This window comes from Amycolatopsis sp. NPDC051716 (genome assembly GCF_040681595.1).
Taxonomy (GTDB): domain Bacteria; phylum Actinomycetota; class Actinomycetes; order Mycobacteriales; family Pseudonocardiaceae; genus Amycolatopsis.
On record NZ_JBFAZA010000002.1, the window covers coordinates 140,522 to 182,668 of the forward strand.

General features: G+C 70.9%; 39 protein-coding genes (1 of these 39 running past the window's edge). 16 read left to right on the forward strand and 23 right to left on the reverse strand.

Annotated features, from left to right (window positions below; genetic code table 11):
* The 3 genes in view from pstC to pstB are tightly spaced (at most 10 nt apart) and all read left to right on the forward strand, a layout consistent with a single transcriptional unit that may run on beyond the window.
* Window positions 1–293, forward strand: the 3' portion of a protein-coding gene (gene pstC, locus AB0M30_RS02850) for a phosphate ABC transporter permease subunit PstC (RefSeq protein WP_364579598.1). Its footprint begins 628 nt before the window's first position; only the last 293 of its 921 coding nucleotides appear in the window; its start codon lies off the left edge, out of view; its stop codon occupies window positions 291–293.
* A 2-nt stretch (window positions 294–295) separates the two neighbouring features.
* The gene (gene pstA / locus AB0M30_RS02855; RefSeq protein WP_364579047.1) at window positions 296–1,213 is read left to right on the forward strand and encodes a phosphate ABC transporter permease PstA; all 918 of its coding nucleotides are present in this window, start codon (window positions 296–298) and stop codon (window positions 1,211–1,213) included.
* A 10-nt stretch (window positions 1,214–1,223) separates the two neighbouring features.
* Window positions 1,224–2,000: a phosphate ABC transporter ATP-binding protein PstB gene (pstB, locus tag AB0M30_RS02860; RefSeq protein ID WP_103337881.1), complete on the forward strand. Its 777-nt coding sequence runs from the start codon at window positions 1,224–1,226 to the stop codon at window positions 1,998–2,000.
* 129 nt (window positions 2,001–2,129) lie between these two features.
* On the opposite strand, the gene phoU is transcribed toward pstB, so the two are convergent.
* From phoU to AB0M30_RS02920, 12 genes are all read right to left on the reverse strand, one after another.
* Window positions 2,130–2,795 carry a phosphate signaling complex protein PhoU gene (gene phoU, locus AB0M30_RS02865; RefSeq protein ID WP_103337880.1) on the reverse strand — a complete coding sequence of 222 codons (666 nt, stop codon included), beginning with the start codon at window positions 2,793–2,795 and terminating at the stop codon, window positions 2,130–2,132.
* An 83-nt stretch (window positions 2,796–2,878) separates the two neighbouring features.
* Window positions 2,879–4,303, reverse strand: a complete 1,425-nt coding sequence (locus AB0M30_RS02870) for an LCP family protein (RefSeq protein WP_364579049.1) — start codon at window positions 4,301–4,303, stop codon at window positions 2,879–2,881.
* A gap of 1,439 nt (window positions 4,304–5,742) precedes the next feature.
* Window positions 5,743–6,417: a GGDEF domain-containing protein gene (locus AB0M30_RS02875; protein ID WP_364579599.1), complete on the reverse strand. Its 675-nt coding sequence runs from the start codon at window positions 6,415–6,417 to the stop codon at window positions 5,743–5,745.
* 123 nt (window positions 6,418–6,540) lie between these two features.
* Window positions 6,541–7,104 (reverse strand): isopentenyl-diphosphate Delta-isomerase, encoded by a 564-nt coding sequence (idi, locus tag AB0M30_RS02880; RefSeq protein ID WP_103337878.1) that lies wholly within the window; start codon window positions 7,102–7,104, stop codon window positions 6,541–6,543.
* 87 nt (window positions 7,105–7,191) lie between these two features.
* Entirely contained in the window at window positions 7,192–8,025 is an 834-nt protein-coding gene (locus AB0M30_RS02885; RefSeq protein WP_364579051.1) for an alpha/beta hydrolase, read from the reverse strand.
* Window positions 8,022–11,009 carry an NACHT domain-containing protein gene (locus AB0M30_RS02890; protein ID WP_364579053.1) on the reverse strand — a complete coding sequence of 996 codons (2,988 nt, stop codon included), beginning with the start codon at window positions 11,007–11,009 and terminating at the stop codon, window positions 8,022–8,024. Before AB0M30_RS02890 ends, AB0M30_RS02885 begins: the two co-directional genes overlap by 4 nt.
* A gap of 10 nt (window positions 11,010–11,019) precedes the next feature.
* Window positions 11,020–11,547 (reverse strand): isochorismatase family protein, encoded by a 528-nt coding sequence (locus AB0M30_RS02895; RefSeq protein ID WP_364579055.1) that lies wholly within the window; start codon window positions 11,545–11,547, stop codon window positions 11,020–11,022.
* Complete coding sequence (locus AB0M30_RS02900; RefSeq protein WP_364579056.1) at window positions 11,544–12,977, reverse strand: cytosine permease; 1,434 nt, start codon at window positions 12,975–12,977, stop codon at window positions 11,544–11,546. Before AB0M30_RS02900 ends, AB0M30_RS02895 begins: the two co-directional genes overlap by 4 nt.
* Window positions 12,974–13,849, reverse strand: coding sequence for a PfkB family carbohydrate kinase (locus tag AB0M30_RS02905; RefSeq protein WP_364579058.1), 876 nt, complete (start codon window positions 13,847–13,849; stop codon window positions 12,974–12,976). The genes AB0M30_RS02900 and AB0M30_RS02905 overlap by 4 nt, the downstream gene beginning before the upstream one ends.
* A complete protein-coding gene (locus AB0M30_RS02910) occupies window positions 13,846–14,841 on the reverse strand; it encodes an ADP-ribosylglycohydrolase family protein (RefSeq protein ID WP_364579061.1) in 996 nt (331 codons plus the stop codon). The genes AB0M30_RS02905 and AB0M30_RS02910 overlap by 4 nt, the downstream gene beginning before the upstream one ends.
* Entirely contained in the window at window positions 14,838–15,530 is a 693-nt protein-coding gene (locus tag AB0M30_RS02915; protein WP_364579064.1) for a GntR family transcriptional regulator, read from the reverse strand. Before AB0M30_RS02915 ends, AB0M30_RS02910 begins: the two co-directional genes overlap by 4 nt.
* A 32-nt stretch (window positions 15,531–15,562) precedes the next feature.
* Entirely contained in the window at window positions 15,563–16,216 is a 654-nt protein-coding gene (locus AB0M30_RS02920; protein WP_364579065.1) for a VC0807 family protein, read from the reverse strand.
* Window positions 16,217–16,325: 109 nt separating this feature from the next.
* On the opposite strand from AB0M30_RS02920, the gene AB0M30_RS02925 reads away from it, so the two are divergent.
* On the forward strand, window positions 16,326–16,667 hold the full coding sequence (locus AB0M30_RS02925) for a hypothetical protein (RefSeq protein ID WP_364579068.1): 342 nt from the start codon (window positions 16,326–16,328) through the stop codon (window positions 16,665–16,667).
* 10 nt (window positions 16,668–16,677) lie between these two features.
* Here the strand turns inward: AB0M30_RS02925 and AB0M30_RS02930 are convergent, their stop codons facing one another.
* The 4 genes from AB0M30_RS02930 to AB0M30_RS02945 all read right to left on the reverse strand — a co-directional run bounded on the left by AB0M30_RS02930 (window position 16,678) and on the right by AB0M30_RS02945 (window position 20,938).
* Window positions 16,678–18,294, reverse strand: a complete 1,617-nt coding sequence (locus tag AB0M30_RS02930; protein WP_364579070.1) for an RICIN domain-containing protein — start codon at window positions 18,292–18,294, stop codon at window positions 16,678–16,680.
* A gap of 373 nt (window positions 18,295–18,667) precedes the next feature.
* Complete coding sequence (gene dusB / locus AB0M30_RS02935) at window positions 18,668–19,807, reverse strand: tRNA dihydrouridine synthase DusB (RefSeq protein WP_364579073.1); 1,140 nt, start codon at window positions 19,805–19,807, stop codon at window positions 18,668–18,670.
* An 18-nt stretch (window positions 19,808–19,825) separates the two neighbouring features.
* The gene (locus AB0M30_RS02940; RefSeq protein ID WP_364579075.1) at window positions 19,826–20,341 is read right to left on the reverse strand and encodes an O-acetyl-ADP-ribose deacetylase; all 516 of its coding nucleotides are present in this window, start codon (window positions 20,339–20,341) and stop codon (window positions 19,826–19,828) included.
* A 60-nt stretch (window positions 20,342–20,401) separates the two neighbouring features.
* Window positions 20,402–20,938 (reverse strand): hypothetical protein, encoded by a 537-nt coding sequence (locus AB0M30_RS02945; protein ID WP_364579078.1) that lies wholly within the window; start codon window positions 20,936–20,938, stop codon window positions 20,402–20,404.
* Window positions 20,939–20,995: 57 nt separating this feature from the next.
* Between AB0M30_RS02945 and AB0M30_RS02950 the strand changes: the two genes are divergently transcribed.
* The 4 genes from AB0M30_RS02950 (at window position 20,996) to AB0M30_RS02965 (ending at window position 24,967) form a co-directional block, all read left to right on the forward strand.
* Window positions 20,996–21,961, forward strand: a complete 966-nt coding sequence (locus AB0M30_RS02950; protein WP_364579081.1) for a Gfo/Idh/MocA family oxidoreductase — start codon at window positions 20,996–20,998, stop codon at window positions 21,959–21,961.
* Window positions 21,962–22,021: 60 nt separating this feature from the next.
* Window positions 22,022–23,863: a DUF2339 domain-containing protein gene (locus tag AB0M30_RS02955; RefSeq protein WP_364579083.1), complete on the forward strand. Its 1,842-nt coding sequence runs from the start codon at window positions 22,022–22,024 to the stop codon at window positions 23,861–23,863.
* A gap of 131 nt (window positions 23,864–23,994) precedes the next feature.
* Window positions 23,995–24,384 carry a TIGR03667 family PPOX class F420-dependent oxidoreductase gene (locus AB0M30_RS02960; RefSeq protein ID WP_364579086.1) on the forward strand — a complete coding sequence of 130 codons (390 nt, stop codon included), beginning with the start codon at window positions 23,995–23,997 and terminating at the stop codon, window positions 24,382–24,384.
* Between the two features lie 94 nt (window positions 24,385–24,478).
* Complete coding sequence (locus AB0M30_RS02965) at window positions 24,479–24,967, forward strand: DUF6328 family protein (RefSeq protein WP_364579089.1); 489 nt, start codon at window positions 24,479–24,481, stop codon at window positions 24,965–24,967.
* On the opposite strand, the gene AB0M30_RS02970 is transcribed toward AB0M30_RS02965, so the two are convergent.
* On the reverse strand, window positions 24,943–25,335 hold the full coding sequence (locus AB0M30_RS02970) for a VOC family protein (RefSeq protein ID WP_364579091.1): 393 nt from the start codon (window positions 25,333–25,335) through the stop codon (window positions 24,943–24,945). The two genes, AB0M30_RS02965 and AB0M30_RS02970, sit on opposite strands and share 25 nt — an antisense overlap.
* 79 nt (window positions 25,336–25,414) lie before the next feature.
* Between AB0M30_RS02970 and AB0M30_RS02975 the strand changes: the two genes are divergently transcribed.
* Window positions 25,415–27,232, forward strand: a complete 1,818-nt coding sequence (locus tag AB0M30_RS02975; RefSeq protein WP_364579093.1) for a LamG-like jellyroll fold domain-containing protein — start codon at window positions 25,415–25,417, stop codon at window positions 27,230–27,232.
* A 112-nt stretch (window positions 27,233–27,344) separates the two neighbouring features.
* Window positions 27,345–29,549, forward strand: coding sequence for an RNA polymerase recycling motor ATPase HelR (helR, locus tag AB0M30_RS02980; protein ID WP_364579096.1), 2,205 nt, complete (start codon window positions 27,345–27,347; stop codon window positions 29,547–29,549).
* A 42-nt stretch (window positions 29,550–29,591) separates the two neighbouring features.
* On the opposite strand, the gene AB0M30_RS02985 is transcribed toward helR, so the two are convergent.
* Entirely contained in the window at window positions 29,592–30,068 is a 477-nt protein-coding gene (locus tag AB0M30_RS02985) for an Lrp/AsnC family transcriptional regulator (RefSeq protein WP_360164791.1), read from the reverse strand.
* Between the two features lie 279 nt (window positions 30,069–30,347).
* Here AB0M30_RS02985 and AB0M30_RS02990 point away from each other — a divergent pair, with 279 nt between their 5' ends.
* Window positions 30,348–31,913, forward strand: coding sequence for an APC family permease (locus tag AB0M30_RS02990; protein WP_364579099.1), 1,566 nt, complete (start codon window positions 30,348–30,350; stop codon window positions 31,911–31,913).
* Here the strand turns inward: AB0M30_RS02990 and lysA are convergent.
* The 5 genes from lysA to AB0M30_RS03015 form a co-directional block, all read right to left on the reverse strand.
* Window positions 31,891–33,234, reverse strand: coding sequence for a diaminopimelate decarboxylase (gene lysA, locus AB0M30_RS02995; RefSeq protein ID WP_364579102.1), 1,344 nt, complete (start codon window positions 33,232–33,234; stop codon window positions 31,891–31,893). The genes AB0M30_RS02990 and lysA overlap by 23 nt on opposite strands.
* Window positions 33,235–33,628: 394 nt before the next feature.
* Window positions 33,629–33,811, reverse strand: a complete 183-nt coding sequence (locus tag AB0M30_RS03000; RefSeq protein ID WP_364579104.1) for an RGCVC family protein — start codon at window positions 33,809–33,811, stop codon at window positions 33,629–33,631.
* Window positions 33,808–34,812: an acyl-CoA desaturase gene (locus tag AB0M30_RS03005; protein WP_364579107.1), complete on the reverse strand. Its 1,005-nt coding sequence runs from the start codon at window positions 34,810–34,812 to the stop codon at window positions 33,808–33,810. The genes AB0M30_RS03000 and AB0M30_RS03005 overlap by 4 nt, the downstream gene beginning before the upstream one ends.
* Window positions 34,813–35,318: 506 nt before the next feature.
* A complete protein-coding gene (locus tag AB0M30_RS03010) occupies window positions 35,319–36,224 on the reverse strand; it encodes a dihydrodipicolinate synthase family protein (protein WP_364579109.1) in 906 nt (301 codons plus the stop codon).
* Window positions 36,221–36,925 carry a GntR family transcriptional regulator gene (locus AB0M30_RS03015; protein WP_364579600.1) on the reverse strand — a complete coding sequence of 235 codons (705 nt, stop codon included), beginning with the start codon at window positions 36,923–36,925 and terminating at the stop codon, window positions 36,221–36,223. The genes AB0M30_RS03010 and AB0M30_RS03015 overlap by 4 nt, the downstream gene beginning before the upstream one ends.
* A 62-nt stretch (window positions 36,926–36,987) precedes the next feature.
* On the opposite strand from AB0M30_RS03015, the gene AB0M30_RS03020 reads away from it, so the two are divergent.
* From AB0M30_RS03020 to AB0M30_RS03040, 5 genes are all read left to right on the forward strand, one after another.
* A complete protein-coding gene (locus tag AB0M30_RS03020; protein WP_364579112.1) occupies window positions 36,988–38,214 on the forward strand; it encodes an extracellular solute-binding protein in 1,227 nt (408 codons plus the stop codon).
* A complete protein-coding gene (locus AB0M30_RS03025) occupies window positions 38,211–39,254 on the forward strand; it encodes an ABC transporter ATP-binding protein (RefSeq protein ID WP_364016138.1) in 1,044 nt (347 codons plus the stop codon). Before AB0M30_RS03020 ends, AB0M30_RS03025 begins: the two co-directional genes overlap by 4 nt.
* A gap of 43 nt (window positions 39,255–39,297) precedes the next feature.
* Window positions 39,298–40,191 carry a sugar ABC transporter permease gene (locus tag AB0M30_RS03030; protein WP_364579115.1) on the forward strand — a complete coding sequence of 298 codons (894 nt, stop codon included), beginning with the start codon at window positions 39,298–39,300 and terminating at the stop codon, window positions 40,189–40,191.
* Window positions 40,188–41,015 (forward strand): ABC transporter permease subunit, encoded by an 828-nt coding sequence (locus AB0M30_RS03035; RefSeq protein WP_013230679.1) that lies wholly within the window; start codon window positions 40,188–40,190, stop codon window positions 41,013–41,015. Before AB0M30_RS03030 ends, AB0M30_RS03035 begins: the two co-directional genes overlap by 4 nt.
* Before the next feature lie 104 nt (window positions 41,016–41,119).
* Window positions 41,120–41,953, forward strand: coding sequence for a MerR family transcriptional regulator (locus AB0M30_RS03040; protein ID WP_364579117.1), 834 nt, complete (start codon window positions 41,120–41,122; stop codon window positions 41,951–41,953).
* Window positions 41,954–42,147: the final 194 nt, after the last annotated feature.

Below are 42,147 nucleotides of genomic sequence, written 5' to 3' on the forward strand. Positions count from 1 at the left end.
TGCTGCCGTTCGGCAAGGCCGGCTACGTCGGCGCGTCCATGCTCGGCCTCGGCCGCGCGCTGGGCGAGACGATCGCGCTGGCCGTCATCCTGCTCATCCCGCAGGGCAAGAACTTCGACTGGAGCCTCTTCGACGGTGGCGCGACCTTCGCGTCGAAGATCGCCGCGAACTACAGCGAGTTCAACAACGAGGTCTCGGCCGGCGCGTACATCGCGGCCGGCCTGGTGCTGTTCGTGCTCACCTTCGTCGTGAACTTCGCCGCGCGGTCCGTCATCGGCAAGAAGGGGGACTGACCATGTCCGTCACCTCGCTCGAAGCGCCCGCGTCGACTCCGGCGTTCCAGCAGGTCAGCGTGGCTCGCAAGGTCAAGAACGGCCTGGCCACGACGCTGGTCTGGCTCTCGTTCCTGATCGCCGTCGTCCCGCTGGTGTGGGTGCTCTACACCGTCGTCGTCAACGGCATCAAGCGCATCCCGTACAGCAACTGGTGGTCGCAGGACTTCGGGGACGTGCTGTCCGACGAGGTCGGCGGCGGCGTGCTGCACGCCATCATCGGCAGCCTGCTGCAGGGCCTCGTCTGCGCGATCATCGCGGTGCCGATCGGCATGCTCGTCGCGATCTACCTCGTCGAGTACGGCCGCGGCAAGCTCGCCAAGGCCACCACGTTCATGGTGGACATCCTCTCCGGTGTCCCGTCCATCGTGGCCGCGCTGTTCATCTACGCGCTGTGGATCACCACGCTCGGCCTGCCGCGCAGCGGGTTCGCCGTCTCGCTTTCCCTGGTGCTGCTGATGATCCCGGTGGTCGTCCGCTCGTCGGAGGAGATGCTGCGGATCGTCCCGGACGACCTGCGCGAGGCGTCGTACGCGCTGGGTGTGCCGAAGTGGAAGACGATCATGAAGATCGTGCTCCCGACGGCGATGTCCGGCATCGTCGGCGGGGTCATGATGGCGCTGGCCCGCGTGATGGGCGAAACCGCGCCGCTGCTGGTCCTCGTCGGCTACTCGGCCTACACGAACTGGGACATCTTCCACGGCGAACAGGCCGCGCTGCCGCTGCTGATGAACAACGAGCGCGTCAGCAACCCGATGGACCCGGGCACGGTCGGCTTCGACCGGATCTGGGGCGCGGCACTGACCCTGGTGCTCATCATCGCGATCATCAACCTCCTCGCCACCGTGTTCGCGCGCCTTGTCGCCCCGAAGAAGAAGTGAGCTGTAAGCCATGGCAAAGCGAATCGACGTCAAGGACGTGGACATCTACTACGGCAAGTTCCACGCCGTGGACGGTGTCACCCTTTCCGTGCCGCCGCGCAACGTCACCGCGTTCATCGGCCCGTCGGGCTGTGGCAAGTCGACGGTGCTGCGCACGCTGAACCGCATGCACGAGGTCATCCCCGGCGCCCGCGTCGAGGGCGACGTCCTGCTGGACGGCGAGAACATCTACGCGTCGGCGGTCGACCCGGTCCAGGTGCGCCGCACGATCGGCATGGTGTTCCAGCGCCCCAACCCGTTCCCGACGATGTCCATCAAGGACAACGTCGTCGCCGGGCTGAAGCTGGGTGGCACCAAGGGCAAGAAGACCCTCGACGACATCGCCGAGCGCGCCCTGCGCGGCGCGAACCTGTGGAACGAGGTCAAGGACCGCCTGAACAAGCCGGGCGGCGGCCTCTCGGGCGGTCAGCAGCAGCGGCTGTGCATCGCCCGCGCGATCGCGGTCCAGCCGGACGTGCTGCTGATGGACGAGCCGTGCTCGGCCCTGGACCCGATTTCCACGCTCGCGATCGAGGACCTGATCGGCGAGCTGAAGAAGGACTACACGATCGTCATCGTGACGCACAACATGCAGCAGGCGGCCCGGGTTTCCGATCAGACGGCGTTCTTCAACCTCGCCGGCGTCGGCCAGCCGGGCCGGCTGGTGGAGCTGAACGACACGGAGAAGATCTTCTCCAACCCGGATGAAAAGGCCACGGAAGACTACATTTCCGGTCGCTTCGGCTGAGTATCCGTTGCTGCGGAAGGCCTTTCCCGCCGGCGCTCGGGGCCGGCGAGGAAGGCCTTTCGTTTTGTCCTAAGTGGAGCAATGAGAAAGCCCCCGGCCACGGCCGGGGGCTTTCTTCGTTCGGTGCGCTCAGATGTCTTCGTCGGAGCCGTAGCCCGGCATCTTGCCGGTGACCACGAAGATCATCCGCTTCGCGACCGACACCGCGTGGTCGGCGTAGCGCTCGTAGAAGCGGCCCAGCAGCGTCACGTCGACCGCGGCGGCCACGCCGTGCGGCCACTCGCGGTCCATCAGGACCGTGAAGAGGTGGCGGTGGATGTCGTCCACCTGGTCGTCGTCGGACTCGAGCGTCTTCGCCGCTTCGACGTCCTTCGTCTTGATGACCTGCTCGGTCTGCCGGGCCAGCTTGACGGCGATTTCGCCCATCTCGGCGAAGTACGGCCGCACCGCCTCCGGCAGCACCGGATCGGGGTGACGGCGCCGCGCGGCCTTCGCCACGTGCAGCGCCAGGTCGCCCATCCGCTCCAGGCTCTCGGCGGCGTGGATCGCCGCGAGGACTGTGCGGAGGTCGGTCGCCACCGGCGCCTGCAGGGCCAGCAGCGCGTACGCCTGCTCCTCGCACTGGGCGCGGGCGTCGTCGACCTTGGCGTCGTCGCTGATCACCTGCTCGGCGAGGCCCAGGTCGGCCTCCAGCAGCGACCGCGTGGCCCGCTCCATCGCCTCGGCGACCTGGACCGACATCGCGGCCAGGTTGACGGCGAGCTGTTCGAGTTCGACATGGTAAGCCTCACGCATGGCCCAACCCTACGGCCAACCGTGACCAAACACCGCATCGCCGGGTGAACCGCACGTGAACCCGGACTAACGATCCTCGCGGATCAGCCCGTGGTGGTGCTCTTGCGGGTGCTGGTCGTTTTCGAGCTGCCGCTGCTCTTCGGCTTCGACGTGCTGGTCGGCGGGGCCTGCTCGTTCACCGGGACCGGCGCCTTCGGGTCGGGCAGCGGAGTGTTGTTGCGCAGCGCGTCGAACAGCGCCTTCGTCTTGCTGACGACGAGGACCTCGTTGCCCCGGGTGTTGGCCATGCCGACCGTCGGGACGGTGAGGAACGTGATCTTCGACTGGTCGAGGCCCTTCATCGACTGCGCCAGCGTCATCATCTGCTTGACGCCGAGGTTGTCACCGAAGGTGGCCTTCGCGAAGGCGTTGATGAAGTCGGTGAGCTTGCCGGGGTCGAGCACGACGTCCGAGGACATGACCTTCTTCAGCAGCGCGCCGATGAACTCCTGCTGCCGCTTGATCCGGCCGTAGTCGGAGGTCGGGTCGCCCTTGACGTGCCGCGCGCGGACGAAGTTCAGCGCCTGGTCGCCGGAGATCGTCACCTCGCCGGTCTGCAGCAGCACCTTGCCGAGGATGCTGTCGTCGATCGGGATCTCGTTGTTGATGGTGACGCCGTGCACCGCGTCGACCATCTCCTTGAAGCCGTTGAAGTCGATGCCGACGAAGTGGTTGATCCGCAGCCCGGTGATCTGCTGGATCACCTTGGTCACGCACGCCGGCCCGCCGACCGCGTAGGCGGTGTTCAGCTTGGCGAACTTCGCACCCTTGTAGACCTCGGCGGTCGTCTTGTTCTGGGCCGGGTCCCACTTCTGGCAGTCCGGGCGGTTGATCTCGAGGTCACGCGGGAACGACGTGACGACGACGCGCTTCCGGTCGGCCGGGATGTGCGCGACCATCACGGTGTCGCTCCGGGCGCCGGGAGTGCTGTCGGCGGTGCCGACGCCTTCCTCGGCGGACGCGCCGTCGCGCGTGTCGGAGCCGACCATCAGGAAGTTCTCGTCGTTGGCCTGCGCGTCGGCGTCCTGGATGTCGGCGGAGTTTTCGTCGAGCGCGGAGACCTGGGTGAACTTGGCGTCGAAGTAGGTCTGCGCCCCCCAAGCACCCCCGATCCCGAGGAAGACGAGCCCGGCCACGACGGCGGCGGCGATCCGTCCGAACCGGGCCGACCGGTCGAGCTTCCGCTGCTTCTTTTCCTGCAGCCGGGTCTGTTCGGCGTCGGCTTGGGCTTCTTCCGGAGCCGTGGTGACCACGCGGTGCAGGGCGGTGCGGGTGCTCTCGATCAAGGAGGTGGGCGAGAGCCGTTCACGGCGTTCGCGCCGCTTGGCCTCTTCGGCTTCCATCTCGTCATGAGCGGCGGAGAACCGGGCGAGGGTGTGATCGATTTTGCGGCGGTACTGGGTCGCCTCGTCGATCGCTTCCATCTCATCGGTCATGGTCAGCGGATCGAGCTCGGCCCGCGACGGCACGGCGGCGGACCGCTGGGGCGCGGAACCGCCCTCAGCGGCGGCCCGCCGGGACCCATCGGTGTCGGCGGCGGCGCGCTGAGGTGCACCCGGGCCGTCCGGCGCGGGGCGGCGGCCCGCGGGGCCTTCGGCGGTGGCGCGTTGGGGGGTGATCCCTTCGGCCGCTGCCGTACGGCGGGGTGCGGGGCCGTCGCCGGCTGCGCGCTGGGGTGCGGCTCCTTCGGCGGTTCGGCGGGGAGCCGGGCTGTCCGGCGTGGCGCGCGGGGGTGCTGCTGCGTCGGCGGGAGCTGCCGGGCGCCGGGAGGCGGGGCTTGCCGGGCCGTCCGCAGCGGGGCGGCGGCCTGCGGGGGCCTCGCCGGTGGCGCGTTGGGAGGTGATCCCTTCGGCGGCTGCCGTGCGGCGGGGTGCGGGACCATCGCCGGCCGCGCGTGGGGATGCGGGCCCTTCGGCGGCTCGGCGAGGTGCGGGGCCGTCGCCAGCCGGGCGCGGGGATGCGGCTCCCTCGGCGGTGGTGCGGCGGGGTGCCGGGCTGTCCGGCGTGGCGCGCCGGGAGGCGGGGCTCGCCGGGCCGGGGCGCTGCGGGGTGGCTGCGTCGGCCGGGCCTGCGCTGCGGCGGCTTGCGGGACCCTCGCCGGTCGCGCGCTGGGGTGCGGCTCCTTCGGCGGCTCGGCGGGGAGCCGGGCTGTCCGGCGTCGGTCGCTGGGGTGCGGCCGCGTCGGGGCGGGGTGCGCGGCGCGGCGGGGTGCCGTCGGCCTGGGGTGCCTCGGGTGCCGGGCGGCGGAGGCGCCGGGGCGGCTGCTGCGCGGCCGTCGTCTGCTGCGGGCCCGGGTTCGCCGCCGGCGGGCGCCTCTGGAGGGGGGCCTCCGGCTGCGGGGCCGCGGCCGTCGTGCGGCGGGGCTGGCGGGGTCGCGGGGCGCGCGGTTGACGAGTGGCGTCGGTGGGTACTGGGTCTTCAGCGGGCCCCTGTGCCGGCCTCGCGGCTCGCGGCTGCGAAGAGCGCGCCGGGGCCGCCGGCTCGGCGCCGTGGACCCGGCGTCCGGGCTGGTCGGAGCGGTCCTGCTGCTCGCGGGGCGGCACCGGGCGGGCGCCGGTGGTCTTGGCGACGACGTCCGAGACGCTGATCCCGCCCTGGTCCTCCATCGACCGGCGCCGTCCGGGCCGGGGCCGCGCGGCACCGTCGAGGCGGCGACCGGTTCCCGGGCTGTCGAGCTCGTCCGGCACTCGGTCTCCTTTCGCGCGTTCGCAGGGGGTGGCTCCGACTTGGCCGTCTTCCCCCGCAGGAGGTGATCGTTCCCCCGGAGGTTTTCGTTATCGTACGGATACCCCCCGTTCGTGACGACACCCTCCCGGAATTTTCTTCACCTTGAGTCGACGAACGGCCGGTGTGCGTCGACAAACGGGTGATAGCCCTTGTCGGCGGACGGAGTAATGCGGCCTTTGTGTTACTCAGAGTGGGTTATTAACTGTGTCGTTTGCGCGTCGCGATAGACGACTTTGTTGCGGCCTGCGCGTTTCGCCGCATAAAGCAGGACGTCCGCGCGGCGCAGCTGGCGTTCCGGTGACGCCGGCGGGCCGGGCTCGTGCGCCAGGCCGGCGCTGATGGTCACCCGGAGTCCCGGCTGGAGTTCTGACCAGGGGTGACGGGCGACGCGCACCCGGGCGTCGTCGACCACGCGGAGGGCACCCCGGGCGTCGACCCCGGGCAGCCACAGGACGAACTCCTCGCCGCCGTAGCGGGCGCAGAAGCCGCCCGGCGGGAGGTTCTCCTGGAGGAGATCGGCGACCCGGCGCAGGACGCGGTCGCCGACGAGGTGACCGTACGTGTCGTTGATGCCCTTGAACCGGTCGAGGTCGATCAGCGCGAGCGCCAGCGGCGGACGGTCGGTGAACGGTCCGTACAGCCGCTCGTCGAGGTAACGGCGGTTGTAACTCGACGTCAGCGGGTCGCGGAGGCTGCCGTCGCGGGCGATGGCCAGCGCGGACCGCAGGTGCTGGTAGGCGCGCCGCCAATCGCCCTGGGTCGCGAAGAGACCGGCGATGGCCTCGTGCAGGCGGAGCAGGTCCGGCGGCGGCGGGCCGGCTGTCCGGCCCGGAGCGCCTTCGCCCTCGGCGACCATCCCCGCTTCCACCACCCCTTGGTTGTCGTCGTGGGGGCGGTCGCGCTTGAGGTGCCGGTGCGGAAGAAGGTGAATTTCGCTCAAACGGGACCCGGTTGGTTACTCTCCGGAGTATTGAAAGGCTCAGAGTCCGGAGAACGGTTCGATGCCTTTGAGCTGCGAGAACTGGTCTTTCGCCCAGTAGCTCACATTGGCCGTCGCGTCGTCCAGTAACTCGATGTAGTCAGTCCACGCGACCCACCGCCAGTCGCCGACCTCTTCGGGGTTCGGCGCCGGCTCGGCGTCGGCCCAGGCGGCGAACACCGGGCAGAACTCGTTTTCGACGATCCCCTGGAACGGCGGCGTCCGGTAGCGGTAGTTCGGCAGCACGCAGTGCAGCCCGGACAGCGACGGCAGCCCGAGCTCGTAGCCGGCCCGGCGCCGGACGGCGTCCTCGAGGGCTTCGCCGGGCGCGGGGTGGCCGCAGACGCTGTTGGTCCAGACCCCGGGCCAGACCTTCTTGTGGAGGGCGCGCTGGGTGATCAGCAGGGCGTTGTCGCTGCGACGCAGGACGTAGCACGAGAAGGCCAGGTGTAACCGGGTGTGTTCGTGGTGGCTGGCCAGCTTCGGGCCGGTCTCGCCGGTGGGCACGCCGTCCTCGGTGACGAAGACGACCTGCTCGGTCTCGGGTTCGGTCGCGATGTCCACGTGCCCCAGTGAACACGACGGGCCGGGCCGCGCCGTACCGCGAGGCGGGTGGGTTACCCGTGATCCGCCCGGCGGGGTGACGCGCCGTCACCGCGCGTGGAGGTGCTCCACGAGCAGCGTGGTGACGGCTTCCGGCGCCTCCTCGGGCGCCCAGTGCGTGACGTCTTCGAGCATTTCGAAGCGGTACGGCCCGGTGACCCAGTTGGCGGTGTCGAGCGCGGCGGTGGAGCCGAAGGAGACGTCCTCGGTGCTCCAGATGTACAGCGTCGGCACGGCGATCTTGCCGATCTTCCCGCCGGGCCGCCCGGCCCGGTACCAGTTGAGGGCCGCGGTGAGCGCACCCGGCTCGGACAGCCGCCCCACGTAGTCATCGACCTTCGACGGCGACACCCGCCGCTCGAACATCTCCCGCAGCGCGCGGCCGTCGTTCTCCAGCATCCGCCGTTCGGTGACGCGGGTCTGCCGCCACTCGGTCATGTACCGGCTGCGCAGGTGCTGGTCCTCGTCGGTCTTCATGGCCTCGGCGAGCGCCGCGGGGTGCGGCGTGGAGACGACGGTGAGGCTGCGCAACCGCTCGGGGTGCGCGTCGGCGGTCCACCAGGCGACGGCGCCACCCCAGTCGTGCCCGACGAGGTCGAACTTCGGCCACCCCAGCGCTTCGGTGATGGTGACGACGTCCCCGACGAGGTGATCGATGGAGTAGTCCCCGGCCGCCTCCGGCCGCACCCCGGGCGAGTAACCCCGCTGATCCGGCGCGACGGCCCGGAACCCGAGCACCCCGAGCGTGGCGACCTGGTGCTCCCACTCGACCGCGGCTTCGGGGAAGCCGTGCAGCAGCAGCACGGGCCGCCCGTCCTCGGGCCCGGCGGCGATGGCGTCGAAGGAACCGGCCTCGGTGGGGATGCTGATGTGGTCGATCACGGCCCGAATCTACTGCCTGCCGTCCCGTCCTCGTCGACGAGCGTGTCCTGGGAGGTCGTACGGACCTTGAGACCAGGCCGGTCGGCGAGGGAGGACAGATCGACCTCGTTGGTGCTGTCCACTCGCAGCTCTTGTAAGGCGCTGAGACCGGACAAGAACCGAAGATCCGGAACGGGGGTCTCCGCGATGTGTAACAGCCGCAGTTCTGTCAAGGGAGGGAGCGAGCTTAGATCCACGCTAGGGCATTCGTCGAAGGTGAGCTCCGTCAGGCTGCCCGCCCAGCGGATCAGGGCGTGAATGTCCTGCAGGTGTGGACAGCACTGGAAGGTGAGCTTGCCGGGTCGGTCCAAAAAGGACAGTATCTGCAGATCTTCGAGGTGTGACACCGAGTTCAGGGCCAGCGCCGGCAAGTGGCGCAAGGGGGCCAGCTCGGTGAGCCGGTGGATGTTTTCGATGTGGCTCAGCTGGAGGAATTCCAGGTTCGGCAGTTCGGCCAGCCGTTCCCACCCGTGCGTCTCCACCTCGGCGACGATGGCGCGCAGGGTGGGAATCCCGGCAAGTGGTCCGAGGTCGATCGAGGCGGCGGAGATGCCTGTCAAGGTGATGCGTTCCAGCGAAGTGCTCACCAGGGAACGCAGGTCGCCGTTCAGTATTTCGCACCAAATTTCGAGATGTTCGAGGTGGCGCAGGTGCTCCAGCGCTGCGAGTTCGCCCGGATCATCCACCCCCAGGTAGTCGATCGGCAGATCGGCCAGCACGCGTTCGGCGAATTCGACCGGATCGAACCGCTGCCAGGCATCGAGCAGCTCATTGACCACAGTCTCGTCCTGAGCCCAGCGGTAGTGGGTCAGCAGTTCCATGGCGCCGGCGCCGCCGATCAAGGCGATCGCGTGGATGGTCGCAGCCGTCGTCTCAGGGGTGTCGGGTTCACTGGCTGCCAAGAGGTCGAGAACGAACTCGCCCGCTGCTGCCAGCGCCGTGGCTTCCTCATGATTGGAAGGCGGGATCAACGTGCTGGCGCGGTCCTCGATCTCGTTCCGCAGCCGCTCGCTCAGCACCGGTGACGTCTCCAAGCACGCGAGCGCCACCAGGTCGAGCTTCAGCCGTTCCTGCTCGTCCGTGTCCCACTGGAGGATCCCGTCCAGCAGCAGCTCCCGCTGCGCGGGATGGGCGTGGCCCGCCGCCAGGACCACCACCTCGCGCCACTCGTCGAGACGGGCGTTCGCGGTCAGGATGCCGATGTCGTCCTCTTCGATTGCTGCCTGAGCGGCCAAGTACTCCTGGAAGGTGCGGTGCACGAAGTCGATGCGGCCCGGGACCGGTTCGCGCAGCACGCCCCCGCGATCCAGCAGGTGGCGGAACACCGTGTGCGGCGTGACGTCGATCTGGCCCATCGAACGCAGCTTCGCCGTGATGCGGGCTTCGGCGTCGGCGGCCGGGACGTCCGTGTGGCCGTTGCGGACCAGCCAGTACGCGAGGCTTCGCAGCAGCACCAGCTTCTCGGTCAGCGAAAGCCGGACGGGGACTTCGATCTTTCGCTCGATGTCGCGGCTGTCGAGCAGCATGCGCAACGCGACTTCGTACAGCTCCATCCGGTTTTCCGGGAGCCGTCCGCTGCCCTGGTGGTGCAGCGCGCAGAGCAACGCGCACAGCAGCGGGTTCTCCGCGATCCGCCGCAGCGCGCTGCGGGCGCCGATGGCCGTGATCAGGGCGTCGCGTTCTTCGTCGAGCGGCTCGCCCGGCAGCGCGTGGTGCCAGCGCGTGACGAACGTCCGGACATCGCGCGGGGTCATCGGCTGGAGCCGCACCTCGGTGAACCCCTCGCGGCTCAGCCAGCCGGCGGTCACCGCGGCCGGGCGCGTGGTCACGACGAACCGGGCGCGGGGGAACGCGCCGACGAGTTCGCGCAGCCACTCGTGCACCTCACGACGGCGCTCGTCCGGAACCTCGTCGAGGCCGTCGACGAGCACGACGGCCCGGCCGTCACGCAGCTGCCGGTGCACCCAGCCGGGCGGCATCTCGTCGGCGATGTGCCTGCCGACCTCGTCGAGGAAGCGTTCCGGGGCCGGCAGCGGCGAGTGGCTGAACCGGCGCAGCCGCACCAGGAACGGCTCGACGTCTTCCCAGCCGCCGACGTCCCGCAGCTGCCGGCTCGCGCACTGGACGGCCAGCCACTGCAGCAGTGTGGTCTTGCCGGAGCCTGCTTCGCCGCGAAGGAGGATTTTCGATGTCCGCGGCAGCACGTGCTCGATCCGGTCGCCGGGGGCGTCCTTGCCGGACGTGACGCTCAGGCTCAAGTAGGCGACTGACAGCGGGTACAGCCGGGTCGCCTCGGTCAGGCCCGCGCCGTACAGCTCCATCCGGTCGAGCTTCGTCACGACCTGGCGGCGGAAGTCCGCGGCGAAGTCGTCCGGGTGACGACGTTCGGGCAGCGTCGCCAGCACGTTCCGGACCGTCTCGAGGATTTCCGTCTCGCGCTGGAGGATCTCGACGAGTGCACCGGGCTGGAAGCGCGGCAGGGTGCTCGTCACCTGCACCAGGTAGGCGCAGCATTCCCGCAGCACCCGCCGGTACAGCTCGGTCGCGTCGGCCGAGAGGAGCCTGATGACGCGAGGAACGGTCCGGAGCAGGTAGCGGTAGAGGTACGCGGCGTCGAGGTCGGCGTCGAACAGGTCGTCGTCGGTCAACGCGGCGCACTCGAACGTTTCGCGCACCGCCTCCACCGCGGCCGCTCGCTCGTTTTCCGGCACGGCACGGAACTCGACATCGAGGAACGGCAGCAGCCTGTCGGCGACGCGGTCTTCGAGATTGGTGAACAGTAGCCGGAGTTTGCGGCGGTCGTTGAGGCCGGTGACCTGCTTCTCCAGCAGATCGAGCGCCTTGGCCGAGGCGTCGGCGGCGACCGGGCGATCCCCCAGCCAGATCTTCGCGGCCGCCTTCACCACCGCAGTCGTCAACGCGATCGCTGAGGCTTCGATGCTCACCGAGCTGAGCCTAGCCGAGCAGCTCGGCGGTTGTGACGACGGTCACTAGCGGGGCGTAGAGCCTCATGATGTCCAGCGCCTTCGCGTGGCTCTCGTCGTCCGCGCCTGCGCAGGCGTCGGACACCACCGTTACCGCGACGCCCGCGTCCGCCGCGGCCAGGGCTGTCGACAACACGCAGCAGTCCGTTGAGACGCCCGCGAGCACCAGGCCCGCGCCGCCGACCCGGGTGGCCATGCGGGCGTTCCACTTGCCGAACGTTGTCGCGACCACAGTGGACGGTGGCTCGAACGGGTCGACCACCTGGTACAGCGGTGCGTCCGGTGGCTGCAACGCGAACGGCCACTGCTCGTAGTACCGCCGCCACGCTCCTTCCGGGGGCGAAGGCGCGACGAACCTCGTGAACACGACGTCTTCGCCGAAGGCCGTCACCAGGCGCTGGATCGGGGGGAGGACCTCGGCGAAGCGGGGGGTGAACCACGGGCTCGCCGGGTCGGCGAACACGTTCTGCAGGTCGATGACCGCCAAGATTCTCTTCACGCTGCCTCCTGCTCGCGGACCCGCCGCCGCGTCAGCAACGTTGCCAGGAAGCCCAGGGCCAGCGCCAGCAGCACGCCGAGGTTCGCGAAGGCCCACGCGCCTTCGCGGCCGCCGAGGCCGAACGGTTCCAGCAGGTATCCCTGCCACTTCAGCCACTCCGCCGACGTGTTCGTCACCAGGCCCCAGCCGAGCGCTGTCGACACCAGGACCAGGGCGATCGGGCCGACGCGGACGTCGCCGTAGCGGCCGGCCGGGTCGAACAGGTCGCCCTCGGCGTAGTCGCGCCGGCGCAGCAGGACGTCCGCCAGCATCACGCCGCACCACGCCGCCACCGGGACACCCAGCGTCACCAGGAAGCCCTGGAACTGGCCGAGGAACTCGCCGCCGAAGAAGACGATGTAGATCGTGCCGAGGATCATGATCACGCCGTCGACCAGCGCCGCCGCCGGGCGGGGGATGCGCAGGCCCGCCGAGAGCAGGGCCAGGCCCGACGAATAGATGTCCAGCACCGCGCCGCCGACCAGGCCGAGCACCGCGACGATCGCGAACGGCACCAGGAACCACAGCGGCAGCAAGGTCGTCAGCGCGCCGATCGGATCCGCCGAGATCGCCTTGTTCAGGTCCGGCGACGAGCCGGCCAGCAGCAGCCCGAACACCAGCAGCACCACCGGCGCCACCGACGCGCCGAACGTCGTCCAGCCGACCACGCCCCGGCTCGACGACGACCGCGGCAGGTAGCGCGAGTAGTCCGCGGCCGCGTTGACCCAGCCGAGCCCGAAGCCGGTCATCAGGAACACCAGCGCGCCCACCCACTGCTGCGCCGAACCGGACGGCAGCTCGCGGACAGCTTCCCAGTGCACGTCGCCGGCCACGAGGACCACGTAGACGACGGTGAGCACCCCGGTGATCCAGGTGATCCACGTCTGCAGCCTCATGATCGCGTCGAAGCCGAGCACACCCGCGGCGACGGTCAGCGCCGCCACCACGACGAGCGCGACCACCTTCGTCGGTGTCCCGCCGCCCCAGCCGAGGCGCTCGAACACGGTCGCCGTGGCCAGCGTCGCCAGCGCGGCGAGCACGGTTTCCCAGCCGACCGTCAGCAGCCACGAAATCGCCGACGGCAGCCGGTTGCCGCGCACGCCGAACGCCGCCCGCGAGAGCAGCATCGTCGGCGCCGACCCGCGTTTGCCCGCGATGGCGATGAACCCGCACAGCAGGAACGAGAACAGGATGCCGACGAGGCCGGCGACGAGCGCCTGCCCGAACGAGATGCCGAAGCCGAGGGTGAACGAGCCGTAGCTCAATCCCAGCACCGACACGTTCGCGCCGAACCACGGCCAGAACAGCTGCCGCGGGCGCCCGCGCCGCTCGGCGTCGTCGATCACGTCGAGGCCGTTCGTCTCCACCTCGAGCTTGCGGGAACCGGTCATCGCGTGGCCTCCACCAGCTGGTCGATTTCCTCCCGGCCCGGCGCGGTCGCCGGGCCGCGCCGGGTCACCGAAAGCGCGGCCGCCGCGTTGGCGCGCACGGCGGCGTCGAGGACGGTGCTGCCGCGCAACAGCTCCGCGGCCAGCACGCCGCAGTGCGTGTCACCCGCTCCGGTGGTGTCCACCGCGTCGACCGGGAACCCGGGGACGTCGGTGATCCGGCCGTTTTCGTGGACACGACAGCCTTTCGCGCCTTCGCGGACGACGGCGACGGGCGGCAGCTCGCCCAGCACCTCGGCTTCGCGGGCGGTGCAGCTCAAGATGTCTATGGTGGACAGCAAGTCATGGATGTCTCCAGGGTCGATGTCGGCGATGAGCGGGCCGGGGTCGAACAGGATCTTCGAGCCGGGCAGCCGGGGCAGCCACTCGATGAGGGCCGCGCGATTGATCTCGTGCAACCAACTGTATCCGCTGACGTACACGACGTCGTCCTTCTTTGGGAGGACCCGGTCGAGCAGTTCCGTCCGCAGCCGTCCTTCGGCGCCGGTGCCGGTCGCGAACGTCCGCTCGCCGGTCGCGTCCACCAGCACGACGACGACCCCGGTGTCCATTTCGGACTCCGGTTCGTGCGCCAGTTCCACACCCTCGGCCGCGAGGGCGGCGCGCGCGAGATCGCCGAAGCCACCGGTGCCGTGGCTGCCCGCGTAAAGCACGCGCGCGCCGGAGCGTGCGGCGGCGGCCATGACGTTGAAACCGCCGCCTGGCACCAGATTCGTCGAAGAAGCCAGCACATCGCCACCCGGCGGAGGCAGGGCCGGCACCGCCATCACGAGGTCGAGGACGACCTGCCCGGTGTGCACCAGCCGCCCGCTCATCGGCGGCGCAGCTTCAGGAGTTCGTCGACCAGCGGCCCGAACTCGAGCCGGTTGACGGCGAGCACGGTTTCGACGACGTCGGGGCGGAAGGCGCCGATACCGTGCGTGGCCCCGAGCATCGCCCCGCAGATCGCGGCGACGGTGTCGGTGTCGCCACCGAGCCCGGCGGCCAGGCGCAACGCCGACGGCGGGTCGTCGCCCATGGCCTCGGCCAGCGCGAACGCGGCCACCACGGACTCCTGCGACGCGACCGACGTGCCGATCACCCGCGCGACCGCGTCGGCGACGGCGGCCGGGGCCATGCCCCGCACCCAGCCGCGCGCCCAGCGGATCCGGGCGGCGATTTCGCCGCCGGGGGCCCAGTGCCCGCGTTCCCCGCCGACGACGGCGGCGCGCTCGCCCGCGTCGAGCGCTTCGCCCAAGCTCGCGCCGCCGACCCCGGCGGAGACGGCGGCCGCGACCGCGGCGGCCGACGCGATGCCCAAGCTGGTGTTGTGCGTGACCCGCGCGGTCGCCACGACGGCGTCGACCAGCCGGTGCAGGTCGTCCGACGGCGTCGCGATGCCGACCGGCGTGACCCGCATGGCGGCGCCGTTCGTGGTGCCGGTGCGGCCGGCTTCGTCGGCCGGGACGCCGTCCCGGAGCCGGGTGAGCGCGCGTTTGGTGGACGGCCCCAGCAGGTCCGCGGAACCGCGGCGGACCATGTCGGCCTCCCAGATCAGCAGGGCGTCGGCGAAGACGTGCGGCTCGACCGTGCCGCGGCCGTCGATGAGCAGCCGGGCCAGCAGGACGGCCTGCTCGGTGTCGTCGGTGACCGAGCCGGCGGGCATCGAAGGTGCGACCGGCTGTTCGGCGACGGCGGTGAGCAGCCCGGTGACCGGCCCGTAGGTGGCGGCGATGGCGGCGCGGGACATCGACTGCGTCGGCATGCCGAGCGCGTCGCCGACGGCCAGCCCGGTGAACGCGCCGAGGGCCCGGTCCCGCGCGGTCACGGGTGTCCGAACGTGAGGTGGAACTGGAACCGGTCCGGGTCCAGCAGGCTGACGACCCGCTCGACGAGCCGGCCTTCGACGTCGACCGAGGTGCGTTCGGCGCGGAGGAAGAGCTCGCCGATCGAGCGGCCGAGCAGTTCGGCGGCGCAGGCGTCGAGGCGTTCGGTGCTGATCCACTGGTCGCCGCCGACGGAGAGCCGGCCGGCGGCTTCGAGGGTCTTGGTCAGGGACCCGTCCAGCAGGCCCGTCCCGGGGAGGCCGGCGAGCGGCCCGACGGCGGGCACGGTGGCGGTTTCGAGCGAAATCCCGCGCTCGCGTTCCCGCCGCAGCCGCCGCACGGCGACGTAGGCCCGCTCGCCGAATTCTTCCGCCAGGGCCACGTCTTCGACGGCTTCGATGCCGAGCAGTTCGGTGGTGACCGGCGCACCGGCGTCGGCGAGGGCACGCGCCCAGCCGATCCGCTGGTCGAGCTGGACGCCGTCGAAGGTGACGAACGACCCGACGCCGGCCTGGGTGGAGATGAGCTCGAGCTGCTGGAGCTCGGACAGCGCGCTGCGGACGGTGCCGCGGCTGACCTGGTACCGCAGGGCGAGCTGGTTCTCGCCGGGGAGGCGTTCGCCGTGGGCGAGCCGCCCGGAGCGGATCAGGTCGGTGAGGTCCCCGACCAGCTGCTGCCGCTTGCTGTACATGTCCACACCTGTACGCCCTGCGTCGGTGCAGGTCAAGCGGCGACGAGTTCCCGCGGCCGGGCTTCTTCGGCGACCATCATGCCCGCTTCCTTGGCGCTCAGGCCGGCGACCAGCATGATCACCGTGAACGTGCCGACGAAGATGACGGTGCTCAGCCACACCATCGTGGACACCGGCAGGGTGAAGGCCCCGATCACCCGGGCGGCGCTCTCCAGCACGAACCCGACGCCCCAGATGAAGCTGCTGCGGCGCAGGACGGTGTCGAACCGCCGGGTGCCCTGCAGCCGTTCCCAGGCCGCTTCGTGGTCGGCCTTGCCGTGGGTGAGGAAGGGGCGCAGGGCCTTGGTCATGAGCGGCTGCGCGGTGAAGGCGGAGATCAGGATGACCAGCCCGGTGATGCCGCTGCCCAGCGAGTCCTTCGCGATCATCATGCGGGTGTCCCCGGAGACGAAGGTCAGCAGCATGCCGACGACGTTGGTCACGAGGACGACGAGGGCCAGCCCGTTGAGGGTCCGGTTCTTGGCGAACTGGTAGAGGGTCCGGGCGAGCGGGAACACCCCGGAGAGGGCGAGCGCGGTGAAGTCGCTCGCCCCGAGCGAGTGGAGTCCGTAGTAGACGCCGAGGGGAACGGCGATCTCGATCGCGAGGGACTTGAGGGGGGCACCGGCGGCCTGGTTCGTCGTCATGGGAAGAGCTTGTCGCGGCGAGCGGCTCCGCGAGGATGCCGTCCGCCACGACTTCGGGCTGACAGATGTCATGGCCTCACGTTCCGCGCCGCTGCGTCGTCGGGTGGGCATGACGACGTTCTTGCGCGGCACGATCGCGCTGCAGACCCTGGTGGTCTTCCTCGCGCCGGTCACCGCCGGCCTGCTGCTGACCACCCCGAACGGGCACGTCCTGCACAGCGCTTCGGCGTACACCGTGTGGGTCGTCGCCGTCGTGCAGGTGGTCGCCGCGGTCCTGGCGTGGCGGCCGGGCGGCGGCTCGCCGCGGGCGGTCCTCTACGCGGTCGTGTTCCTGGTGCTGGTGACGGCCCAGGTGGTGCTCGGGATCGCGCACGTCACGACCGTGCACGTCCCCCTCGGGGTGGCGCTGTTCGGGGTGAGCCTGGTGCGGCTCACCCGCCGGAGCGGGTGAGCCGCCTGGCTCACGCCGCCGGCACGGTCCACTGCTGGTTGGCCTGGCCGTTGCAGGCCCACAGGAGCACCTTGGTGCCGTTCGCGGTCCCTTGGCCGCTCGCGTCCAGGCACAGGTTCGACTGCACCCCGGCGATCGTGCCGTTCGCGTTCACGGTCCACTGCTGGTTGGCCTGGCCGTTGCAGTCCCAGATGACCACCGGTGTCCCGTTGGCCGTGCCCTGGCCGGACGCGTCGAGGCACTTGTTCCCGTAGACGGTCAGCTGCCGTGACGCCGTGCGGGTCCAGGTCTGGCCGGGGCCGCCCTGGCAGTCCCACAGCTGCAGCTGGGTGCCGTTCGCCGAGGTCGCGTTCGGCACGTCGAGGCAGCGGCCGGACGGCTTGCCGGTGATCGCCCCGCCGCCCGTGGGCGTGCCGTCGGATCCGGTGACCGTGAGCAGGACGGCCTCCCCGGCCGGGACCGAAGCCGCGTAGCTCGAGGCGAAGGTGCCGCGATCGGCCCCGGCCCACACGTCACGCACGGTGGCCGACCCCGTCAGGCCGAGGGAAGACCACCGGGCGGTGATCGTCGCGGCCGAGCCGGTGCGGTTGAGGAGCACGACGGCCCGGCGACCGGTGCCGGACAACACCTTTTGGTAGACCTGAAGCCCCGAAGCGTCCTCGGCGACCTTCGTGCCTTGGCGCCCGAGCGAGTCCTGGTCCACCGCGATCATCTCCGGGTTGGTGAGCGCGGCCTTCGTGGCGGCGGTCATCTCGCCGGGCTTGTTGCCCGCGATCAGCGGGGCGCCCGAAATCGCCCACAGGCTCAGGTGCGTGCGGTTCTGCGCGTCGGAGAAGCCGGGCAGGCCGGCGACGAGCATGTCGGGGTCGTTGTAGTGGCCGGGACTCTGCGCGCTCGCGTGCTGGGCGGCGTCGAAGTTGGCCAGCACGCGCGACATCGAGGGCTTCTCGCCCCAGTAGATGATGTCGCCGCTGGTGCGCCACAGGTTGGCGATGGCGGGCGCCCAGTTCCACGGCTGGTTGCCGCCCCACTCGCAGACGGAGAACACCATCGGCCGGCCGGTCTGGGCGGTGGCGCGCGCGATGGAGTCGCTGATCGCGGTGTAGGCGTTGCGGGCGTTGAGCCCTTCGGCGTTGCCGCCGCACCAGTCGACCTTCACGTAGTCGAAGCCCCAGCGGGAGAACTGGAGGAAGTCCTGGTCGTAGTGGCCTTCGGCGCCGGTGCCGGGGTAGGCGGGGTGCCCGGTCGGGTAGTAGTAGCCACAGCCGTTGCGGCCGGCGTCGGTGTAGATGCCCGCTTTCAGCCCTTTGCTGTGGATGTAGGCGGTGATGGCGGACATCCCGCCGGGCCACTTCGAGGCGTCGACGGTGATGTTGCCGCCCGCGTCGCGGGCGCCCGTCCACCAGCCGTCGTCGATGTTGACGTACTCGTAACCCGCGTCCTTCATGCCGGAGGTCACGAGCGCGTCCGCCTGCCGCTCGATGACGGTGTGGTCGATCGTCCCGGCGAAGGAGTTCCAGGAGTTCCACCCCATCGGCGGCTTGGTGATCGGAGCCGCCGCCGCGGCACTCGACGGAGCCGCGAAGACCACGAAAGCGGACAGCAGGCCCAGGACCGCCGCGAGCACTTTCCACGACGTCCACAAAGGACGGAAGAATCGGCGCGGCGGGGTGGCGGGTGCGGACGCGTGCGACAACGGAACCCCCATCAGCATTGACGGCGAGCCGGGCAGGAGCGGAATGTGAACGCTAACACAAACTCGCTTTTCGTTGTGCCGCACAGTGAAACTTTCATTTCACGGCCCTTTTGCGGCTTGCGACGGCGCCCTCGGCGGAGGTGAGGGCTCGGCGGCAAACGGGGGGCGTTTTGCCGCCGAGCCGAAGCGTCGATGATCGGGCCGGTCGGGGGGCGTGCCGGACCGATCACCTCAGCACCGGACAAGAGGGCGGGCGGCGGCGATCATGACGTCCGGGGCGGGAAGTCACCGAAACGGGTGACGCTCAGCCGCCCGAGTGCATGTCTTCCGCTTCGGGGACGCAGTCGTCGTCCGGGTCGTCCAGCCAGCCGTGGGGCAGCGTGACCTTGCCCGGAGAGCCCTGACGTCCCCGCGGCCCGGTCGCGGCCTCGGGGAACGGGGCGTCGTGGTCGAGCTGGGCGATCAGGTCGTCGAGCTGCTCCATGGACGAGAGCATCGCGAAGCCGCGGCGGAGTTCGGAGCCGACCGGGAAGCCCATCAGGTACCAGGCCATGTGCTTGCGGATGTCGCGCATCGCCTTGTCGTGGCCGTCGTGCTCGATGAGGAGCTCGAGGTGGCGGCGGAGGACGGCCGCCACCTCGCCGAGGTTCGGCGGCGTGGGGAGAGGGCGCCCGGCGAAGGCGGCTTCCAGCTCGCCGAACAGCCACGGGCGGCCGAGGCAGCCGCGGCCGACGACGACACCGTCGCAGCCGGTTTCGTCGACCATGCGCAGGGCGTCGGCGGCGGAGAAGATGTCGCCGTTGCCGAGCACAGGGATGCTCGTGACGGCTTCCTTGAGTTCGGCGATCTTGGTCCAGTCGGCCTGGCCGGAGTAGCGCTGCGCGGCGGTGCGGGCGTGCAGGCTGACGGCGGCGGCGCCCTCGGCTTCGGCGATGCGGCCGGCGTCGAGGAAGGTGCGGTGGTCGTCGTCGATGCCGATCCGGAACTTCACGGTGAACGGTGTGTCCCCGGCCGCCTTCACGGACTCGCGCACGATGGCTTCGAACAGCTTCCGCTTGAACGGCAGCGCGGCCCCGCCGCCCTTGCGCGTCACCTTCGCGACCGGGCAGCCGAAGTTGGAGTCGACGTGGTCGGCCAGCCCCTCGCCGACGATGATCCGGACGGCTTCGGCCATGGTCTTCGGGTCGACGCCGTAGAGCTGCATGGACCGGGGCTTTTCGTCCGCCCCGAAGGTCATCATGTGCATGGTCCCGGGGTGCCGTTCGACGACGGCGCGGGCGGTGATCATTTCGCACACGTAGATGCCGGCGCCGTACTCGGCGCACAGCTGCCGGAAGGCGACGTTGGTGATGCCGGCCATGGGGGCGAGCACGACCGGCGGATCGACCTCGTAGGGGCCGATCTTCAGGGCGGGCTTGCTCAAGGTCGCGGTCACGTCCTCCATTGTCGCTGGTGGTGTTGGTCACACCCGACCAGGGTGGCCCACCAGGGCGGCTTCGAGCAGCTCGTGGGTCTCTTCGTCGAAGGCGACGAGGCGGATCAGCTCGACGCCGGTCCGGGTTTCCCGCAGCGTGCGGACCGCGATCGCCGCGGCTTCGCCGGGCGGGTACCCGTAGACACCGGTGGCGATCGCGGGAAACGCGATGCGGCGCACCCCCAGTTCGTCGGCAACCGCCAGGCTGCGGCGGTAGCAGGACGCGAGTAGTTCGGCCTCGCCGTACGCGCCGCCGTCCCAGATCGGGCCCACGGTGTGGATGACGTACTTGACCGGCGCCAGGCCGAACGCCGGTGTCGCCTTGGCGTCGCCCGGGGCGCACGGGGCGATCGCGGCCCCGGCTTCGGCCAGTTCGGGACCGGCGGCCCGGTGGATCGCGCCGTCCACGCCGCCACCGCTCAGCAGCGACTCGTTCGCGGCCGTCACGACGGCGTCGACGCGCTCGCGGGTGATGTCGCCGAGGGCCACCTCGATCGCGGTCATCTCCCGAGGGTGCCGCCCGGCCGGGGCCGGCGAAGCGCTGTTCTCGTCAGGCGGACAGGCTCACTTGTCCCAGACCGTGACGTCCCCGGTGGCGCCCCCGTCGAACGTCTCGGCGACCCCTGTGACGTCGATGCGGAACACGCGCCCCTCCGCCGTCCGGCCGCAGACGTGGTTGCCCTTCTCCGTTCCGCTGATGTACGTCTTGCCCTGCTCGTCGACCGCCGAGGCGCACGCCGCGCGGTCCGGGGTTCCGCTGCTGGTCCACACCGCCATCTTCGCGGCGTCGTGGTAGCTCTCGAACACGCCGCCGCCGCCCCAGACGTACGTGTCGCCGGTGCGCTTCGGCGGCTTCAGGTCGAAGTTGAAGCGGCCGAACTCCAGGTGACCCTGGTAGTACACCGTCGCCGGGGCGGCCGGGGTGTTCGCTGCCTGGGACTGCGTGGCGCCGGGCGCCGCCGGGGAGCTGCTGCTCGGCGGACTGTCGCCGGCGCTCTTGAACAGCCCGCCGAAGTCGGAGATACCGGTCAGCAGGGCGCCGACCGCGCCCATCAGCGCGACGGCTCCCGCGATCCACCCGGCCTTCTTCGCCTCCGCCACCACTCCCCCTTACGACGTAGTCGCTTGGTCACTTTAGACAGGCATAGGGTTCGGCGTATGACGAACGCGCCCCTCCGCTGGGGAATCATGGGTACCGGTGGCATCGCCGGCGCCTTCGCCCGGGACCTGCGGCTCACCGAGTCCGGCGTGGTCGCCGCGGTCGGGTCACGCTCGGCCGGAAGCGCCGAAAAGTTCGCTGACGAACTGGGCATCCCCACCCGGCACGGCAGCTACGAAGCGCTCGCGAACGATCCGGACGTCGACGTCGTCTACGTCGCCACCCCGCACCCGATGCACCACGCCAACGCCCGGCTCGCGCTCGAAGCCGGGAAACCCGTGCTGGTCGAGAAGCCGTTCACGATGAACGCCGTCGAGGCCCGCGACCTCGTCGACCTGGCCCGGGCGCGGAACCTGTTCCTGATGGAGGCGATGTGGACGCGCTTCCTGCCGCACGTCCGGCACATCCGCGAGCTGGTGCCGCGGCTCGGGGACGTCGTCACCGTCGCCGCCGATCACGGGCAGTGGTTCGCCGAAGACCCCGCCTTCCGGCTGTTCGCTCCCGAACTGGGCGGCGGCGCCCTGCTCGACCTCGGGATCTACCCCGTCTCGTTCGCGTCGATGGTCCTCGGGCCGCCCGAGCGCGTGGCCGCGATGGCGACGCCCGCCTTCACCGGTGTCGACGCCCAGACGTCGATGCTGTTCGGCTACGCGAGCGGCGCGCAAGCCGTCCTGACCTGCACATTGAGCGCGGTCTCGCCGACCACCGCGACGATCGTCGGCACGGACGCGCGCATCGAGGTCGACGGGCCCTTCTACGCGCCCGCCTCCTTCACCGTGATCCCGCGCGAAGGGGAGCGAAGCCGCTTCGAATACGTCGATGAGGGCCTTGGCCTGCGGCACGAGGCCGACGAAGTGGCGCTCCGGCTGGCCGCCGGAGAGATCGAGAGCCCGCTGATGCCGCTCGACGAGACCGTCTCGATCATGACGACCATGGACGAGGTGCTGGCCGCGACCAGGACGTGACCCGGGATTGAGTAGTGCTACGGATCCGCAGGTGGACGCCGGTGCGTGACCCTGTCCGGTATGACCACCGAAGCAGATGTGCTCCTCCGGCTCGCCGGCGAGATCGACGACCTGGGGCGTCGTCTCGCCGTGGTGGGTTCCGAACTGCGGACCGTCCGGGAGCTGCAGCCGGAGCAGCCTGAGCAGGCAGCGCAACCGCAGCCTGAGCCGCAACCCCAGCCCCAACCGCAACCACAGCCGCAGCCCCGGCCGACGCGGCCCGAGTCGGTCCCGTGGCCGCAGTACCAGTGGCAGCCGCCGCCCCAGCCGCAGTACGTCCCGCCGCAGCAGCACTACTACGGACCGCGGCCGTCGCCCGCCATGCCGGTTCCGCGGCCGACGCTGGGCGAAAAGCTCGGCCGGGAAGGTGCCGGCAGCCGCGTGCTCGCCTGGGTCGGCGGGGCCGTGACGCTGCTCGGTGTCGTGCTGCTGCTCGTGCTGGCCGTGCAGCGGGGCTGGCTCGGGCCGGTGCCGCGGGTGCTCGTCGGTGCCGGGTTCGGGCTGGCGCTGACCGGCGCCGGCGTGTGGCTGCACCGCAAGCCCGCCGGCCGCACCGGGGCCTTCGCGCTGGCCGCCACCGGCATCGCGACGCTCTACCTGGACGTCGTCGCCGCGACCTCGCTGTACGAGTTCCTGCCGGTGCTCGCCGGGCTCGCGGCCGGGCTGGCGGTCGCCGTCGGCGGGCTGCTCGTGGCCGTGCGCTGGGAGTCGCCGCTGCTGGCCACCGCCGTCGTCATCGGCTGTGTCGTGTGCTCGCCGATGATCGTGCGCGGGTTCACCCCCGAGCTGGTCACCTTCCTGCTGATGGTCCAGCTCGCGACGGCGCCGGTGCGGCTGCGCCGCGACTGGCCGTCGCTGACGCTCGCCGCCGGCATCCCGCCGCTGATCGCCTCCGTGATCAGCACGGCGTGGCTCGGCGGGGGCGGCAGCTGGGCCAACACCGCCGCGGCCGGCGGCACCGGGGTCACGTCCGTCGTGCTCGCGCTGGTCGTCCTGCGCCGCCGCGAGAACGACCCCGCGGCCCTTTCCCTGCTGGCCACGGCGGTGGTGCCGACACTCGTCGCGGCGGTGCTGCTGCCGAAGGCGCAGGCGGTGCCGATCACCGCCGGGGCGGGCGTCGTGCTGCTCGCCGTCTGGGCGGCGCGCCGCTGGTGGCCCGGGTTCGCCGGGCAGGTGGCCGGGCTGGCCGGGCTGGTCGCGCTCCTGCAGGCGACGGTCACCCAGTTCGACGGCCCGGTGCGCGCCGGGGTGCTGCTCGGCGAGGCGTTGCTGCTGGCCGTGGCCGCGGTGGGCGGCCGCAACCGGGGCGCGCTCGCCGCCGCGCTCGGGTTCGCGGCGATCGGTGGCCTGCTCGGCGTGGCCTTCGACGTCACGCCCGCGCTGCTGATCGTGCCCCGCGCCCACGCGGTCGCCGAGCTGACCGGCGCGCTCGCGGTCGCCGCGCTGATCCTCGCCGTGTCGGTCGTGCTGCCGTGGGCCGCCGCGCGCCTGGCGGTGTTCCGCGGCCCGGCCGAAGACCTGCCGATCTGGCTGCTCGCCGGGGTTTCGGCGCTCTACGGCGCCGCCGGGGTCGTGCTCTGCGGGGCGCTGCTGGCGGTCCCCGGCCGGACGGGGTTCCTCCTCGGCCACGCGCTGATCACGGTGTCCTGGACGATCGCGGCGCTCGTGCTGCTGCTGCGCGGGATCGACGTCGCCGCGCTGCGGGTGACCGGGCTGGTCCTGGTCGGCGCCGCGGTGCTCAAGCTGGTGCTGTTCGACCTGGCGGCGCTGGACGGCCTGGCCAGGGTGGGCGCGTTCCTCGGCGCCGGCCTGGTGCTGCTGGCGGCCGGGACGCGGTACGCGCGCCGGGTCGCGTCGCGCTGAGACAACCGGGGCTGCGCCCCGGGCCGGGGGCTCCGCCACCCGGAACCCCCGAAAAGCCGTCAGCGGAGGGAAGAATTGTCGGTGCCCCGTGGTTACCTGGGTCACAGACCCGACGACCAAGGGGCACCGACATGGCCGCACCGAAACTCGCCGACCGCGCCGCCGACTCGATCGCCTGGCTGACCACCGTCACGCCGAAGGGGCGCCCCGCGCCCCGGCCCGTGTGGTTCGTCCTCGACGGTGACGACATCGTGGTGTTCAGCGAGCCGGGCACCGCGAAGCTCCGGCACATCGAGGCGAACCCCGACGTCAGCTTCCACCTCAACAGCGACGAGCACGGCGGCTCGATCCTCGTCGTCACCGGGAAAGCGCACGTGGAGGCGGGCAAGCCTTCGGAGGCACCCGGGTACCTCGACAAGTACGGCTCCCACTTCGCGGGGATCGGCTTGACCGCGGACGGGTTCGACGCCAAGTACTCCGTCCGCATCCGCGTGGTGCCCGAGCGCTCCTGGGGGTTCTGACCAGTCCATTTCGGACGGTGCGGGGCCGGGAGTTCGTGGGAAAGTCACGGATTCCTGCCCGGTGGACACTCCGGGGTCCGGTTATTGTGCATTCGTGCCCGAACACACCGGCGAAACCCGCAACGAGCAGCTCACCCGCAACATCGGCGAGCTCCTGCAGGAACTGCGCGTCGCGCAGGCCGGGGTGCAGATCCTCTTCGGCTTCCTGCTGTCGGTCGTGTTCACCGACCGGTTCCACGACGCCAGCGGGTTCGAGAAGTCGCTGCACCTGTCCGCGGTGGCGCTCGCGGTGGCGGCCACGGCCCTGCTGACCGCGCCCGCGGCGTGGCACCGGCTGCTGTTCCGCACCGGCAGCCGGGAACGGATCCTGACCGTCGGCAACCGGCTCGTGCTGGTCGGGCTGGTCTGCCTGGCCCTGGCGATCACGTCGACGGTCGCGCTGATCGCCAAGGTGGTCTACGGCGGGATCGCCATGCTGATCATGGCCGTCCTGTGCCTGCTGATCTTCGGGATCCTCTGGTTCGTCATGCCGTTCCGGCTGAACCCGGCCAACGGCGGTCAGCCGACGGGCCCGCCCAAGTAGAGCGTGTCCTCCTGGACGAAGCAGAGCGGGTTGCCGAACGGGTCGTCGGCGTAGAAGGAGCGTTCGCCCCAGAACTGGGTCTCGATGGCGTCGTCGGCCCAGCGGGGCCCGGCGGCGCGCACCCGCTCGAACGTCTCCTCGACGTCGTCGACCGCGAGGTAGACGATCCGCGGGTCCCGCTGTGGGCGCGGCTCGCGGTGTTCGAGCGGCGCTTCGACGCAGGCGAGCACCACGCCGCCGCAGGTGAAGTAGTGCCGGTTGACCGCGATCCGCTCGCCGGGGTTGCCGAAGACGGCTGCGTAGAACGCGACGGCGACCTCGATGTCGTCGACGGGTTGGATCAACCGGAACACCCGGGGGCCGCTCATGCGGGCACAGTACCGCTGTTCATCCGGTGTTCGGCAGCAGTTGCCGGGCTGGTCGGAAGCCGCCCGTAGCTTCCGGCCCGTGACTGACACTTCTCGCCGGACCTTCCTCCTCGGCGCACCGGCCGTCGCCGCCGCGGCGACCCTGCCGAACGTCCTCGGCGCGCCGGCCGCCCAAGCCACCGGCCGGCACCGCCCGGACGCCGAAGATCCGCGCTTCACGCTCGTGGTCATGCCGGACACGCAGTACCTGTTCGACGAGGACCGCGGCGACGCGGCCCCGCTGGACGCCTCGCTGCGGTACGTCCTCGAAGCCGACGACGACAACGTTGTCTTCCTCGCCCACCTGGGCGATCTCACCCAGAACGGCCGGGCGGACGAGTTCGCCAGGATCAGCCGGTCGTTCCAGGCGCTGGACCGCCGCCGGTTCCCGTACAGCACCCTCGCGGGCAACCACGACATCGACGGCTCGAAGGACGACCAGCGCGGCGCCTCGCCGTACCTCGACGCGTTCGGCCCGCAGCGCCAGCGCAACTCGCCGACGTTCCGCGGCGCGACGAAGGACGGCTACAACAGCTACCACGTCTTCCGCGGCGGCGGCCGCGAGTGGCTGCTGCTCGCCCTCGACTGGCGGCCCTCGGCGGGCGGCCTGAACTGGGCGAAGCAGGTCCTCGCGCAGCACCCGACGCTGCCGGCGATCCTCACCATCCACGAGCTCGTCTGGGCCGACGACAACGCCCAGGCGCAGTTCTCGACGTTCGGCGAGCACGTCTGGCAGGAGCTGGTGCAGGGCAACGACCAGATCTTCCTCACGCTCAACGGCCACTACTGGCCGACCGGGCGCACCGTCCGGAAGAACGCCGCCGGGCACGACGTGCACGTCCACCTCGCCAACTACCAGGACCGCTACTACGGCGGCAGCGCGATGGTCCGGCTCTACCGGTTCGACCTCGCGCGCGGCGTGATCGACGTCCGGACGTTCTCGCCGTGGCTGGCCGCGCAGGACCACCTGAGCGAGATGCAGCAGGTGGAGGTCGAGCGCAGCGGCTCGGCCGACTACTTCAGCCTGGAGATCGACTTCGCCGAGCGGTTCAAGGGCTTCTCGCCGGCGCCGGTCCCGCCCGGGCGCCCGGCGAAGCAGCTGGTGATCCCCGGAACCGTCGCTTACTGGCGGTTCGAAGGCGGCCAGGACGGCAAGGCGGTGCCGGACGACGTCGTCGTGCGTGACCAGACCGGCCGCGGCAACGACCTCACGCGCGTCACCGCGCCCGGCAGCGGGCCGGACGCGCTGAAGTACTCGAACGAGTTCTCGCCGCGGCAGCCGTCGCGGGCGAGCCTGCGGTTCGACGGTGGCCGCGACCCCAGCCGGGGCGCGTACCTGCGGACGGTCGACGCGGCCCCGATCAACAAGCTGAAGTTCGAACGCGGCTACACCGTCGAGGCGTTCTTCCGGCTGCCCGCGAACTTCAAGGACGGCCACCACGGCTGGTGCGGCCTGTTCGCCCGGCAGGGCAGCGGTGCGGCCGCGGGCAAGACCGGCGACGACCCGCAGGAATCGGCGGCGACACTGTCCCTTTCGGACGGTGGAGAGCTGCAGTGGGCGGTGTACCCGCTGAACCAGGACCGGACCTCGACGAACTGGGGCCACGAACTGCCGGTGGAGAAGTGGTGGCACGTCGCCGTGGTCAACGACGGCCGGCGCACGACGATGTTCGTCGACGGCTGCCCGGTGGTCCGGAACCCGGCCACGCCGGCGGTCGGGCTCGCCGATCCGGGCGGTTCGTGGCTGGTCGGTGCGTCGTCCTACGACGGGAAGGTCGACCGCAGTTTCGCGGGGCTGCTGGGTGACGTGCGGGTGGTCGACCGGCCGCTGAACCCGCGTGAATTCATGCTGGGCTGAGCCGCTCCGAAGAGGCCCTTGACAGCGGGTGGACAATAAAAAATCGGCGTGCTCTTCGAAACGCAGAAGAACTCGCCGAACCTGATAGGAGTCTAACCGCTGTGAGGGGAACTTGTCAAACCAGGGGTACGACGAGGAATTGCGGGAAGAACGGGCCTACGTCGCCGCGCTGTACGAGCGGCTCGACCGCGAGCGCGCGGCGGCGCAGGCCCGCTACCACGGTGCACTCGGGCAAACCGAAGTGACGCCGGGGGAACGGGAGGACGACGTCCGCTGCCGGTCGCGGGAGGCGGCCCGGCTGGACGTCGCCGACAACGGGTTGTGCTTCGGCCGGTTGGACGCCCTTTCGGGCGAAATCAGCTATATCGGCCGGGTCGGTCTCTTCGACGCCGAAAACGACTACGAACCGTTCCTGCTGGATTGGCGGGCGCCGGCCGCGCGGCCGTTCTACGTGGCCACGGCGGCGCGGCCGGAAAACCTGCGCCGCCGCCGTCAGTTCCACACGATGGGCCGTCGCGTCCTCGATTTCACCGACGAGGTGCTGGGGCGCCCGGGTGACGCCGAACGCGGGGACGCGGCCCTGCTCGCGGCCGTCAACGCGCCACGCGGCGAGGGCATGCGGGACATCGTCGCGACGATCCAGGCCGAGCAGGACGAGATCATCCGCCTCGGCCACGCCGGGGTGCTGGTGGTCGAAGGCGGTCCCGGCACCGGCAAGACGGCCGTCGCCCTGCACCGGGTGGCGTATCTGCTCTACACCCGGCGTGAGCGGATGTCGCGCAGTGGCGTGCTCGTGGTCGGGCCGAGCCCGCTGTTCCTCGACCACATCGGCCGCGTGCTGCCCTCGCTCGGCGAAACGGACGTCGTCTTCTCGACCACCGGCGACCTGGTGCCCGGGCTGCACGTCACGGCCGAGGACCGGCCGGAAGTGGCGCGGCTGAAGGGATCGCTCGAGATCCTCGGCGTGCTGGCCGCCGCGGTCGCCGATCGCCAGCAGGTACCCGATGAGCCCGTGTCGATCGACCTCGGCGACGTCACCGTGGAGCTCGACGCCGGACTCGTGGCCCAGGCCCGGCTCGAGGCGCGCGAGACCGGGCTGCCGCATAACGAAGCCAGGGTGGTCTTCCGCGAGCGCGTCACGGCGCTGGTCGCCGAGCGCGGTGTGGCGAAGATCGGCGAAGGCTGGCTGACGCGAGCGGACCGCGGGTTGTGGGCGGACCTGCGGGCCGAGGTCCTCGACGAGCTCGCGGACCACGAAACTTTCGAGACCGCCCTCGACGAGCTGTGGCCGTACCTGACGCCGGAGACGTTGCTGGCGCCGCTGTACGAGTCTCCGCGCCGGCTCGCGGCCGCCGGGGCCGATCCGGCGTTGTTCCGCGCGGACGGCGCGGCCTGGACCGTGTCGGACGTGCCGCTGCTCGACGAGCTGGCCGGCCTGCTGGGCCGGGACGAGGCCGAGGACCGCGCCGCCGCCCGCCGGCGGGCGGAAGCCGAGGCCGAGTACGCCTCCGGCGTCATGGACCTCCTGAAGCTGGACGCCGACGAGCTGGACGAGGACGTCGCACTGGTCGCCGAGGACCTGCTCGACGCCGAGGACCTGGCCGGGCGGTTCACCGAGCGCGATACGCGCGACCTGGCCGAGCGGGCGGCCGCGGACCGCGACTGGACGTACGGGCACGTCGTCGTCGACGAGGCCCAGGAACTGTCCGAAATGGACTGGCGGGTGCTGATGCGGCGGTGCCCCAGCCGCTCCTTCACGATCGTCGGCGACCTCGCCCAGCGCCGCTCGGCGGCCGGGGCGACGGCGTGGGGCCCGGTGCTCACGCCGTACGTCGGCGACCGCTGGCTGTACCGCGAGCTGACCGTGAACTACCGGACCCCGGCGGAGATCATGACCGTCGCGGCGGCGCTGCTGGCGCGATTCGCGCCGGCCGTGCGGCCGCCGGAATCGGTGCGCGCGTGCGGGGTCCGGCCGTGGTCCAGACGAGTGACGGCCGATGAGCTGTCCGACGCCATCGACGACTTCGTCCGCGACGAGGCCGGCCGCGAAGGCACCAGCGTCGTGCTGGGGCCGCCGGGGGTGCCGGGAACGATCCCGGCCGCGGCGGCCAAGGGACTGGAGTTCGACGCCGTGCTCGTTGTCGAGCCGGCGCGGATCCTGGCCGCGGGCCCGCGTGGCGCGGCAGAACTCTACGTCGCGCTCACGCGCGCCACGCAGCGCCTCGGGGTGCTGCACCGGGATCCGCTCCCGGCGGCGCTGACCGGCCTCGCCGAGGCCGGGGTGCCCGCGAAGGCCGGGCACCGGCGCTTCCTGTAGGGAACGGGGGTGGCGGGCGGCGACGCCCGTCATCCCCGGCCGCTACGCCGTGAGCCGGCCCCAGGAGTAGTTCTGCTTGGCCAGCTTCAGGTACACGAACAGCTCGGTCCCGGACACGCCCGGGATCTTGCGGATCTCTTCGCCGAGCACGTCGAGCATGTGGTCGTCGTCCCGGCAGACCAGTTCGGCCAGCAGGTCGTAACGCCCGGCGCACAGCACGACGTAGTGCACGTTCGTCAGCTCGGCCAGTTTGTCCGCGACTTCCCGGGGATCGACGCCGTCGACGTTGATGCCGACCATGGCCTGGCGCGTCAGGTCCACGTTGGCGGGGTCGGTCACCGCGACGATCTGCATCAGGTCGTCGCGCAGCAACCGCTGCACGCGCTGGCGGACGGCTCCCTCCGAAAGCCCGACCGCCTTGGCGAGCGCGGTGAACGAGGCCCGGCCGTCTTTCTGGAGCAGGTCGATCAGTGCTCTGTCCGTATTGTCCAGCGCGCGCGCACGTGTTTCGTCACCCATGCCGTCCCTCCCTGTGTTTCGGCATGTGATTTGTCAAGTGCGCAGCGTATCGAGACCTGCGGAGAAAGCGAGCCCTCTGCGTCAGCTTCGCGCGATTCGACGTACACGCCGCGCTCAGCCGAGGAATCGGTGGTCGAAGCCGAAATCGACAAGGCTTTCCGAGGCGGTTTTGTGCGCCCGCGCACAGCCGGACGCGCGCACCCGCCCACGCCGGGTAGCGTCTGGCCGCCCGGTCGTACCGGCAACCCCCATTTCCCGGCACCCCAGGAGGATCACCGCATGTCGGAGGCCGTGGCGCTCGGCGCTCCCGCCGTTCCCGCGAAGGGACTGCGCGGCGGTGCGCTGGGCATGGTGTCGTCGATGGTCATCGGGATGTCGTCGACCGCGCCGGCGTACTCCATCGCGGCCACGCTCGGGCTGATCGTCCTGGCGGGCACCGGGTTCAAGGCGGCGGCGTTCGTGCTGCTCTCCTTCGTGCCGGTGCTGTTCGTCGCCTTCGCCTTCCGCGAGCTGAACAGCGCGGAACCCGACTGCGGCACCAACTTCACCTGGGCGGCGCGCGCGTTCGGTCCGCACGCCGGGTGGTTCACCGGCTGGGTCGTCACGGTCGCGCAACTGCTGGTGATGAGCAGCCAGTCCGCGCTCACCGGGCGGTACACGCTGCTGCTGTTCGGCGCGTCCGGGGCGGCGGACAACCGGTGGGTGACGACGGCGATCGGTGCTGCCTGGCTGCTGGCGCTGTGCTGGCTCTGCCACCGCGGCATCGAGGTGTCCGCGCGGGCGCAGTGGATCCTGCTCGGCGTCGAACTCGCCGTCCTGGTGCTCTTCTCGGCCGTGGCGCTGGTCCGCGTCTTCGACGGCACGGCCGGGCCGCAGGCGACGCTGCCGCGGCTGGACTGGCTGTGGCCGGGCGGGGTTTCCGCCGGGACCGCGGTTTCGGCGGTGCTGCTGGCCGTGTTCATCTACTGGGGCTGGGAAAGCTCGCTGTCGGTCAACGAGGAGTCCGCCGATCCGCGGCACGCGCCGGGGCGCGCCGCCGTGCTGTCGACGGTGTTGCTGGTGCTGAACTACCTGCTCGTGACGGTCGCCGCGCTGGCGTTCGCCGGGATCGGCGCCGACGGGATCGGCCTGGCGAACGAGGCCAACTCCGAAGACGTCCTGGCCGGCCTGGGCGGCGCGGTGTTCGGCGACGGCGGAGGCGGCAAGGTGCTCGGCGTGCTGCTGATCGTTTCCGTGCTGACCAGCGGCGCGGCCACCAGCCAGGCGACGATCATGCCGGCGGCGCGCACGACGTTGTCGATGGCCAGTCACGGTGCCCTGCCGCGGTTCTTCGGCCGCGTGCACCCGCGGTTCCGGACGCCGACGGTGGCGACCTGGGCGTTCGGGCTGGTGTCGCTGGCCGTGTACGTGCTCCTGGCGCTGGTCAGCGACCACGTGCTGGCGGACTCGGTGGACGCGGTCGGGCTGACCATCGCCATCGAGTACACGATGACGGCGCTGGCCTGCGTGTGGGTGTTCCGCCGGACGCTGTTCGCGAGCGTCCGCAACTTCGTGCTGCGCGGGCTGCTGCCGTTCACCGGCGGCGTGTTCTTCCTGGCCGTGCTGGTGTTCGCGCTGATCGAGTACGCGCGGCCGGACGCGGGCGAGACGACGGTGTTCGGCATCGGCGGCGTCGCGGTGATCGGCGTGGTGTCGATCGTGCTCGGGGTGCCGCTGATGTTCGCGGTCCACCGCGCCTGCCGCGACTTCTTCGCCGGCCGCCGCCTGCCGCGCGGGTTCGTGCCGCGCGGCGGCGACAGCGTGGTCGGCATGGTCAGCGTCGTCAGCCCAGATCGCGTCGGCTGAGGTCTTCCTCGGTTTCGCGGCGCACCAGCAGCGTCGCGACACCGCCCCGCACGCCGACCAGCGGCGGGCGGCCGACCTGGTTGTAGTTCGACGCCAGCGAGTGGTGGTACGCGCCGGTGCACGGCACGGCCAAGAGGTCGCCCGCGTGCAGGTCGGCGGGCAGGCTGATGCCGTCGGCGAGGACGTCACCGGCTTCGCAGTGCCTGCCGACCACGGTCATCGGGACGCGCTTCGCCGCCGAACGCCGTCCCACCAGGCGTGTGGTGTACCGGGCGCCGTAGAGGGACGGCCGGGCGTTGTCGCTCATGCCGCCGTCGACCGCGACGAACGTGCGGCTGCCGCGCTTGACCGCGCAGACGCGGTAGACGGTGATCCCGGCGGGCCCGACGATCGCGCGGCCGGGCTCGACCGTCAGGCGGGGCAAGGGAAAGCGGTGTGCCGCGCATTCGTAGGCGAGCGCCACGCGCAGGCGCCGCGAGTAGCCGCCGAGGTCGAACGCGGGCTCGCCGCCGACGTACGGCACCGCGTGCCCGCCGCCGAGATCGAGCTCCCGCAGCGTGACGCCGTGGGTGTCGCGGATCCGGACGAGCACCTCCGCCATCCGCCGCGCGGCCGCTTCGTACCGGTCGATCCTGGTCACCTGCGAGCCGATGTGGCAGTGCAGGCCCTGAAGCCGCAACCCGGGTTGTTTCTTGACTGCTTCGACGGCGGCGTCGACGTTGTCGGGAACGCCGTCGAGGAGCGAGAAGCCGAACTTCTGCCCTTCGGTGCCGGTGCTGATGGCGGCGTGCGCCCCGGCCGCGACGCCGGGCGTCACCCGGATCATCACCTGCTGAGCACCGTGGGCGAGCGCGCCGAGCTGCTCGATCTCGTCGAGCGAGTCGACGACGATCCGCCGGACGCCGTAGCCGAGCGCGGCCTTCAGGTCCTCGGGAGTCTTCGCGTTGCCGTGCAGCAGCATGCGCTCAGCGGGGAAGCCGACCGAACGCGCGACGGCGATCTCACCGGCGGAGCAGGTGTCGAGCGACAACCCCTCTTCGGCGACCCAACGCAGTACGGCCCGCGTACAGAGCGCCTTGCTGGCGTACGCGACTTCGACGTCCGGCAGCGCTTCGCGGTACTCACGTGCGGTGTCGCGGACCTGCTGTTCGTCGATGAGGTAGGACGGCGTGCCGAAGCGGGCTGCGAGGTGGCTGACGGGCGCGCCGGCGAAGAGCAGTTCGCCGTCTTCGCCGATTCGGGTGCTTCGCGGCCAGACTCCTGGCTCGAGGTGGTCGGCGGCTTCACAGCCGAGGCTGGGAAGAAGCTCGCTGAGCGTCACGGGTGCCTCCGGGCATCACGGCGGATCGGATGTCGCCAGAACACCCCCGCGGACGCCGCCGGAGATCACCCGTGAATGCCGTCCTGACGGCTTCCGGGCGCTCGCTGACGCGTTGTTAACGCGCGAGTAACATCGGCCACACCCCGGCTGACCTGCGCAGAGCGGCTGCTGTGGTCGGGACGGGGTGTGGGGTGGCCGGGTGCGTTCGGCTCGCCTGCCGGGCTGCCGAGCGGGATCCGGCGGCGAGGTGGTCGGCTGCCTGCCGTGTCGCGGACCGAGGCGATTCCCGAGGCCGAGCGCCCAGTGATGCACAGCTGCACCCGTGCGTGGCCGCGAGCCAGCCGGGCAGGGCGGCGCGCATCGTGCGTTGGCCGCCGCGCCCGGGCGGGTTCGGTCAGGGTGCCTGGTGGTCCGCCGCCGAGCCGCACACGCAGCCGCGGTCGGCTCCCTGGCCGGCCGCCGTCGCCGCGCAGTAGCGGCGGGCGATCGCGTCGTGCGTGCCCAGGGGGTGCGGGCAGCTCGGGCACTGCGTGCCGTTGCGGGGGACCTCCGGCGCGTCGGGCACCGGGGCCGTCACGCTGCCACCTTCGCTGTCCGCAGGGGCTCGCTCACCGCGTGGAGGTGCTGCAGCACGTACCCGTACGAGCGGGGCCAGCTGCACTCGGCGTAGGAGATCTCGTGCCGGGCGCAGAAGTCCCGGACGATCACCTGCGCGTGCTTGAGGTTCGGCCGGGCCATGCTCGGGAACAGGTGGTGCTCGATCTGGTAGTTCAGCCCGCCGAGGGCGAAGTCGGTCACCGGGCCGCCGCGGATGTTGCGTGAGGTCAGCACCTGCTTGCGCAGGAAGTCGAGCTTGTGGCCGGCCGCCAGCATTTCCATGCCCTTGTGGTTGGGCGCGAACGAGCAGCCCATGTACAGCCCCCACAGGAACTGGTGCACCAGCACGAAGATGATCCCGGTCAGCGGCGACAGCACGATGAACACCGCGGCGAGGTAGGCCACGAGGTGCGCGATCAGCAGCGCGGACTCCAGCTTGTGCTTGCGGACGTCCCCGCGCCACACCGCTTTCACGCTCGAGACGTGCAGGTTGAGACCTTCGAGCAGGAGCAGCGGGAAGAAGAGGAAGGCCTGGTACTTCGCCACCCAGCGCAGGAAACCGCGCTTCTGGGCACTCTGCGCCTTGCTGAACGCGAGCGCGGCGATGTCGACGTCCGGGTCCTCGTCCTCGTGGTTGGGATTGGCGTGGTGGCGCGCATGCGTGCCGATCCACCAGCCGTAGCTCAACCCGGTAAGTCCACCGTGGACCAAGCCGGTGGCGTCGTTCGCCTTGCGGCTGCGGAAGATCTGCTTGTGCCCGGCGTCGTGGCCGATGAACGCCAGCTGCGCGAAGACCATCGCGAAGAACGCGGCGAGGAACAGCTGCCACCACGAGTCACCGAGGTAGACGAAGGCGACCCAGCCGCCGCCGAACGCGGCGAGGTTGAGCCCGATCCGCACGGCGTAGTAGCGGCGGCGCCGCCGCAGCAGTCCCGCGTCCTTGATGAGCCGCGACAGCTCGGCGAAGTCGCTGCCGGGCATCGCGGGAGTATCCGAAATTTGCGTGGAAGTCATCGGCACACCGCTCTGGTTAAGTCGTAACGGCTTGTCCAGCAACGGTTTCCAGCCCTGACGGGGTCTGGGTCCGGTTCGGGAAAGGGCACTGGGGCCTGGTCGCGGTGGTACCGCGCCCTGCCCACAGCCTCCCACCCGGCGCCGTCGTTGGCAATTCCCCGTTGACCACCGAAGAGGTGTACAGTCAGCCACATCGGGATGACGGTGACCTACCACACACCCGAGGCCTTCCGGCCGGTTCGCCTGCCGGAGACAGGAGTCGCAGCCGGGTTCGTGAACCCGTTCGTCTCGCAGCCGTGCCGGCCGTTCGACCGGCGAGCAGCCGCCCGCAGTCGCGCAGAGTGACGCCCGGGGCGCCCAATCAGGTTGCTACAGCGAGGTTCGTGTCCGGAAGACCCCTGTCAGCGGGCGGCTCGTCGACGAGCCGGGGTTCGGCAATGTCGCCGCCCCCCGACCCGCCGACGAGCCGCCATTCACAAGAGCCCCCACGAGGAAAGCAGTCCGGAGAGCTGTTCTCGTTCGGGGCCGGTCAGCAGCCGGCTCGGCGGCCGGACGTCCGGGCGGCACAGTCCCAGCTGGCCGAGCGCGTCCTTGACCACGCTGACGTTGTTGGCGTTCCCGTTGGCGGCCCGGAGTTCTTCGAACGGCCGGATCCGCTCCCAAACGGTCATCGCCGCCGGATAGTCCCCTGTGGACAGTGCGTGGACCATCTCCAGCGAGATCGCCGGGTCGACGTTCACCAGCCCGGACGTGAAGCCGGTGGCGCCGACGGCGAAGTAGCCGGGTGCCGAGAGCTCCGCCAGCCCCGCGATCCACACGAACCGGTCGAAGCCCGCGTCCCGGGCGACCGAGCCGAACCGCACCGGGTCCGGCACCGCGTACTTCACCCCGATGACGTTCGGCGCCGCCTCCCCGAGCGCGCGCAGCTGCTCACCGGCGATCGCCGGGTTGCGGACGTAGAGCACGACGCCGAGTTCCGGCACCGCCGCGGCGATCGTCGCGTGGTAGTCGACCCAGCCGTCGCCGGAGATGTACGGGTGCACCGGCTGGTGGATCATGATCATGTCGGCGCCGGTGTCCCGCGCGTGAGCCGCGGCCCGCGTCGCCGACGCGACGTCGTGGCCGATCCCGGCGAGCACGCTCGCCCGGCCCGCCGCGGCTTCGACGGTGACCTCGAGGCATTGCCGCGCTTCGCCCGCGTCGAGGGCGTAGAACTCCCCGGTGTTGCCGTTCGGCGTCACGACTTCGATGCCGCCGGTGATCAGCCGGTCCACCAGTTTCGCGTACGTCTGGCCGTCGACGGCGCCCTCGGCGTCGAACGGCGTGACCGGGATGGCCACCACCCCGGACAGCCGCCGCCTCTGCTCCTCGAACGTCATCGGGCCCCCTTCGGATCGCCGGTCTCGGTGGTGCGTTCGCCGGGCAGCCCGAAGCCGACCCGGTCGATGAAATCGGTGATGTGCTGGCGCAGCAGGTGTTCGGTCTGCCGGGCGTTGCCGCTCTCGGCGGCGTTCAGGATCGCCCGGTGTTCGGCCGCTTCGCCCTGCCAGGTGGGGCTGATGCCCCAGCCGGTGACGGTGATCAGCGCGGCCTGGTCGCGCAGCCCGTCGAGGACCTCGACCAGCAGCGGGTTCCCGCACCCGGCGTAGAGCGCGCGGTGGAACAGGCGGTTCGCCAGGCTGGCCTTCGCGCGGTCGCCGGCGGCCGCGCCGGTCTCGACCCCGGCCAGCACCTGCCGCGCTTCGCCGAAGTCCGCACCCCGCTCGACCGCCCGCCGGACGGCTTCGGGCTCCAGCAGTGCCCGCAGGTCGTAGACCGCGTACGCGCCCTCGGCGTCCATGACGCGGACCGCGGCCCCCTTGTACGTGCTCATCGTGACCAAACCGGAACCCGCCAGGATCCGCAGGGCCTCGCGCACCGGTGTCTTCGACACTCCCAGCAGGGCGCCGACCTCGGCTTCGACGAGCGTTTCGCCGGGCCCGAACTCCCCGCTCAAGATCGCTTCCTTGATCGCGTCACGCACGAAATCCGTCCGCGAGACGGGCGGCGGCGGCCTCCGGGCCGAAGAAGTGCTCGCCACTGGCATGTCCGATCTGATATACGATGCGACATACAACATTATCACGGACCTAGGGAGCAGCCATGCAGCGTTGCACCGGCTTCCGATTCCGACGAGTGCTGCTGGCGGTGAGTCTCGCCGCCGGTCTGGTGGCCTGCGGCGCGCCCGGCGGCGACGGCGGCCAGGCGGCGAACCCCCAGGCCGTCCCCGACAAGCCGGGCAAGCCCGTCGAGCTGAACATCCTCGACGTCGCGGGCAACCTGCAGCTCACCAAGCAGATGATCGAGAACTTCAAGGCCGCGCACCCCGAGGTCCTCGCGAAGGTCACCTATTCGACGGCGCCCGCGCCGAGCATGGCGGGCAAGCTGAAGGCCGAGCAGGACGGCGGCGTCGCCCAGACCCACCTGGTGCTGAGCGGGACCGACGGCCTTTCCGCCGGCATCGCGAACGGCACCCTGGCGAAGGTCCTGCCCGACTTTTCGGGCCGGTTCCCGAACCTGATGCAGAACTACCTCGAGCCGGCGGCCAAGATGCAGGAGCTGGCCAACGGCTATGGCGTCGAGGTCGTCTACTACCCGTCGGGCCCGCTCCTGGAGTTCAACCCCGGCGCGGTGCCGGCCGCACCGGCGTCCCCGCAGGAGCTGCTCGACTGGGCGAAGGCGCACCCGGAGAAGTTCCAGTACGCCCAGCCGTCGAACTCCGGCCCGGGCCGGACGTTCCTGATGGGCCTGCCGTACCTGCTCGGCGACAAGGATCCGAAGGACCCGGACAAGGGCTGGGACAAGACCTGGGCGTTCCTGCAGGAGCTCGGCAAGTACGTGAAGTACTACCCGTCGGGCACCACGGAGACGATGAAGAACCTCGCGTCCGGAGCGGTGGACATGATCATGTCGACCACCGGCTGGGACATCAACCCGCGCAAGCTCGGCACCGTGCCCAACACGGTCAAGACGGCGATCATGCAGCCGATGCACTGGGTCACCGACGCCCAGTACGCCCTGATTCCCAAGGGCCTCTCGCCCGACCAGGAGTCGGCGATCCTGCAGCTGATCGCGTGGATGCTCAAGCCGGACCAGCAGGCGATCGCCTACGACGACGGGTACTTCTACCCCGGCCCCGCCGTCAAGGACGTCACCCTGCAGATGGCGCCGCAGAAGAGCCAGGACACGATCAAGCAGTTCGGCCGCCCGGAGTACGAGCAGTGGATCGCCGAGTACCCCAAGGAGACCTCGCTGCCCGCCGAGCAGCAGGTCAAGGCGTTCGACAAGTGGAACCAGCTGGTCGGCGGCTCGAAGGTCGGCAAGAAGTGACGTTCGGGCAGCTGCGGCTGGACGGCGTCTCGCGCAGCTTCGGCACCGCGAACGCCCTGCGCGGCCTCGACCTCGCCATCACGCGCGGCGAGTTCGTGGCCCTGCTCGGCCCGTCCGGCTGCGGCAAGTCGACGGCGCTGAACTGCCTGGCCGGCCTGCTGCCCCTGACCGCGGGCAGCATCTGGCTCGACGACACCCGGATCGATGGGCAGCCCCCGGAACAGCGCGGGTTCGGGATGGTGTTCCAGAACTACGCGCTGTTCCCGCACATGTCCGTCCGCGCCAACGTCGGCTTCGGCCTCAAGATGCGCAAGGTCGGGCGCGCCGAGGCCCGCCGGCGCGTCGACGAAGCGCTCCGCCTGGTGCAGCTGACCGAGCACGCGGCGAAGTTCCCCGCGCAGCTCTCCGGCGGGCAGCAGCAGCGTGTCGCCATCGCCCGCGCCGTGGTGCTGGAGCCGCCGGTCGTCCTGATGGACGAGCCGCTGTCCAATTTGGACGCCAAGCTTCGGCTCGAGATGCGGATGGAGATCCGCCGCCTCCACCAGACACTCGGCCTGACCACGGTGTACGTCACCCACGACCAGGAGGAGGCCCTGTCGCTGGCCGACCGCCTGGTGGTGCTGCGCGAGGGTGCGGTGCAGCAGATCGGCACGCCGGAGGAGGTGTACGCCCAGCCGGTGAACAGCTACGTCGCGTCCTTCATGGGCTACCGCAACCTCCTGGACGTGACGGTCACCGGCACGGCGGGCTCGTCGGTCACCGTGGAGGGCGCGGGAGTCCGCCTCGCCGGCCGCGGCACGCTCACCGAGGGCCCGGCGAAGGTGGCGATCCGCCCGGAGGACTTCGTCGTCGGCGACGGCACGGAGAACGCCCTCGACGTGACGGTCGAGATCGTCGAGTACCACGGCCGCGAGCTGTCGGTCTCGGCCCGGCTGGAGACCGGCGTGCCGGTCTACTTCCGGACGGACAAGCGCCTCGCGCCCGGGGATACCGTCAAGATCGGTGTCCCCGCCGAACGGGTCCTGGTGTTCGCGCCGTGACCGCGGCGACGGTCCGTGCCGTTCGGGTCGCGGAGGTGGCGCCATGACCGCCGTGGTGACCGCCCGGCCCGCGCTGCGGCACCGCCTGGCCGAACGCGGCATCGACCGCACCCTGCTGCTCCTGGTGCCCGGCCTGCTGGTGACTGCCTGCCTGTTCTTGTACCCCTTCCTCTACGGCCTCCAGCTGTCGTTCGCGCCGCGCAAGGGCGGTGTCTTCGCGAATTACGCGCGGTTCTTCGGCGACCCCTACCTGCGCGACACCATCTGGACCACGCTGGGCATCGCACTGCCGGCGACGTTCATCAACGTGCTCGCCAGCATCCCGATCGCCTACGTGATGCGCGGCCGCGTCCGCGGCAAGCGCCTCCTGACGACGATCCTGGTCGTGCCGATCACGCTCGGCACGGTGCTCACCGCGCAGGGCCTGATCATGTACGGCGGGCCGGCGGGCTGGCTGAACAAGGTGCTCACCGTCCTCGGCGTCACCGACCAGCCGCTCCCGCTGATCCACAACTACACCGGCGTACTGCTGTCGCTGGTGATCACCGGCTTCCCGTTCTCCTTCCTGCTGACGTTGTCCTACCTCTCGGGCATCGACCCCTCTCTGGAGAAAGCGGCGGCGACGCTCGGCGCGAACGGCGTCCAGCGCTTCCGGCGGATCACGCTGCCCCTGCTGGCTCCCGGCCTGGCGATCACCTTCTGCCTTTCGTTCGTCATGGCCTTCTCGGTGTTCCCTTCGGCCCAGCTCGTCGGCGACCCTGCCAACGAGACCCGGGTCATCTCGATCGCCGCCTACCACGCCGCGTTCGAGGAGTACGACTACTCGATGGGCTCGGCCGTCGCGATGCTCATGGCGGTGGTCATGCTGATCGTGATCGGCCTGGTCATGGCGTGGCGCGGCACGCTGTACCGCGGAGCGACCGGAGGCAAGGGATGACCGGTTGGGTCGCGCGTCCCGGACGTTGGGTCGTCTGGGCCGTCGTCGTGTTCTTCTTCGTGAACCTCGCGGGCGTGGTGCTCTCGGTGGTCGTCGACTCGTTCGGCACGCAGTGGTTCGGCACCTGGCTCCCGGACGGCTTCACCACCCACTGGTACGCCGACGCCTGGCGCGAGTTCGGCCTGTCGGACGTCCTCCTCACGACGGCGATCGTCGCGCTCGTGGTGATCGCCGTGTCGGTGGCGGTCGGCGTCCCGGCCGCCTACGCCCTGGCCCGCCGCTCGTTCCCCGGCAAGCGCCTGGTGATGCTGCTGTTCGTGCTGCCGATCCTGATCCCTCCCATCACTTACGGCATCCCGCTGGCCACCGTGCTCTACAAGTTCCACCTGGCCGGCACGATCACCGGCGTCATCCTGGCCAACCTGGTGCCCTCGGTGCCGTTCGTCGTGCTGACGATGACGCCGTTCATCGAGCAGATCGACCCGAAGATCGAGGCCGCGGCCCGCATGTCCGGCGCGCGGACGGTCTCGGTGTTCACCCGCATCCTCGGCCCGCTGCTGCTGCCGGGCATCCTGGCCGCGTCGATCCTGGTGCTGGTGCGCACGGTCGGCATGTTCGAGCTGACGTTCCTCACCGCCGGCCCGGATTCGACGACCCTCGTGGTGGCGCTCTACAACTCCGTGTTCGCCGCGGGCATCCGCGCCAACCAGTCCGTCGACGCCATGGCGACCATCTACACCGCTTCCATGCTCGTGCTCCTTCTCGTCGCGTTGCGGTTCGTGAACCCGACCCAGCTGGTGACCCGGATCCGGGAGGAAACTTGATCTCGTGTGTTCGACTTTACCGCGAAAAGTCGAACACCTGATCGACACGATCGGGCGAATCTGACCCTTGCGCCTCCCCTGAGGGGAGGTGTCAGGCTGACGGTATGCGCTATTCGATCGGCGACCTGGCCCGCCGGACCGGGCTGACGATCAAGGCCGTCCGCTTCTACTCCGACCACGGCCTCGTGCCGCCGTCCGGGCGCAACACCGCAGGTCACCGCCGGTACGACGACGCCGCGCTCGCCCGGCTCGACCTCGTCCGCACCCTCCGCGACCTCGGGCTCGGCCTCGCCGTGATCCGGCGGATCGTCGACGGGGAAGCGACCATCGCCGACGTCGCGGCGACGCACGCCGAGGCCCTGGAAACGGAGATCCGCGTGCTGCGCCTGCGGCAGGCGGTGTGGACGGCCGTCGCCGCCCGCGGCTCGACCACCGAGGAGACGAGACTCGTGCACGAACTGGCTCGACTGTCCGAAATGGAGTGCATCAGCGACTTCCTCGCCGACACCCTCGGCGACCGCCCCGAGCTCGCCGGGATCGCCCGCACGTTGACCCCGGAACTCCCCGAGGACCCGGCTCCCGGCCAGCTCGACGCCTGGATCGAGCTGGCCGGGCTGACCCGGGATGACGACTTCCGCGCCGCCGTCCGCCGCCTCGCCGACCAGCACGAAATCGGTCTGCGTCGCGACCTGGCCGCCGAGGTGCGCGACGCTGTCGAGCCGGCACTGGCGGCCGGGGTCGACCCGGGCTCGCCGCAGGCCGCGGCGATCGTCGACGGCCTCGGCCGTGGCGCCGGCGAGCTGCGGGAATGGCTCGGCGTGGTGCATGATCCCCGCCGCGAGCGGTATTTGGAACTGCTCGCGGTGATCAACGGGTGGGCGGCTCCGGAGAGCCTGACGCCGGCGCTGGACTGGCTGACCGCGGCCGTGGCTTCCTGACCGGGCTTCGCGCCGCCCGCTCGCGTGGCTGGCCGTAGCTGTGGCCCCGACTCGACCCGCCGCCGCTCGCTTGGCTGGCCGTGGCTGTGGCTCCCCGGCTCGACCCGCCGCCGCTCGCTTGGCTGGCCGTGGCTGTGGCTCCCCGGCTCGACCCGCCGCCGCTCGCTTGGCTGGCCGTGGCTGTGGCTCCCCGG

Coding starts and splice junctions, on each gene's coding strand:
- pstA (WP_364579047.1), top strand. CDS start 296: ATGTCCGTCACCTCGCTCGAAGCGCCCGCGTCGACTCCGGCGTTCCAG.
- pstB (WP_103337881.1), top strand. CDS start 1,224: ATGGCAAAGCGAATCGACGTCAAGGACGTGGACATCTACTACGGCAAG.
- phoU (WP_103337880.1), bottom strand. CDS start 2,795: ATGCGTGAGGCTTACCATGTCGAACTCGAACAGCTCGCCGTCAACCTG.
- AB0M30_RS02875 (WP_364579599.1), bottom strand. CDS start 6,417: ATGGTCGCCGAGGGCGAAGGCGCTCCGGGCCGGACAGCCGGCCCGCCG.
- AB0M30_RS02900 (WP_364579056.1), bottom strand. CDS start 12,977: ATGACCGGTTCCCGCAAGCTCGAGGTGGAGACGAACGGCCTCGACGTG.
- AB0M30_RS02905 (WP_364579058.1), bottom strand. CDS start 13,849: ATGAGCGGGCGGCTGGTGCACACCGGGCAGGTCGTCCTCGACCTCGTG.
- AB0M30_RS02915 (WP_364579064.1), bottom strand. CDS start 15,530: ATGTACAGCAAGCGGCAGCAGCTGGTCGGGGACCTCACCGACCTGATC.
- AB0M30_RS02920 (WP_364579065.1), bottom strand. CDS start 16,216: ATGACGACGAACCAGGCCGCCGGTGCCCCCCTCAAGTCCCTCGCGATC.
- AB0M30_RS02925 (WP_364579068.1), top strand. CDS start 16,326: ATGACGACGTTCTTGCGCGGCACGATCGCGCTGCAGACCCTGGTGGTC.
- dusB (WP_364579073.1), bottom strand. CDS start 19,807: ATGGAGGACGTGACCGCGACCTTGAGCAAGCCCGCCCTGAAGATCGGC.
- AB0M30_RS02940 (WP_364579075.1), bottom strand. CDS start 20,341: ATGACCGCGATCGAGGTGGCCCTCGGCGACATCACCCGCGAGCGCGTC.
- AB0M30_RS02950 (WP_364579081.1), top strand. CDS start 20,996: ATGACGAACGCGCCCCTCCGCTGGGGAATCATGGGTACCGGTGGCATC.
- AB0M30_RS02955 (WP_364579083.1), top strand. CDS start 22,022: ATGACCACCGAAGCAGATGTGCTCCTCCGGCTCGCCGGCGAGATCGAC.
- AB0M30_RS02960 (WP_364579086.1), top strand. CDS start 23,995: ATGGCCGCACCGAAACTCGCCGACCGCGCCGCCGACTCGATCGCCTGG.
- AB0M30_RS02970 (WP_364579091.1), bottom strand. CDS start 25,335: ATGAGCGGCCCCCGGGTGTTCCGGTTGATCCAACCCGTCGACGACATC.
- AB0M30_RS02985 (WP_360164791.1), bottom strand. CDS start 30,068: ATGGGTGACGAAACACGTGCGCGCGCGCTGGACAATACGGACAGAGCA.
- AB0M30_RS02990 (WP_364579099.1), top strand. CDS start 30,348: ATGTCGGAGGCCGTGGCGCTCGGCGCTCCCGCCGTTCCCGCGAAGGGA.
- AB0M30_RS03005 (WP_364579107.1), bottom strand. CDS start 34,812: ATGCCCGGCAGCGACTTCGCCGAGCTGTCGCGGCTCATCAAGGACGCG.
- AB0M30_RS03010 (WP_364579109.1), bottom strand. CDS start 36,224: ATGACGTTCGAGGAGCAGAGGCGGCGGCTGTCCGGGGTGGTGGCCATC.
- AB0M30_RS03020 (WP_364579112.1), top strand. CDS start 36,988: ATGCAGCGTTGCACCGGCTTCCGATTCCGACGAGTGCTGCTGGCGGTG.
- AB0M30_RS03030 (WP_364579115.1), top strand. CDS start 39,298: ATGACCGCCGTGGTGACCGCCCGGCCCGCGCTGCGGCACCGCCTGGCC.
- AB0M30_RS03035 (WP_013230679.1), top strand. CDS start 40,188: ATGACCGGTTGGGTCGCGCGTCCCGGACGTTGGGTCGTCTGGGCCGTC.
- AB0M30_RS03040 (WP_364579117.1), top strand. CDS start 41,120: ATGCGCTATTCGATCGGCGACCTGGCCCGCCGGACCGGGCTGACGATC.